The following is a 56,303-nucleotide window of genomic DNA, read 5'->3' on the forward strand; positions in this document are numbered from 1 at the left end:
GTGGTGTCGATCTCGAACTCGAAGCGCTTGGTCATGTCCTCGGTGACGTTCTCGACGTCGACGTAGAACTGCTGGTACCAGCGACGCAGCTGGTAGACCGGGCCGTCCTCTTCGGACAGCAGCGGGTTGTCGATGGGCGCCTTGTTCTTCCAGATCTCGACGTCCTGCTCGAAGCCCAATTCGACGCCCTCGGCGAACTGCGCGGCCATACTCTCGGCATCTTCGCTCGACAGGCCCGGAAGCTTCTTGACGATCGCGCCGTACTGCAGCACGAACTCGTTGTTGCTGACCGGGTAGTGGCAGTTGATGAGGACGGTCTCGATCTTCTGGCCGTTGGCGTCGGACTCGAGCCAGTCGATCATGTACGCCGGGCCGAAGTACGAGGCATCGGAACGCAGTTCCGCGTTGGGATCGTCGTAGCTGGTGCCGGTGACCATGTCCTCGCGGCCCGTGGACTTCATGTACTGAGTGGCGATGTGGCCCTCGAAGACGTTCTTGAAGTAGCGCGGGAACGAGTAGTGGATGTAGAAGAAGTGCGCCATGTCGACGACGTTGTCCACGATCTCGCGGCAGTGCGAACCCTTGATGCGCAGAGTCTTCCAGCTCCAGTCGGTCCACTCGTCGGAGCCGTAGCCCTCGATGTCCGGGATCGTGACGTCGGCCGGAGGCTTGTTGCCCTCCGGGTCGTTCCAGACGTACAGCTGGCCGTTCTTCTCGAGCGTGGTCCACGCGCGCGTCTTGGCGAGCGGGGGCACTCGGCGGGCGTAGGGGATGTCGGTGCACTTGCCGTTGCCGCCCCAACGCCAGTCGTGGAACGGACACGCGATCGAATCGCCCTTGATCTCGCCCTGGCTCAGGTCACCGCCCATGTGCCGGCAGTATGCGTCGAGGACCTTGAGGTCACCCTTGCTGTCCGCGAACACGACGAGCTTGGTGCCGAACGCCTCGATCGAGTGGGGCTTGCCGTCCTTGAAGTTCCGGGTGAGTCCGATGCAGTGCCATCCGCGCGCGAAGCGGGTGGGCGGTGCGGCGGCCTCGATCTCGCGGATCTCGTCGTTGTCGGCGGCTGAGCCGTTGGTGGGAGCGGTGTCGAGTGACATGTTTCCTCCGTGCCATCAGGGGGCTGTCCTGTGATGCGCCTCATAGAACTCTGCGGCGTGTCGCGCGGGAAGGGCTTCTCCCGCTGGATGGAACACCTCGAAAGTTGTGGTATAGCCCCAGGTCGCGGCGCGGGCGGTCGCGTCGATTTCGGCGAGCTCTCCCATCACGCGGGACGATCTCTGCCGCCGCGTCCATTCCGCTGGCTAGCGTCGCCACGGGCGAAAGGACTGACCATGACACGAATGGCAGGCAAGGTCGTGCTCATCACGGGCGCAGGTAAGGGCATGGGGCGAACGCATGCGGTTCGTCTCGCCGAGGAGGGCGCGGACATCCTCGCGATCGACCTGCCCGGGCAGCAGCCCGAGGCCGACCTGGCCGAGACCGCGCGCCTCGTGCGGGAACTGGGGCGGCGTGCGGTGATCGGCACCGCTGACATCCGCGACTTCGACGCGGTCACCGCGGCCGTGCAGGCGGGCGTGCGTGAACTGGGACCGCTCGACACCGTCGTCGCCAACGCCGGCATCTGCGACAACCCCGGGCCGTCGTGGACCATCGACGATGCGATCTGGAACCGGTCGATCGACGTCAACATCACCGGCACGTGGCACACCGTGAAGGCGGGTGTGGCGGAGCTGAATCCGGCCGGTGGATCCGTCGTCATCGTCAGTTCGACCGCGGCGATCAAGGCGGTGCCCGGCGCATCGCACTACTCGGCCGCCAAGCACGCGATCACCGGTCTCGCCAAGACCCTCGCGAACGAATTGGGCAAGCGGTCGATCCGGGTCAACACCATCCATCCCGGCGCCGTCGCGACACCCATGACGATCAATCCCGCCACGTTCGCCCGCCTGCGGCCGGACCTGGAGAACCCCACGGAGGCGGATGTCGCGGAGGTGCTCTCGCAGCGGATGCTGCTGCCCGTGCCGTGGGTGGAGTCGATCGACGTGAGCAACGCGGTGCTGTTCCTGGCATCGGACGAATCCCGCTACGTCACAGGCCTGCAGATGGTCATCGACGCCGGTCAGACTCAGAAGGTGGCGTGATGAGCGGGCGTCTCGAAGGCAAGGTCGCGCTGATCACCGGCGCCGCGCGGGGAATGGGCCGCGCGCAGGCGGTGCGGTTCGCGGAGGAGGGCGCCGACGTCATCGCCGTCGACGTGTGCGCGGCCGTCGAACATTCGACCACCCCCGGCGCGTCCCCGGAGGATCTCGCCGAGACGGTGCGGCTCGTGGAGTCGCTCGGCCGCAAGATCTGCGCGTTCGAGGCCGACGTCCGCGACCAGCAGGCGCTCGACGCCGCGGTGGCGGAGGGCGTCGAGGCGCTGGGCCGGCTCGATGTCATCTGCGCGACGGCGGGCATCAGCTCGTCCGGCGCGGCCGTCGAGATGGGCGAAGAGCGTTGGCAGACCATGCTCGACGTCAACCTCACCGGCGTGTGGCGCACCTGCAAGGCCGGCATCCCGCACATCGTCGACGGGGAGCGCGGCGGTTCGATCGTGCTGATCAGTTCCATCGCGGGCCTGCGTGGCCTGGTGAGCGTCGGGCACTACACGGCCGCCAAGCACGGCGTCGTGGGGCTCATGAAGTCGCTCGCGAACGAGCTTGCGCCGCACAGCGTGCGAGTCAACACGATCCATCCGGCGAACACCCGGACCACGATGATCCAGAACCCCTCCACGATGCGGACCTTCTGCCCGGGGGTCGAGGAGCCGACGCAGGAGCAGTTCGAGGCGGGAACGCGGTCGATGCACCTGCTGCCGGTGGCGATGATCGAGCCCGAGGACATCGCGAACGCCAGCCTGTTCCTCGCGTCCGACGAATCCCGCTACATCACCGGTGTCACGCTGCCGGTCGATGCCGGTCACTGCGTGAAGTAGGAGGAGACCCATGAGGCTCGAGGATCTGCGGGGCCGCACCGCGGTCGTGACCGGTGCCGGCAGCGGTATCGGCGAGGGCGCCGCGCGCCAGGCGGCGTCGCTGGGCATGAACGTCGTGCTCGCCGACATCTCCGCCGAACGGTGCGGCGCCGTCGCCGACGATCTGCGGTCGGCCGGTCACGCCGTGCTCGCGGTGCCCACCGACGTGCGCGACGCCGCCGCGGTCGACGCCCTCGCCGACGCCGCATACGACGAGTTCGGTTCGGTGACACTGCTGCTGAACAACGCGGGCCTCGAGTCGCTCGGGTTCACGTGGGAGGTCCCGGCCGACGAGTGGCGCCGCGTCGTCGACGTGAACCTCAACGGGGTCTTCCACGGCATCCGGTCGTTCGTTCCGCGCATGGGCGCCGACCCCCAGCCGTCGCACATCGTCAACACCTGTTCGGTGGGCGGCATCGCGATCACGCCGCGGATGACGGCGTACGCGGCGACCAAACACGGCGTGCAGGCGCTCACCGAGTGCGTGTATCTCGAGTGCGCGGAGGCGTTCCCGCAGATCGCGGTGTCGGTGTTCAGCCCCGGCCAGGTGGCAACCCGCATCTTCGAGGACGCCCCTGTCCACGACGGGACCACCACCGACGCCGGGTTCTGGCGCGACCAGATCCGGGAGGGCATGACGCCGGACGAGGCCGCGAAACTGTTGTTCGACGGCGTCGCGCGCGACGAGTTCTGGATCCTCACCCACCCCGAGGCGTTCGAGCGCCTGGCGTCCAAACGTGCGCGGGTGCTGAGCGAGAAGCTGCGCCCCGACGCATTGTTCGACGGGCGCAACTGAGCGGCTCCCTTTTCCCGCGTTTTGCGCACTCGGCGCGAGTTCTCGCGCCCTGGAAGCGCGATAAGTGCGCAAAACGCGAAGGGGTGGGGGTGAAGCCGAGCCGGTGTAACAGGTTCCAGTTGCACTGAAATCCGGTTATCGTGTCGGTGACCCGGGCCACACCGGCCGACCCGGCGCGACGGGCGCGCGCAGCGCTGCCATCGCCTTCCGTGCACGCAGAAGGAAACACACATGACCGACGCTTCCGCCGATCTCCTCCACCGCCCGCGTTTCCTGGCGGACCTGCTGATCACCGCGCTCGACCGCAACGCCGACCGGCCGGCGCTCTACCTCGGCGACGTCGTGCTCACCGGTGGCCAGATGCGCGATCAGATCAGCTGTTTCGGGCAGGCCCTGGAGTCGCTCGGCGTCGGTAAGGGCTCCACCGTTGCGATGCTGTCGAAGAACCGTCCCGAGGTGCTCATCAGCGTCGGCTCGCAGATGATCCTCGGCTGCCGCAATACCGCGCTGGCGCCGATGGGCTCGGTCGACGATCACAGCTACATCTTGGGCGACGCCGAGATCGAGACGCTGATCTTCGATCCTGCCGCGTTCGAGGACCGGGCGGCCGAACTGAAGGCCTCGGTGCCGTCGCTGAAGAACCTGTTCTCCCTCGGCCCGTCCGAGGTGGGCACCGATGTGCTCGCGCTGGCGGCGACGTTCACCCCCGAGCGTCTCGTGGCCGCCGACGTCGACGGCGACGACCCGTCGAGCATGGTCTACACCGGTGGCACGACCGGCAAGCCGAAGGGCGTCGTCAACACGTTCCGCTCCGGCGTCACGCTGCCGCAGATCCAGATGGCCGAGTGGCAGTTCCCGGACGAGATGCGCTTCCTGGCCTGCACTCCGCTCTCGCACGCCGGGATGGCGTTCTTCGTGCCGACGCTGATGCGCGGCGGTTCGCTGGTGGTGCTTCCCGGATTCGAGCCGGGCGCCGTGCTCGAGGCGATCGAGAAGTACAAGATCACCTCGACGATGCTGGTGCCCACCATGATCTACATGCTGCTCGATCACCCGGACCTGAAGACCCGGGACGTGTCGAGCCTGCAGACACTGTTCTACGGCGCCGCCGCGATGTCGCCGTCCCGCCTGCAGGAGGGCATCGCGAAGATCGGCCCCATCTTCTTCCAGTACTTCGGTCAGAGCGAGTGCGGCATGACGATCTCCGTCATGCGCAAGGAGGAGCACGATCCGGACAACGTCGAGCGCCTCGCGTCGTGTGGACGTCCGGTGCCGTGGCTCGACGTCCGACTGCTCGACGACGACCTGAACGAGGTGGCCCGCGGCGAACTCGGCGAGATCTGCGTCCGCGGACCCCTCGTGATGAAGGGCTACTGGAAGAAGCCGGACGAGACGGCCGAGGCGCTGCGCGGCGGGTGGCTGCACACCGGCGACATCGCGCGCGCCGACAAGGAGGGCTTCCTCTACATCGTCGACCGCAAGAAGGACATGATCGTCACGGGCGGCTTCAACGTGTTCCCGCGCGAGATCGAGGACGTCATCTCCGGGCATCCCGCGGTGGCGTCGGTCGCCGTGGTCGGTGTGCCGGACGAGAAGTGGGGCGAGGCCGTCAAGGCATGCGTCGTGCTGCGCGACGGCCAGACCGTCGAGGTGGCCGAGCTTGTCGAACGTGTCCGGACGGCAAAGGGTTCGGTGCACGCCCCCAAGTCGGTCGACTTCGTCGACGCACTGCCGCTCACCCCGCTCGGCAAGCTCGACAAGAAGGCGCTGCGCGCGCAGTTCTGGCAGGGGTCCGCCCGCTCAGTGTGACACCGACCCGCCGTGAGAGTGCAGCTCGCCCCGACCCCCCATGCAGCCGGGGCGAGCTGTGTTCGGCCTCCGGCTACGCCGAGCCGGCCTGTTCACGTGCCGCGATGTTCTCGGCCATCTCCTGTTCCCAGCGCGTCGCCGAACGCGCGGTGTCGATCTCGAACTCGTACCGGTTGACCATGTCCGGGGTGATGTCGGCGACGTCGACGTAGAACTGCTGGTACCAGCGGCGCAACTGGTAGACGGGACCGTCCTCCTCGCACAGCAGCGGATTGTCGATGGACGCCTTGTTCTTCCAGATCGCGATGTCCTGCTCGAACGTGGCCTCGGTACCCGCCCCGAACCCCTGGGCCATCTCCTCGGCCTGCGCGCGCTCCATGCCGGGCAGGCGCTTGACCATCACGCCGTACTGGAGCACGAACGACGTCGGCGTCACCGGGTAGTGGCAGTTGATGAGGACCGTCTCGATGGTGCCGTCCGGGGTGTCCGTCCACAGCTGGTCGATCATGTAGGACGGCCCGAAGTAGGACGCGTCCGAGCGCGAGACGTTGTCGACACCGAAATCGATGTCGAGCACGACGTCGGTGCGCGGCGTGAAACTCATGACCTGGCTGGCGATGTGGCCCTCGAAGACGTTCTTGAACGAGCGCGGCATGTTGTAGTGGATGTAGAAGAAGTGGGCCATGTCCACGACGTTGTCGATGATCTCGCGACAGTTCGACCCCTCGATCAGGACCGCGTTCCAGGTCCAGTCGCTCCACTCGTCGGAGCCGAAGCCCTCGATGTCGGGAATGGTGACCTCGGCCGGCGGCGGATTGCCTTCCGGGTCGTTCCACACGAACAACTGACCGTTCTTGTCGAGGGTCGTCCACGCGCGGGTCTTCGCGACCGGCGGAACCCGGCGGGCGTAGGGGATGTCGGTGCACTTGCCGTTGCCGGCCCAACGCCAGTCGTGGAACGGGCACGCCACGGTGTCGCCCTTGATCTCGCCCTGGCTCAGATCGCCGCCCATGTGCCGGCAGTAGGCGTCGAGAATCTTCAGATCGCCCGTGCTGTCCGCGAACACCACCAACTTGGTGCCGAACGCCTCGATCGAGTGCGGCTTGCCGTCCCGATAGGTGTCGGACAGGCCCAGGCAGTGCCAGCCGCGCGCGAATCGGGTGGGCGCGCCGTCCGACTCGATCTCGCGGATCGCGTCGCCCTCGGTCGCCGAATCCTGTTGCAGTGTCATGGTTCCCTTCGTCTCTGGTCCGGGTGGACCGAATCGATGCGTCTCGAATCGTGTCCACGCAGGCGCAATCAGCGGAAGATGCCCTCCCATTGGGCGAACGATTGGTCGGTTTTGTGATCCGAACGTGACGCCGTAGGCCTACGGGCGGGTTTCAGAACGGGTCGGCGAGGATGGCGTCGGCGGGGGTTCCGGTGGCGATCAGACGGTCTCGGGTGGTCTGCACCATCGCCGGCGAACCGCACACCAGCACCTGGTGGTCGGTGAACGGGCCGTGCCCCGCGACCACGTCGGCGAGGGTGCCCTCCAGCAGGTCGTCCTCGTGGAAGTTGACGGGTCCGACCTCGGCGACGATGCGGTCGTACCACTCGTCGCCCGTTCCCGGATCGGTGACGTCCTCGACGACGGGAACCGTGGTGAGCCACGGCAATTCCTGCGTGAGAATCCACAGCATGTCCGACGCGTAGAGGTCGGCCGCGGTGCGTCCGCCCACGAACAGGTACACCTGCGGCGGGTTCTCGACCTGCGTGAGATTCAGGATGATCGACCGCAGCGGGGCCAGCCCCGTTCCGCCGGCGACCATCACGACGCTCGGCCCGACCACGTCGACCGCGAGATCGCCCCGCGGCGAGGAGATCTGCCATTGATCGCCGGGGAGCGTGTCCTCGACGATGCTGCGGCTCACCCACCCGCCCGGCACGGTGCGCACGTGGAACTCGAACCTGCCGTCGAGCGACGGCGGCAGAGCCGGCGAGAGCCGTCGGGGCAGCCGTGGATGCTGCGGAACGGTGACGTCGACGTACTGTCCGGCGCGGAACGGGACCGGCTCGCCGATGAGGCGCACGACCGCCAGATCCTTGCGGAGACGGTGATGTTCGACGACGGTCGCGGTCCAGGAATCCTGCTGCATGTCGCTATTGTCCCCGGTGGTGCGGTTCGCCGCTGTCACGGAGCCGGATCGAAGGTGCGCCCCGCCCAGTCCGCGAACGACGTCCATCCCACGTCCGGGAACTCCGAATGCAATCCGGCCAGGTCGACCTGGTAACCCGGGCCGTTGAGGAACCACCACATCGCGTGCATGTCGGGGCTTTCGATCGAGCCCAGTGGCAGCTGCTCGTACCGGATCGGCGAGCCGATCGCCTCGGTGAGGGCCGCGGCCATGGACTCGGGAGTGGGGGCGTCGCTCGCCAGTTCGATGCGGCGTCCGACAAAAGGTTCGGGGGAGACCAGGACGTGCGCGGCGAAGACGCCCAGGTCCCGGCGATCGAGCTGCTGCAGCGGCCGGTCGGGGGGAAGCGGCAGATCGAGCACGCCGTCGGTGCGGATCCGGTCGGCACCGCCGAGGGCGTTGTCGAAGAAGTACGTCGGGCCGAGGATCGTGTGCGACAGACCGCTGGATCTCAGTTCGGCCTCGATGACGGCCTTGCTCTCGAAGTGCGGGACACCGCTGTCCTGGTTCGCACCCGCGACCGAACTGAACACGAGGTGCGGCACCCGTGCCCGTTCGGCGGCGGTGACGATCGTGTGTCCCTGCTCGATCTCGGCGTCCACACCGGACTCGAACGGTGTCGTCATTGCGAAGACCGCCGCAACGTCCGTCATCGCGGCGGCCAACGAATCCGCGTCGTCGAGTGACCCGGTGACGATCTCGGCGCCGCGCTCGACGAGGGTTCGTGCGCCGGCGGAGTTCGGATTGCGCACCAGGGCGCGTAGCGGAGCATCTCGTTCGAGCAGTGCGGTACCGACTGCACGGCCCTGCCCTCCGGTGGCAGCGAGAACCAGAATCGGACGATCGGGCATCGGATCTCCTCCGGTCGGCGACACGGGCTGCTTCCGCAGCGAGCGTACCGCCGACCGGTCTCAGTACGAGTGGAACCAACTGCGGTCGCGTCGGACCGCCACCTCGCTCCGGTGCGCGATCCGCCATCCGTCCGGTGTGCGCCGATATCGCACCGTGTAGTGCCCCGCGACGTGTGCGTGACGCGTCTCGTTGCCCGACGAGGCGCCGGATCGGAACTCGAAATGAACTCGGGCCGTCGCCTCGTCGCCGTCGAGCACGATGGACGGCGTGTTGAGCAGGTGGATGCCCGACGTGTGGGCGGTGAAATCGACGCAGAATTGCCGGAGCGCGTCCCGGCCCCGGATCGTCGTGCCCGGGATGCCGCCCACCTCGACCAGTTCGAATTCGCCGTCGTCGGTGAACAGGCCCGCCCATGCGGCGGCATCTCCGGAATCCCAGGCCGGCGAGTAGGCCCCCTCGAGTTGCAGGATGGCGAGGGTGTCCTCGACCGCCGCGAGCCGATCTTCCAGTGGGCCGTCGGGGGCGGGCCGCGCCGCGTGCAGTGGTCGGGTCGTCATGGTCGGTGTCCTCCTGTTCATGCGGCGGGATTGCCGTATTGGCCGTTGAGCAGCTTGCTCGGCGGCACGAAGCGGTATCCGTCGTCGCCGAGGTTGGGCGCGTGCGACTCCGACGTGTAGTGGTAGCGGGGGAGGAACGCCGTCGCGGCGTCGTCGAGCACCTGCTGGTCCTCGAGCGCTTCCGCGAGCTTCTGGGGATCCGACGTCGAGCCCACCTTGTCGGCAGCGGCCGCGACGAGACCGAACGGGTCGTAGTTGTCGGCCAGGATCAGCGTCGACGGAATGGAGCCCATCGCGGCCATGGAGTTCACCATCGTGTTGACGGTCGTGTCGGCCGGGTCGTACACGGTGCTCGGGAACACCTGCATGACGAGGTTGGAGGCCGCGCGGGTGCCCAGTGCGACGTCGGGCGCGGGCTTCGCGACGAGCGCGGTACCCGAGACGGACGTGTTGCCGATCAGTGGAATGTTCCAGTCCAAGCGCTCGAGGCTCGACAGGAGATAGCCCAGGGGCGCCCCGTAGGCGTCGACGACAAGCGCCTGGGTGCCCTTGTTCTTCAATGCCTGCAACTGGGCGGACATGTCGAGGGCGGCGACGTCGTACTCCTCGGTACCCGACTGGCTGACACCCTCGTCGGACAGCGTGGACTCCATGGACTTGCCGAACGCCTCACCGTAGGCGCTGCTGCCGTGGATGACGCCGACCTGCTGATAACCCTTGCTCTTCGCGTACCGGGCGATGGACACCGCGTATTCGGTCGGGGACGGCGACAGGTCGAAGTTGAGCGGGAACTGCCCCGGGTCGGACGAGTCCGCGGTGGGTCCCACGTTGAACGAGAGGATCTTGTTCTGCTTCAGAATCGGCAGCGTCGCGGCCGAGACCGTCGACGGACCCGAGTTGAGGTAGAGATCCGGCTTCTTCCCGGAATTGACGGCGTCCCGCAGGTTCGACACGGCCTTGGTGGCGTCACCGCCGTCGTCCGTGACGGTGAGTTCCACTTGGCGGCCACCTATCCCGCCGCTTTTGTTGATCTGCTCCGCGCCCGCCTTCGCCGCGAGGATCGAGGTTTGCGCGTTGGCGGCGAGTGAGCCCTGACCGCTGATCGCTCCGGTGACGAGGACGCGGAACGGCCCGGTGTCCGACGCCTCGTCGCCGGATGCCGAGCCTGAACAGCCCGCGACGGCGAGGGCGGACACCGACAGGGCCGCCACGAGCGCAGAGTGCCGAATCTTCATGTCAGTTTCCTCCAATGGAGACACGACGGATGGCAAGCGAATGCTTGGATGCGCCGACACTAGGGCTGTGACATGGATTACGTCAACGATGTAGCCCGGCGGGGCGTCGAATGAATGAAACTGTGCGGCAGTGTTTTTCGACGCCAATAGTCTTGCCGGGGCGGGGAAGCGACAGCCTCTCCCGCTGAGTGGTCCGTTTCGTCAGCGCAGCGGATCGTACGAGATCGCCTCGACCGGCGTTCCCGCTCGCTGCAGCGCGTACGCCGTGGTCTTGACCATCGAGGGGGATCCACAGATCTGGATCTGACGATCGGCCCACGAGCCGAAGCTGCTCACCACCGCGCCCATCGGCCCGCGCAAGCGCTGGTGCATTCCGTGCGGTGGCTCCGGGCTGGGATACGGGTGCCACCACGGGTTCTCGTCCTCCTCGGTGACGGGGACGACGGTGAGCCACGGGTTACTCAGCGACAGGTGCCAGAGCGTCTCGATGTCGTACAGGTCGCACGGGTAGGCGCCGCCGACGAACAGGTGCACGCGTGGATTGATGCCGCGGTGGGCCATGTCCATGACCTGGGCGCGCAGCGGGGCCAGGCCGGTGCCGCCCGCGATCATCAGCACGTCCCGATCGCTCTGCAGATCCACCTGCAGGCCGCCCAGTGGCGAGCTGAGCTGCCAGCGGTCGCCGACCGCGGTCTCGTTGACCATCGCCGGGCTCACCCAGCCGCCGGAGACTCGTCGCACGTGGAACTCGATCTGGCCGAACGGGTTCGTCGGCATCGCGGGCGACAGATACCGCCACATCTGCGGGCGCTGCGGAATCTGCACGCTCACGTACTGGCCGGCCGCGTACGGGATGGGTGAGTCGCACTCGAGCCGGATGACCGCCAGATCGCGCAGTACCCGCTCGTGGCTGACGACCGTGGCCTCCCACAGTGCGGGGAAGTCGTCGGCGTCGGCGGCGTCGGACATCGTGGTGGTGATCAGCGCGACCAGTTCGCGCCACGCCGAATCGGCCTGCGGGGTCCACGGTTCGTCGGAGTCCGCCTCGCGGATCGCGTCGAGCAGGGCATTTCCCGCGGCGGCGTAGTGCTCGCGTTCCACGCCGTACTTGCGGTGGTCGCGGCCGAGCTGCGCGAGGAACGGCAGCAGCTGATCGACGTCGTCGAGGCCGCGCACGATGAACTCGACGGCCGAGACCAGCTTGGCGCGCTGCGCGTCCATGCCGGCCGGAAACAGGGACCGGCATTGGGGGAGGCGACCGAAGAACTGCGTGTAGAAGGTGCGGGCGAAGCGGTCACGGTGCTCGGGGGACGCGGTGACGGTAGTGAAATGTGAGCGGATGAGCCTGATCTCGGCCGTGTCCACGTCGTCCTCCCTCGCGTGTTCCGTGGTCCTCGGCGGCGAATCGTGCCGGGGACACCGACAAGTGTGCACCGAAAGTCCGACCGCGCTGTTCGAGGGGTTGTCGGCCTGGGGGAAATCTCTCCGATATTGTCGAAGTTGAGCGGAACAGACTCAAGGTTTCGTTCGTTGAGGAGAACGACAGCCGCGCGGATCCATCCGCCGCGGCACAATGCTTACGTTCGTTCGTTGCAAGGAAGGTGACTCGTGGACTCGTTCTCTCCCACCACCAAGACCCAGGCCGCGCTGACGGCTGCGCTGCAGTCGGCGTCCGCGGCGGGCAACCCCGACATTCGTCCCGCGCACCTGCTGGTGGCGCTGCTCGACCAGACCGACGGCATCGCCGCGCCGCTGCTCAAGGCCGTCGGCGTCGACCCCACGGTGGTGCGACGCGAGGCGCAGGTCTTGGTCGACCGGCTGCCGAGCGCCTCCGGCGCGACCACGCAGCCACAACTGGGCCGCGAGGCCATCGCCGCGATCACCGCCGCCCAGCACCTGGCGACGGAGTTGGACGACGAGTACGTCTCCACCGAGCACGTCATGGTGGGTCTCGCGTCCGAAAGTTCCGATGTCGCGAAGCTCCTCGTCGGCCACGGCGCCACCCCCGAGGCGCTGCGTGACGCGTTCACTTCCGTCCGCGGCAGTGCCCGCGTCACCAGCCCGGATCCGGAGGGCTCGTACCAGGCGCTCGAGAAGTACTCGACCGACCTCACCGCCCGGGCGCGTGAGGGCAAGCTCGACCCGGTGATCGGCCGCGACACCGAGATTCGCCGCGTCGTGCAGGTGCTGAGCCGCCGCACCAAGAACAACCCGGTGCTGATCGGTGAGCCCGGCGTCGGCAAGACTGCGATCGTCGAGGGCCTCGCGCAGCGCATCGTCGCCGGTGACGTGCCGGAGTCGTTGCGCGGCAAGACCGTCATCTCGCTCGACCTCGGGTCGATGGTGGCCGGTGCCAAGTACCGCGGCGAATTCGAGGAGCGGCTCAAGGCCGTGCTCGACGACATCAAGAACTCGGCCGGCCAGGTCATCACCTTCATCGACGAGCTGCACACCATCGTCGGCGCCGGCGCGACCGGCGAGTCGGCGATGGACGCAGGCAACATGATCAAGCCGATGCTCGCCCGCGGCGAACTGCGGCTGGTCGGCGCCACCACGCTCGAGGAGTACCGCAAGTACATCGAGAAGGACGCCGCGCTCGAACGACGCTTCCAGCAGGTGCTGGTCGGCGAACCGTCCGTCGAGGACACCGTCGGCATCCTGCGCGGCCTCAAGGAACGGTACGAGGTGCACCACGGCGTGCGCATCACCGACTCCGCACTGGTGGCGGCCGCGACCCTCTCGGACCGCTACATCACGTCGCGCTTCCTGCCGGACAAGGCGATCGACCTCGTCGACGAGGCCGCGTCGCGCCTGCGCATGGAGATCGACTCGCGCCCCGTCGAGATCGACGAGGTGGAGCGGACCGTGCGTCGCCTCGAGATCGAGGAGATGGCGCTGTCGAAGGAGACCGACGCCGCGTCGAAGGATCGGCTGGTCAAGCTCCGCGAGGAGTTGGCCGACGACCGCGAGAAGCTGCGTCAGCTCACCGCCCGCTGGCAGAACGAGAAGACCGCCATCGACTCGGTGCGCGAGGTCAAGGAGCAGCTAGAGACGCTGCGCGGCGAGGAGGAGCGCGCCGAACGCGACGGCGACCTCGGCAAGGTCGCCGAGCTGCGCTACGGCCGGATTCCCGAGCTGGAGAAGGAACTCGAGGCGGCGGCAGCCACCTCCCAGGGCGCGTCCGACGGTGCCGTCATGCTCAAGGAGGAGGTGGGCCCCGACGACGTCGCCGACGTCGTCGCCGCGTGGACCGGCATCCCCGCCGGCCGCATGATGGAGGGCGAGACCGCCAAGCTGCTGCGGATGGAGACCGAACTCGGCAAGCGAGTGGTCGGGCAAACCGAAGCGGTGCAGGCAGTCTCGGACGCGGTGCGCCGCGCCCGCGCCGGCGTCGCCGACCCGAATCGGCCCACCGGATCGTTCCTGTTCCTCGGCCCCACTGGCGTCGGCAAGACCGAGCTCGCGAAGGGGTTGGCGGACTTCCTGTTCGACGACGAACGCGCGATGGTGCGTATCGACATGTCCGAGTACAGCGAGAAGCACTCGGTCGCACGACTCGTCGGTGCACCTCCCGGCTACGTCGGCTACGAGTCGGGCGGCCAGCTCACCGAGGCGGTGCGGCGACGCCCGTACAGCGTCGTGCTGTTCGACGAGGTCGAGAAGGCACACCCGGACGTGTTCGACATCCTGCTGCAGGTGCTCGACGACGGCCGGCTCACCGACGGACAGGGCCGCACGGTCGACTTCCGGAACACGATCCTGATCCTCACCTCCAACCTCGGGGCGGGCGGTGACCGGGACCAGGTGATGGCGGCGGTCCGGTCGAAGTTCAAGCCGGAGTTCGTCAACCGGCTCGACGACGTCGTCGTCTTCGATCCGCTGTCGGAGGAGCAGCTCGAGTCGATCGTCGACATCCAGCTCGACCAGCTGGCAACCCGGCTCGCGGCGCGGCGGCTCACGCTGGAGGTGTCCGACGGGGCGCGGCTGTGGCTCGCGGTGCGCGGCTACGACCCGCAGTACGGCGCGCGTCCGCTGCGTCGGCTCATCCAGCAGGCGATCGGCGACCAGCTGGCCAAGCTGCTGCTCGCGGGCACTGTCCGCGACGGCGACACCGTGCCGGTGACCGTCTCCGAGGACGGCGATCACCTGGTGCTCGGCTAGCAGTGATGCTCCGCCCCCTCACCGGACTCCGGTGAGGGGGCGGAGTCGTGTCAGCCCGTGAACGGCGGGACGAAGAAGCACGGCACCGGACGTGGATGCGCCGGGTCGAGCGCGTTGAGGACGTGCGTCGCAGCGATCGGATCGGCTGCGATGCCCGCGTGCTCGGCGTAGTCGAGCGCACACCCGTCCTGCACGACGATGTTGGTGGCGTTGGGCGCCTCCACGAAGCCCGCCGTGTACGGCACGACGGCCTCGTCGTAGCGGGTCATGATGTTCGTGTACGTCACCTGCGGCACGTACGGCCCGCCCTCGTTCATCTTGTTCATGAAGTCGGTGCCCTTGGCCATCTGGAAGCAGGCGCCGCACAGCTTCTCGACCGTATCGGCCTGCACCTGCTGAAGACCCGCCCGCTTGACCGCCGGTGCCAGCTGCGAGACGCCGAGCGCGTCGACGCCCTTCCACAGTGGGGCGAGGGAGACGTACTTGTCGATCTTGTCGGCGCCGCCGAGGAACTTGACGTAATAGCTGGGCATCAGCGTGCCCTGCGAATGCCCGATGATGTTCACCTTCTTCGCCCCGGTGGCGGCGAGCACGCGCTCGACGAAGTCGCCGAACTGCTGCGCGCTCTGCTCCATCGGAAGCATCCCGCCGATCGCAGTCAACGGCCACGGCACGCCGGGCGCGGTGCCGTACGTCAGGGAGAAGACGCAGTAGCCCTCGTTCGCGAGCAGCGGCGCGTACTTGCCCCAATTGGTCTGCTGCCCACCACCGGTGCCGTGCACCAGGATCACCGGCTCGGGATGCTCAGCCGTCGGCCTGCACGAGAAGTCGTTGGAGCCCGGCAGTGATCCGGCGGGGTTGACGAGCTCCGGCAGGATGCCGGAGAAGAACCCGTCCGGTACCGGCAGCGGGGGAGCAGGCGCGGCCTGGGCCGTGCCGCCGACCAGTAACGCACCCGATATCGCTATGACCAGTCCTGCGAACAACTTTCGCACGCGTGAGCCCTCTCGCCCGGTATGACGTCCCGACTGCTCGAGGAACCTAACACGAGCGGTACCGGCCGTAACGCGAAAACCGGACCGAAACGTTTGCGCGCTCGCCGGCGACAGAACAGGTGAATCGACTACTGAAGGGTGGCAACGATGGGTTCGGCTGCAGACATCACCTCTTGGCTCGCCGAGGGATACCTCGCGGGTGATCCGATCAGGTATTCGCTCTACGTGGGCTCGATGTTCCTGGCGATGCCGTTCCAGCTGCTCGCGGTGATCATGGGGCATCCCTTCTGACGCGATCCGGACGCGGTTTCCGCTGCGCGCGGTGCTGATTTCGCCGATACTCGGGTGAACCCGGACAACTCGACGAGAGCGACCGACGACCATGGCCAAGAGCGGTTCGACGAACGACACCGGCGGACTCGCGCCGTCCGACCTGATCGATCAGCGCATCGAGGAACTCGGTGACTGGCGCGGTGAGAAACTGGCGCGGATCCGGGAGTTGGTGAAACAGGCCGACCCCGAGATCGTCGAGGAATGGAAATGGCGCGGGGTGCCGACATGGTCGCACGCCGGAATGATCTGCACCGGTGAGACCTACAAGCAGGTCGTCAAGGCGACCTTCGCCAAGGGGGCGTCGCTGGACGACCCGTCGGAGATGTTCAATTCGAGCCTCGAGGGCAACACCAGACGCGCCATCGACTTCCACGAGGACGACGAGATCGACGGCGACGCCTTCATCGCGCTCGTGCGCGCCGCGGTGGATCTCAACCTCTCCAAGTAGTACAGACGGCGTCGGCCCGGCACCTCACCACAGGTGCCGGGCCGACGTCGTCATACGGCGATCACCCCTCCAGGATCGCGAAGCCCTTGTAGCCGGAATCCGCTACCGCGGTGATGATGTCGCGGTAGGCCGCGAAGCCGCCGAGGAACGGCATGAACACCCGTGGACGGCCGGGGATGTTGGCACCGAGGTACCACGAGTTCGCCGCGTTGAGCAGCGATGCTTCGGCGCGGGTGCGGCACTCCTCCACCCAGTCGGCGACGGCCTCGGGGGTGCCCTCGATGCCGGCGGCGCCGCGGGCATCGAGGTAAGCGATGGCGTCGGCGATCCAGTCGATGTGGAGTTCGGAGTGCAGCACCATGTTCGCCAGCACGGACGGGCTGCCCGGGCCGGTGAGGTTGAAGTAGTTGGGGAAGCCCTCGATACCGAGTCCGAGGTACGTCTCGGGGCCGGCCGCCCACTTGTCCTTCAGGGCAAGGCCGTCTCGTCCGACGATCTCGAGCTTGTCGAGTGAACCGGTCATGGCGTCGAAGCCGGTGGCGAGGACGATCGCGTCGAGATCGTAGTGGGCGTCGGTGGTGTTGATGCCGGTCTCGTCCATGCCGACGATCGGTGCGGCCTTGAGGTTCACGAGTTCGACGTTGTCGCGGTTGTAGGTCTCGTAGTAGCCGCTGTCGGTGACGATGCGCTTGGCGCCGATCGCGTGGTCGTTGGGGATCAGCAACTCGGCGACCGCCGGATCATCGATGACGGCGCGCACCTTTTCTTCCCAGAACTCGCGGGCGGTGTCGTTCGCGGCCAGGTCGGTCATCTGGTCGGGGAAGGTCTTGGAGTAGAGGACGCCGCCGAGCTTCCAGCGCTCCTCGTAGGCGGCGCGGCGTTCCTCTTCGGACGCCTCGAGGGTCTTCTTGGGGTGGGCGCGGTGCGGGGATCCGCCGCCGGACTCACGGGACAGGCGCCGGCGCTCGGGATAGGTGGCCTTCTGCTCGGCGCGGATGGCGTCGTCCAGCGCGGCGTTGCCGGCGGGAACGCTGTAGTTGGCGGACCGCTGGAAGACGAACAGCTTGTCGGCCTGCTCGGCGATGAACGGGATCGACTGGATGCCTGAGGATCCCGTGCCGATCACGCCGACCCGCTTACCGGTGAAGTCGACGTTCTCGTGCGGCCACCGCGCAGTGTGGAAGACGTCGCCGGCGAAAGTGTCGAGCCCGTCGAACGGAGGCGTGTTGGCGTTCGACAGCGGGCCGACGGCAGTGACGAAGAAGCGGGCCGAGACCACATCGCCGTGGTCGGTGCGGACGGTCCAGCGCAGGGTCTCCTCGTCGAGGGTCGCGGAGGTGACGCGCGTGTCGAACGCGATGTCGCGCTTGATGTCGAAGCGGTCGGCGACGTGCTCGATGTAGGCCAGGATCTCCGGCTGGGTGGCGTACTTCTCGCTCCAGTTCCATTCCTGCTCGAGTTCGGGTGAGAACGAGTAGGAGTAGTCGACGGACTCGACATCGCAGCGGGCGCCGGGGTAGCGGTTCCAGTACCAGACGCCGCCCACACCCGACGCGGCCTCGAACGCGCGGACCGTCAGGCCCTGCCGGCGGAAGCGGTGGATCGCGTAGATGCCGGCGATACCCGCGCCGACCACGACCACGTCGCACGACGCGGTGACCTCTGGTGCCGAATCCTGTCCGTTCACGAAACTGTCCTTCCACGAGCGTGAGGCGCCCGAGCCCCGAATCGGACCGGACCTCACGGTTCTTGCGATGAATTCACGCTATGGCGGTGTGAACCACGCGGCAGCGGACTCTCCCGCCCAGCGGGTCGTTTCCGCGGATCGGGGACTTTCAGCAGGCCGTGAAACCAGCCTCTTGCAGGGCGGATCGTTCCTCGGGGGGTTGCACGCCGGGTTCCCACCACGAGGGACGATTCCGGTCGGCGGCGCTCTCGGTAGCCTGGGCGACGTGCCTACCCCGACACCCGATCCGACGAGCGCCCGCCTCGACAGCTGGATGTGGGCCGTGCGCCTGTTCAAGACCCGCTCGCAGTCGGCGTCGGCGTGCCGGTCCGGGCACGTGCGCGTCAACGGTTCTGCGGCCAAGGCGTCGGCGCAGGTCAAGCCCGGTGACGAGGTGCGCGTCCGGATCTCCGGCCTGGAACGGATCGTCGTCGTGGTCCGCCCCGTCGCCAAACGCGTCGGCCCGCCGGTCGCCGCCGAATGTCTGCAGGACAACAGCCCGCCGCCGCCGTCGCCCGAACTGATCGCGGCGATTCCCCGGCGTGACCGCGGTGCCGGCCGCCCCACCAAACGTGAGCGGCGCGACATGGAGAAGTTCCGGGATCAGTAGGCCATCCGGATCGTCACCCGCGTGAGCGTTGACACTTCCGGAACAGTAAGACGGTTTCGGTGGGCCGGCGCAGGCGTTACCTGGGACAACGTCGGGTTTTCGGTTCTGCGATAGTAATCTGTGAGCATCATCGGGAGCATCCCGTCCAAACCCGAACACCGACCGCATCGACGACCGCCGGCCGATCATCGCTTCCTCGGACTCGACACACGCGTGTTTCCGCATGCCGTCGCGATCCTGGCAGTGTGGCTGCTCTGGGTCGTGATCGTTCCCGCCATCGATTCGGCTGTCTCCTCGGAGGACCCGACGGTGGCCGGCGATCGACTGGCCGTCACCGCAAACGTGTCGTTCACCGCGACACCGGGCTGGAACATCGACAGCGGGTTCCGCATCGACGATCACGGCGCATCCGATTCCCTGCCGCCGGTGCAACTGACCAGCAGCACCGTCACCGTCGCTGCCGACGCCGACACCTTCACCGGAACTGCCGATGACCTCCTCTCGCAAGTCGACGCGGTGAGTCTCGCAACGAACGGAAGTTCAGTGCTCGCCGTCTCCGGCGCGCGTCACCCCGTCACCACAGATGGTGGTTTGACCGGTGTCCAGGTGAACTTCGATACCCCGCGCGCGGCGGGATCGGTGACGACGTTCGTCGTCGACGGCAAGGGAATTCGTGTCCAGGTAGTCGGTCCACCCGATCAGATCGCAGTCCGCAGTCAGGAAATCGCCGACATGATCGCGTCGATCGGCACCACCGAGGGAGACACCAAGTGAGCACCGACCTGCTCGAAAATCGCTCCCGAGCACTCGAAGCGACAGCCTGGGGGGAGAAGTTTCGATTCTTCCAGCCTCGCAACGTGGTGTTTTGGATATATCTGTGGATGTGCGGCGCGGGCGTGGTCAAGGCGTGGCAGATGTTCACGCCCTATTCGGGCTACTTCGGGCAAGCGCTTCTTGTTGCCGGCGTCGTCGGCGTCATCAGCGCGGCGGTGTGGACGTGGTGGTTCCGGCACGTCGACCGGTATGAGCGCCAACCGGTGGGATTGGTGCTGGCGGGATTTGTATGGGGCGCCACCGCAGCAACATTCACCATTGCGATCTCCGGGAACAGTGCGCTCGGGTCGCTCTACACGAAGCTGTTCGGGCAGGTGTGGGCTCAGGATTGGCATGCCGGACTCTCGGCGCCATTCGTGGAGGAAACTGCCAAGGGCATCGGCATCGTCGTGCTCCTCGCACTTGCGCCGCGACTGGTTCGCACCGCCACGGACGGTCTGCTGCTCGGAGCATTCATCGGCCTGGGATTTCAAGTCAGCGAAGACTTCCTGTACTCGGTTTCCGGTGCGACGCAGGGTTTCGGTGCCCACCAAACCGACGGGCTGATCGGTTCCATTGCCACCCGCACATTTTCCGACATCGTTTCGCACCCTCTCTTCACCGCACTCTTTTGTGCCGGCGTGATCTATCTGATCGGCACCCCTGCGCAACCCCGCAGAATTGGACGGGGGCTGGCGCTGATCGTGGTTCCGATCCTGATTCACGGCGTGTGGGACTCGATGCTGGCGCTCGCCGGTGGTAACTCGTCGCTCGTGTTGGTCATCATGGTCGGTGACTTCGTCTTCGCGCTGACGGCGTTGTGGATCGCGTTCGTCTGGGTCCACCCACGCGAATCGCACTTCGTCCGTGACGTTCTCGCGCCGGAGATCGGGTCCGGAACGCTGACCGATGACGAGGTGACCGCTGCGGGTGGTTGGCGGCAACAGCGCGCTTACGTCAAGGCGGCGCCGAGTCGCGCCGAGCGGCGCAAGCGCCGCCGCATCGTTCGCGCTGCGTTGGATCTGTGTGGGGACCTCGGAGTCAGCAAGGGCCTGGACAGTCCGGATGTCGTCGAAGCACGCAATGAGATCACCCGCCTTCGGAATGGAATCGCTGCGGATTCCCAGTCCTAGCTGACCGTCCGGAGAAGAAGGCTCCACGCGCGCAGAACCGCGTTGGGCGTCCGCTCGAGAGAACAAATCGGCCGGGTTGCTTGCCGCCTCCATCGGCAGGCAACCCGGCCTACCGTCAGGGTGACGGAGTTCGTCGGACGCGGTATACCGCTCGATCGGCGTTTCAGACGCATCTCAGAATTCGGCTCTACGCTGTGGTGTCGGTTGGAAGCAGCCACATCGACCTGTCGACATCAGCCTCCGGAACGGGAGCAGGCCCGCCATGACGAACCACGACGATCCGCGTACCCCACAGGAACGTGCGTACGACCCTGCCGAGCAGGCATCGGACGAGACCGTCCAGTGGTCCCGCCCGGGCGACGACCCGACCCAGCAGATCGGTCCCGTCGGGGCACCGATCCCGGACCAGGCGACGGAGCAGTACTACACGGCCGACCCCTACCAGGCGTACGGCGCGCAGGCTCCCAATCCGACGCAGGCCATCCCGACCTACGACCCGCGATTCGATCCGCAGGCCACTCCGGCCAACGCGACGCAGGCGTATCCGACGTACTACGGCGCAGGTGGTTACCCGCCGGGTGGTTACCCGCCGCCCGGACAGCCCCCGACCGGCGAGGTCCCGCCGGTCGACAACACGCCCGCCCCCAAGCCGGGACGCAAGATCGGGATGTGGGCCGCGGTCGGTGCCGGCGTCGTGCTGCTGGGCCTCGGCCTGATCGTCGGGTTGCTGCTCAGCGGGAACGACTCGAACGACACGAACACGGCCGCCGCCCCGTCACCACGCACGTCGGCGCCGGTGGTGCCGCCGCGCGCCGGTGCCCCGACTCCCACGGACGAACCCGACATCACCTCGCCGCTGGAGGGCCTGCCCGGCGGCGTCGGCGATCTGATCGGTAAGGCCGGCACCGCGATGGGCACGATCACGGCCAACAACGGCGGGACACTGACCATCGACGGTCTCGGCGGCTCGAAGATCACCGTCCGCACCACGTCCGACACCACGCTGATCTCCCTGACCGCAGACAGCATCGCGGACCTGAAGCCGGGCGAATCGGTGCTGGTGCAGGGCGACAAGGTGGAGAACGACACGGTCACCGCGAAGCTGATCATCGGCACGACGCTCCCCGAGTTCGGTAACTGACGCGCGGCACCGGATGCCCGGAACTGCGCCGGGAGTGGCTAGGCTGACCCTCGATGACGGCTATGTGGTTCGGATTGGCAGTGATAGCACTCGCGGGTGCTGTCGCGCTGCTCTATGTAGATCGCTCGCGGCGCGACCAGACCGGTCGCGTGCGGCAGATCTGGGCGAAGGCGCAGGGATACACCTACAACAGCGCTGACGAGCACCTGCCGTCGCAGTGGCATCGTGCAGCACTCTCGCGGCAGGAATACCTGGGTGCCGTCGACGTGGTGCGTGGTGTTCGCCGTGGCGAGCAGTTCGTGTTGTTCGATCTCGAGGAGACGGCGACCATCGTCGCGGTGCACCGGGAGGTCGGCTCGGACGTCGACATCGACCTGCGCCTGAAGTCGACGCCGCCGCCGCGTGACACCGACCTCAACCTGCTGGGCGCGATCGGACCGCGCGTCGTGTTCGCGACCGATCTCGAGATCGCCCGCCGCGTCTGCGATCAGCGCATGGTGGCGTTCACCGAGTCGGTGCCGCCGCAGCTGCAGATGCTGTGGAGCGAAGGGGAATGGACCCTCGGGTCCATCCCGATCGGCAGCACCGGGCGCGACTGGGACGCAGCGATCGAGGTCGTCGCCCGGCTGTCGGGCATGCTGCGAGTCCTGCCGCCGGCCGTCGAACCTCCGGCGATGCAGTTGGCCGTCCACGATCCCCGTCGTCCGATCGCCCCCGAACCGCTCCCCGAATAGCGACGGAGACGCTTCCGCAGTAGATTCCGCACCTGTGGTTGTTGTGTCGGGTGTTGTTCTTGTTGTTGCTGTGACTCTTGTGGTGTGGGTTTCGTCGGTATACCGGCAACTGCGCCGAGCCGAGTCGAACCTGCGGACGGCGCTGTCGTTGATCCACGTGGAACAGGACCGGCGATACGAGTACGTGCCCGGTCTCGTTCTCGCGGTCGCGTCCACCGTGGGGCGTGAACTGGTGAGCACTGTGACCGGGGCGCGGTCCCTGGCAATGCGAGTGCGTGCGGAAAACCTCGACCTCAGGCGGCAGGCCGGAGCGGAGAATGCACTGTCCGCCGCGCTCGCGTCGCTCGTCGGAACCGCGCGCAGCTATCCCGCCCTGCGCCGCGACTACGCGTTCGTCCGGCCCGCGCACGAGATCGATCAGACCGAGGCCCGCCTCGCGGGAGCCGTCACCGTCTACAACGATCTGGCCCGCAAGCAGAACGACTCGCTCCGCACGTTCCCCACCTCGCTGCTCGCACGGCCCGCCGGAGTCGGCGCGGCGCCGCTGTTCGAAGCGACGATTCTCGAGATGCCGGTGAGCGAGGGCAGCGACGACGCCGAGCAGGCCGCCTGAGGGTCGCCAACGCTGTGACCTGGCCGCCTCGCTAGGCTCGACGGGACGAAAAGTCACTGACTTCGAACGATGATGGGAGCGGCCGATGACGGATCGCGACGAGCTCGCCACGCTGGTGCGCGAGCTGGCGGTGGTGCACGGAAAGGTGACCTTGTCCTCCGGCAAGGAAGCCGACTACTACGTGGACCTGCGCCGCGCGACCCTGCATCACCGGGCCGGGCCGCTGATCGGCAAGCTGCTGCGCGAACTGGTCGCGGACTGGGACTTCGTGTCCGTCGGCGGTCTCACGATGGGCGCCGACCCGGTCGCCATGGCCGTCATGCACGCCGAAGGACGTCCGATCGACGCGTTCGTCGTCCGCAAGGCTGCCAAGGCGCACGGCATGCAGCGCCAGATCGAGGGCCCCGACGTGGTCGGCAAGCGCGTCCTCGTCGTCGAGGACACCACCACCACCGGCAACTCGCCGCTCACTGCCGTCAAGGCACTGCGTGACGCCGGTGCCATCGTCGTCGGTGTCGCCACCGTCGTCGACCGCGCCACGGGCGCCGACGCCGTCATCGCCGAAGAAGGACTCGAGTACCGCTCGCTCCTGGGCCTCGGCGATCTGGGTCTGAGCTAGGCCAGATCCTCCCGGTGAAGGGACCTTTCGTGCGCTGCCGGCGCCTGAAGGGTCCCTTCGACCGTTCCGGGGTGACGATCTAGCGGGTCGGAATTGCCCCGGTCGCCTAGTCTCGGCGAATGGATGCGAGGACAGCAGTCTGGGAGGTTCCGGCGTCGTGGTGGCGTCGAGCCGAGGCTTTCCGGGGCCGCAGCCCCCGCCGTAAGGTCTCGCCCGCGGCGGGTGCGTCGGACGCCGTCGACCGTCTGCTCGAGCGGACCGCAGCCGACTTCGATGCGGTGCTCCACCACGACTCCACCCCGTCGGCGCTGGCGGACGCGGCGGCCCGCTACATCGAGTCCGGGCGGTCGGGGGACGGGTCCGTCACGGCGCTGGGTGCGGCGGCCGTCTGGGCTGTCGTCACCTCGTACTCGGACGCCCGGTTGTACGGCGCGCTCCTCGACGATCTCGTGGCCCGCCACGGCGTAAGGATCGCCGCCGAGGCCGCGGTACTGCAGGCGGGCTTGGTGATTCGCCATCACGGGATGGATCGACGTGGTCCCCTCCGCTCATTGGGCATTCGATCGGGGGCGGATCTCGGCAACTTCTGGGTCGTCGAACCGCACAGTCGATTGCGGTCGCTGATCGCCGCGCTCGACGACGCCGAGTACGAGGCACTCGGCGATGCCCTCGGCCGACACCGTGGCGGCGTGCTGTCGCGAAAGATCCTCTCGTCGTTCCTACTTCCGACGCAGCAGCAGTGGTTGGACGAGGATCTCGCCACCACGGCGGGACTGGGTCGTGATGCCAGCTGGCCCGCGGTCGCGTTGCTGGCCTCGGTCACGACCCTCGCGCAGACGGAGGCGGTGTTCGAGATGGTCGGTTCGCGCGAGCATGCCGTGTGGTCGATCGGACAGCGTATGGGTCTCGTCTGCAGCATGTGTGCCAACATCGGTCCCGGTGCGGAAGCGATTGTCGCGGAGCTGTTCGACGGCAACCTGTCGGCACAGAACAAGAAGCGGTGTGCCGGTATCCTCGCGGAGTTCGGGACGGATGCCGGATTGGAGCTGCTGCTCGATCGCTTGGATCGCAAGTACATTCGACCGGCGGTGCTCGGCGCGATGACGCAGGACCCTTCGCGAGTGATCGAACCCCTGGCCAGTCGCGCGGCGTCGGACCCTGCGGTGGAGGATCTGCTGCGCGCTCACCTGCGCGCTCACCCGGATCTCGCCGATCGTGTGCCGACGGGCGGCCCCGGTGGAGCCGTCGTCGCAATCGCCGCTGTCGGGGCCGAGCCCGATCGACGGCCCGATGTGCCGGGCGACCTGGTGCCGCCTGTGCTCGCCGACCCGCCGTGGAACCATCGCACCCGACGTCGTGCGCGAACGGTGCTGCCCGTCGAGCCCCTGACGCGGCCGGCGGTGACGGTGTGGGAGGACGGCGAACGGTTGGAGTGGCTGCAGTCCGGAGCGAACCGTGCGCCATGGCTGGGTGGCCGGACGTGGGACGAGATCGTTGCGGAGATCGCGGCAGGAAGTCCGTGGTGGCGGCTGGCGTCGCTCGCGTATGCGCCGGAAGCCCTGGTGCGACCGCTCATTCGGGATCTTGACCCGCCCAACCGCATCGGCTACGACAAGCAGAACCTACGTAGGATTCTCACGCGGTTCGATACGGACGCGGTCGACTTCGTGGTGCGAATCGTTGCGGCCCGACCGGCGCAGAACGCCGATGTGCTGATGCCGGTCGACGGCAGCGCGGTCGTTGCGGACATGCTGCGGTGGCGGGAATCGAAGTCGCTCAGGACGGTCGCGCAGCAGTGGTTTGACCGTCACATCGACACCGCCGCCGTTGATGTCGTCGCCGTCGCGGTCGGACCGCTGGGCGCCGAGCGGTCCCGGGCGGAAAGAACCCTGCGGGAACTCGACCGGCGAGGTCACCGCGAGACACTGCTGCGGGCGGCACAGGACTGCGACGATCGCGCCGTCGACGTCGTCACCGAGATTCTCGACGCAGATCCGCTTTCGGAGTTGCCGAATCGCATTCCTGCACTGCCCGAGTGGGTGGACCCGAGGTTGCTGCCACCGGTCACACTCGCCGAAGACGGCCGGGCACTGCCCGAGCAGGCCGTGCGCAACATCTGCACGATGCTCGCGTTGTCGCGTCCGGACGATGTCTATGCCGGTGTCGAGATCGTCCGGCACGTCGTCGACGCGGAGTCGTTGGCGGAGCTGGCGTGGGGGCTGTTCGAACGGTGGGCTGACGTCGGGTTCCCGAACCCGCAGGGTTGGGTGCTCGACGCGCTGGGGACGGTGGGCAACGACGAGACTGCCCGCCGCCTCGCGCCACTGCTGCTGACGTGGCCGCTGGAATCCGCCCACCGCAGGGCAGCTGCGGGCCTGGAGGCGTTGGCCGGCATCGGCACCGACGCGGCACTGGGGCGGTTGTGGAGCATCTCGCAGGGCCTGCGATTCCCTGCGCTGCGGAAGAAGGCGGACGCTCACATCCGGCAGGTGGCCGATGAGTTGGGGTTGTCCCCGGTCGAGCTCGCAGATCGGCTCATCCCCGATCTCGGTCTGGGGGCTGACGGAACCACAGTGTTCGACTACGGTGCGCGCTCTTTCGTGGTGTCGGTCGACGAACGCCTGCGTCCGGCGATTGCCGACGCCGACGGACGGAGCCTGCCCCGCCTGCCTCGCCCGAAGGCCGACGACGCAGACGGAGCGGCAGACGAATACAAGCGCTACAACGTCCTACGCAAGGAGCTCGCCGGGCTGGCGGACGAGTTGATCGCGCGCTTCGAGAAGGCGATGTTGTCGCAGCGCCGGTGGACGATGGGGAACCTTCGCCGCTATCTTCTCGGTCACCCGCTCGCGTGGCAACTGTGCAGCAGGCTGGTGTGGGCAGCCGAGCCTGTGGGTTCCGGTGCGGCCACGCTGCTGCGCTTCTCGCTGTTTCGGACGTCGATCGGGGTGGACGGCGTCGATATCGTGGTCGACGCCGACGCCGTCGTGACCATCCCGCATCCGGCTCAGATGGGGGAGTCGGTCGACACGTGGTCACGAGTGTTCGAGGAGTTCGGCATCGCGCAACCGTTCGAGCAGCTTCACCGCGGCGTGTTCACCGGGGATGTCACTGCCGCGCTTCGCGGGATGGAGGGCACCAAGACGTCCACCCGCGAACTCCTGTCGTTGAAGGCTCGCGGGTGGGAACGAGAACAGCCGCAGGAGCGGGGTGCACAGATCGCTCTCGAGAAGCAGCTCGACGAGCATCACGCGGCGGTCCTCATGGTGTTCCCCGGTTTCAACGTCGCGAATCCCCTGGAATGGGCCGAACAGAAGATCGTCCACGCCTTCGTCTCGGGCCTCGAGGAGGACGCGGCGCTCGATCCGATCGTCGCGTCGGAACTGCTTCGAGACGTGTCCACGATCGACACCCACCCGATCGTCGGTAGCGAACCGGATCTGGTGGGCGAGCCCTAGCGGCCGAAGGGGCCGTTCGCTCGCTCGCAGCGCACGAACGGCCCCTTTCAGCTGTTCGCTCGTATCAGGGGACGAGGAAGAAGGCTTCGATCCGTCCGTAGCCGGCCTGCGGGCGGATCTCGCCGAACCACGGGCCGAGCGGAGTCACCTGCATGACCACCGCGGCGAGGCCGGAACCGGGATTGATCTCGGTCCGGACCGTCTGGCCCGGGACCGCGAGAATCTCGATCTCCTTGACCTGTCCGGTCAGTACTCCGAAGTTCCATCCGACGGTGACCTTCATTCGGCAGACAGGGTTCTGTGCCCAGCCCGGGCCGACGCCGTTCAGGAAGCGCGGCGTGAACGCGATGGTCGCGAGGCCCGGCCGCGCCGGATCGGTCTCGACGACGGTGTCGACGAGGCCGTTGCAGAAGTCGTTCTGTCCGAGCACCGGCAGAGTGGGCCCGTTGAACGTCGTGTGGACGAGCGGAGCGGGCGCCGGTGCGGCACTTGCCGTGGTGACGACGCCGGTGATCGTGGCGGTCGCGATGGCCGCGGCGCCGAATGCGCGCACGGCAAAGCTACGTAGCTTCATGTGAATCCCCCGTTGTATCGATGTGTTTCGTTCCCCCGGCCGTCCGCGACTCCCCGTCACGGCCAAACAGCCTCGAGCATGCTCACACAGAACCCGTTATGACACCAAACCGGGTGGTGGCCGACGGAATCGGGGTTGTCGCATATCGTGTTCCGATGCCGATCCGGAAGACGCGGACGCACCTGTCCGACGGGCGCGACCTGCTCTACTTCGACGACACCGAACCGTACGTCGGGGGCGCCGCGACGCGGGAACTGCACGACAGGCGCGATCTCGCGCCGGTCGTGGCGGCGTCGACCATGCGGTACGACGTCCTGACGGGGGAGTGGGTGACCCTCGCGGCGCATCGGATGAACCGCACTTTCCTGCCGGCGACCGACGAGTGCCCGCTGTGCCCGACGCGGCCCGGACATCCGGCGACGGAGATTCCGGCCGACGACTACGACGTCGCGGTGTTCGAGAATCGTTTCCCTTCGCTGGGGTCGGCCGCCGCGGATGTTCCGGAACTCGTTGACGACGAATCCCTTTGGCCGCAGCGTGCCGCCGACGGCCGGTGCGAGGTGGTGTGCTTCACCAGCGATCACGATCGCAGTTTCGCGCAGCTGTCGGTTGCCCGGGTGCGCACCGTTCTGGAGGCGCTGCGCGACCGGACCCGGGAGTTGTCGGCGCTGCCGTCCGTCGCGCAGGTGTACTGCTTCGAGAACCGCGGCGAGGAGATCGGCGTGACGCTGACGCACCCGCACGGTCAGATCTACGCCTATCCGACGCTGCCGCCCCACACCACCGCGCTGCTCCGTCAGGCCGAGAGCCACCGAAAGCGCACCGGGCGTTCGCTTCTGCGCGACGTCCTCGACGCCGAGCGTCGTGTCGGCACCCGGGTGGTGGTCGAGGGCGCGCACTGGACGGCGTACGTCCCGGCGGCGGCGCGTTGGCCCGTCGAACTGCAGGTGGCGCCGCACCGCGACGTCGCCGATCTCACCGAACTGAACGACGCCGAACTCGACGAGTTGTCGCACCTGTACCTGGATTTGCTGGGCCGACTCGATCGTTTCTTCGACGGCGTCGAGAAGTTGCCGTACATCGCCGGCTGGCACCAGGCCCCGGTCGGTGCCGGGCGAGACCTGGGACGGCTGTACCTGCACGTGTTCTCGCTGATGCGCTCGCCGCACCGGATGAAGTTCCTCGCCGGATCCGAGTCCGGAATGGGCGCCTGGATCAGCGACACCACACCCGAGGCGATCGCCGCGCGGTTCCGGGAGGTGGCGCCGTGACAGTCTGGTTCGATGCTCTCTCCGACGCCGAACTCGCGGCCGCGGCCGCGAATTCGTTCCGCCGCGAGTTCGACACCGAGCTGGGCGGGGTGTGGGCGGCGCCCGGGCGCGTCAACCTGATCGGCGAACATGTCGACTACGCGGACGGTCTGTGCCTGCCGATCGCGTTGCCGCACAGCACCGCCGTCGCGGTGTCGCCCCGCACGGATGGACTGATCCGATTGCGGTCCACCGACGGCGACCCCTGGGACGGCCGTCTCGACGACGTCGGGCCCGGACGTCCGGCCGGGTGGGCCGCGTATCCGGCCGGGGTGATCTGGGCGCTGCGTGAGAAGGGTCTGATCGCAGACGATTTCGGGGGAGTCGACGCCGCGTTCGTGTCCACGGTCCCGATCGGTGCCGGGCTCTCGAGTTCCGCAGCGCTCGAGTGCTCGCTGGCGCTGGCGCTCGCACCCGACGCCGATCGGACAGAGTTGGCGGCGGCCTGCGTGCGGGCGGAGAACGACGTCGCGCTGGCTCCCACCGGCGGCATGGACCAGGCGGCGTCCCTGCGATCGTCGGAAGGTGATGCGCTGCTGCTGGATTCGGAATCCACGGCGGTGTCCCACGTGCCGTTCGCCCCGGAAGGGCTGTCGCTGCTGGTCATCGACACCCGAGCGCCGCACCGGTTGGTGGACGGCCGGTACGCGAAGCGCCGGGCGGCGGTGGAGCGGGCGGCCAGACAACTCGGCGTCGGCTCGCTGCGGCAACTCGCCGACCGTGGACGCGACGGGACGGACGCCGTCCGGTCACTGAAGGACGACGTCCTGCGCCGTCGGGCATGGCACGTGATCAGCGAGATCGCGCGCGTCCGGCTTGCCGTGCGGGCGTTGGAGTCCGACGACTTCGCCGAGTTCGGTCGGCTGCTGTACGCGTCGCACATGTCGCTCGCACGCGACTTCGAGGTGTCGTGCCCGGAACTCGACAACGCCGTCGAATCCGCGATGATCGCCGGCGCACTGGGAGCCCGCATGACAGGCGGGGGCTTCGGCGGATCCGCGATCGCCCTGTTGCCCGACGGCGGGGTCGATGACGCGATCGCCGCCGTCCGAGGCAGGGCTGTGGAACGGGGGCTGCCCGAACCCGCATTCGCGACCGTCTCCGCGTCCGCCCCTGCCCGTCGCCTCGCCTGACATTCCCCCTTCCCCTCGCGTTTTGCGCACTTATCGCGACTTTGGACGCCCCAAAAGCGCGATAAGTGCGCGAAACGCGGGGAAGGGCGGGGAAGGGCGGGGAAGGCGGGGAGGCGGAAGCGCGGAGCGTCAGTCCGCGTCGCCGACGGTGACGGCGGTGGCCTCCTCGAGGCTGTGCGGCTCCGGATCGTGATCGTCGACGTGCGCCAACACCTTTCGTCCGGTGGACAGGACGAGGATCGCGAGGACGGTCAGCGCGGCGCCCAGCCAGAACGGGGCGTGCACGTTGTGCTCACCGAGCTTGCCGGCGACGTACGGGGCGGCGGCGCCGCCGACGAACCGCACGAAGCTGTAGGCGGCCGATGCCGTCGAACGCTCGACCGGCGCCGAGATCATGACGGTCTCGGTGATGAGGGTGTTGTTGACGCCCAGGAAGAGTCCGGCGAGAACGACGCACACGACGAGTGCCGGCTTGGAGTCGGTGAACAGGCCCATTGCGGCGAGGTCGAGCGCGAACAGGGTGAGCGAGGCCATCATCATCGGCAGCGTCCCGAAGCGTCGCTGCAGACGCGGGGCGAGAAACACCGACGCGATCGCCAGCATGACGCCCCAGCCGAAGAAGATGAAGCCGATCGAGTACGCGCCCATGTCGAGCGGGAACGGGGTGTACGCGAGCAGCGTGAAGAAACCGTAGTTGTAGAGCAGCGCGGTGATCGCGACCGTCAACAGACCGCGGTGGCGCAGGGCCAGAAACGGTGCGGCGAGCGACGTGCGGTGCGTCGGCTTGGGCGCCTTCGGCAGCATCACCATGATGAGGATGAAGGCGATGGCCATGAGCGTCGCGACGCCGAAGAACGGTGCGCGCCAACTGATGCTGCCGAGGACACCGCCGGCAAGCGGTCCGATTGCGATGCCGATGCCGAGTGCGGCCTCGTAGAGGATGATCGCCTGCGCGACACCGCCGCTCGCGGCACCCACGATCGCGGCGAGCGCGGTCGCGATGAACAGGGCGTTGCCCAGGCCCCACCCGGCGCGGAAGCCGACGATCTGATTGATGGTGTCCGACGTGCCGGCCGCGGCCGCGAACACCACGATGATCGCCAGGCCCCACAGCAGCGTCTTCTTCGCGCCGATGCGGCTCGAGATCATGCCGGTGAACAGCATGGCGACGCCCGTGACCAGCATGTAGCTGGTGAACAGCAGCGACACCTGTGAGGGTGTGGCGTCGAGTTGCTCGGCGATCGGCTTGAGGATCGGGTCGACCAGTCCGATACCCATGAACGCGATCACGCTGGCGAAGGCAACGGCCCAGACCGCTCTCGGTTGTTGCAGGATGCTCGGCTTGGCGGCGCTCGCGGCCGGTGCGGTCGTGGTGCTCACGTATCCCTCCTCGGTGATGTCGTGATGCTCAGTTGTCTGCGGCGGCGGTCCGGATGATCGCCCGGAGTTCTCCCAGCCCGTCCGAGATCCGGGCGAGTTGCTCGGGCTCGAGATGCGTGAAGTGCGGCGTCAGCGCGTCGGCGACCTCGCGGCGGGCCTCTCCGAGCCAGCGACGACCGTCGTCGGTGATGCCGACGAGGACGGCCCGGCAGTCGTCGGGGTCCGTCTCGCGCGACACCAGCCCCTCTTCTCCGAGTCGCTTGAGCAGCGCTGTGGCGGACGGCTGGGAGCAGCGGTCGAGTCGCGCGAACGCGCTGATCCGCAGCGGGCCCTGCTCCTCGAGCAGCGACAGCGCGCGCATCCACGGCCGGGGTCGGTCGTCGGTGGAGAGCGCCGACGCGAGTCGGGTGAACCGGTGGGCGTTGCTCACCAGTTCGACGAGCAGGTCTCGGAACTGCGGATCATTCGAACTCACGGAAACTAATAATTACATAAGCTAACTATCTATGTAAACCCCGCGCTTTGCGCACTTGTCGCGACGGGGCGGTCGGTCGGGGCCGCGACAAGTGCGCAAAACGCGGGTTCCGGCACCCGGAAAGCGCGCCAAGTGCGCAAAACGCGGGGGAGGGGAGGGCGGCAGCGGTACGGTCGTGCCGAATCGGACACGAGGCAAGAGGGCACGAGGGAGTGGGCATGGCGTTCGCGAGCGGCAAGAAGTGGGGACTCGAGCACGTGGTGTTCGCCGGTGCGACGGCGGCGACGATCTACGGCGCGGTGACCGGGAGTGAACGCGTCCAGCAGGTGGCCAAGCCGCTCATCGCCCCGGCGCTCGCGACCCGCGTGCTGCGACGCCGCGACGACCTCGACACCGCCGATGCCGCGCTGCTGGTGGCGGGACTGGCGGCCGCGACGGTGGGCGACGTGTTCATGATCGAGCCCGACGTCGATGCCCGACTGCGCCGCGGGGCCACGTCGTTCGGCGTGATGCAGTCGGTGTACTCGTCGCTGCTCGTCCGTCGCGGTGCACGCCCGACACGCGCCGCCGCGCTGCCACGCCTCGGCGCATGGGCGGGCGCGTCGGGTCTGCTGCATGCCAAGGCGCCGACGGTCGCGAAGACCCTGACCGGCTACGGCGCACTGCTCGGTACCACCGCGACCCTCGCTGCCGATCCGGCGCTCGCGCCCGGTGCCTCCGATGTTGCGGGACTGCCGATGCCGAACCGTCGCGACCGCCGTAGCTGGCTGGGGCTGGGCGGGCTGTTGTTCACCGGCTCGGACGGAACCATCGTGGTGCGCAAGCTCTTCCTTCGCGGCGAGAAGTCGCGGGCGGTGGCCGAGGGTGCGATTCTCGCGTCGTATGCGGCGGCCCAACTGCTCCTGGTGGAGGGGATGATCGAGCTCGGTCGGCACGCGAAGGCGCGAATCGGCTAGGGGTAGATCATGATCCGGTCGCGGTTGCTCGGGTCGACGCGGATCGAGATCGTCTCACCCGGGACGAATCGTTCCCGGTTCTCCCGCGCCACCTCGTAGACGACGGTGCCGGTGTACGACTCGGATCCCGGCACGGTCAGCGCCAAGTCGAGTTCGGTGACCAGGCCGTTGTCGACCGTCCGGCGCAGTGGTTGCGCATGCCGGATCTTCGCCCACCCTTCGATCCCGTGCCTGGCGAGCTTGCGCTCGGATCGGGTGGGGCGGTCGGCCCACATCATCCCCAGCCCGAGCGCGGATCCGTACGCCGCGAGCAGTCCCCCGATCTGATAGGGGATGGTGCCCTCCGGGGTGTGCTCGATCAGCCATCCCAGCCAGATCGACAGGACGATCAGGTAGCTGACGGTGATGAAGCAGACGGTGCGGACGATGCGTGGGTGATTCATGGCCTCTTCTCGTGACGCCACCCAGCCTAGTCGTCCGATCCCGACCCGGCAGGGGGTCCGGCGGGCTGCGCAGAGATCGCTGGTGCGAGCCAACGCCGCAGGTAGAGGCGCAATTCGTCGTCGGAGCGCTGCGGGTCGCCGGGGGAGATGAAGAACGACTGCATCGTCCGCAGCAGGTGCTCGACGAGATCGCTCAGCGCCGCGTCGTCGTAGCCGTGCCGCTCCCAGTCGACGTCGAAGCGTCTGATCATGGTGAGCCCGAATGCCCGCGACTCCTCGGACGTGATTCCGTCGGTGTGCGAGGGCGTGCCTGCGAACATGATGCCCAGGTGCGGGGTGCGGCGGACATCGTCGAGCGTGTAGACGACGCCCTCGACCAGTGCGTCCGCCGGATCCTCCAGGCCCTGCACATGCTGGGTCAGGCGGTCGAGGAATGCGCCGACCGATGCGATCGCGGACGCCCGCATGAGGGCCTCGGAGCTGGGGAAGTAGCGGTACACCGTCTGGCGGATCACTCCCAGCGACTCGGCGACGTCCGCGATGCTGACCGCCGATCCGGTGCGAGAGATCGTCTCGACCGCCGCGGCGACGATGCGCCGCGCGGCCTCGTCGTCGTCGGCCGGCGGCTTGCCGCCCCATCCGCGTCTGCGTGCCACGGGCGGACGGTACCAGCAGCGCACGGCTTTCCGTGCAGGTGGCGGCGATTTCGTCGAAAGCAATCATACAACCGTGGCTCCGATCGTATGATTGCCGCGATCGTGGCCCCGGCCTGCGCGGACGGAGCCCCGCACCGACGACGAACGAGGTAGGGCGCATGACGGATCTCAAACCCCGGAAGATGGATTTCGGGTTCGACGACGGGGACGTGCCGTTCCTGTGGAACCCCGACAACCCGGCCTGGTCGAGCATGTCGAACGCGGTGTCGTTCCTGGCCATCGGCTTCGAGAAGATGATCGTGAAGCTGATCCTGCAGGCCAAGCCGCTCATCACCGACCCCGAGGTCGCGGAGGAGGCCGTCGCGTTCATGCGACAGGAGGGCCACCACTCGACCGCCCACCGCCAGCACGTGAACGCGCTCGTCCGGCGGTACCCCGGCCTGCAGAACACGCTCGACGCGGTGATCGGCGAGTTCGACCTGCTCACCGAGCGCACCTCGATCGACTATCGGCTCGCGTACACCGCCGACCTCGAGGCAACCTTCACCCCGGTGTTCAAGCTGATGCTCGACAACGAGGCGACGCTGTTCGCGCCCGGCGACGACCGGGTCGCCTCCCTGTTCCTCTGGCATTTCGTCGAGGAGGTCGAGCACCGCAGTTCCGCGCTGATCATCTACAACTCCCTCGTCGGCAACGAGCTGTACCGGATGCGGATGGCGCCGTCGATCTTCGCGCACGTGATGAAGTCGATCCGGATCGCGTGCGCCGGCTTCAACCAACACGTTCCGCTGTCCGAGCGGAAGGTCGACTCGATGTCGATGTTCGCCCGGCACCGCGTCAAGCAGCGGGTGCTCACCACGTTCGCGCCCTACCTGACGAAGGGCCCGATGCCGCGCGCGTTCGACGGACTGGCGCTCGGTGAGCAGCTCGTCGCTCTGCGCGGCGCCGTTCGCAGCCAGCTGCCCGGCCACGACCCGACACACGAGAACCTGCCGGTGCTCGCCGGTGAGTGGTTCGGCCGGTACGACGACGGATACGACTGCACGCGTTGGTACTCCGCGGAGTCGGTGTCGTCGAAGGCGGTGAACTGATGTCGGATCTGTGTACACCCACGTTCGAGGATCTGGCCACTCGGCTCGGCTTCTCGTGTGACGAGGCCGGGGGACTGGTCGAGTTCCGCAACCCCGGGGCGCTGGAGAACTGGACGCTGCCGGTCCTCGAGTGGACGATCGTTCTCGGCGCGGTGCTGGCGCTCGTGTACGCGATCCTGCGGCTGCGCCGGCACGGTGACCCGACCAACCTGGTGCTGTGGTTCGGTGCCACCGCGTTCCTGTTCGTGATCGAGCCGCCGATCTACTTCCCGGCCACGTTCGGCACCGAGGACTACCTGGGAACGATGTTCGCGCACAACGTGTTCACCGTGGACTTCCTGTGGGGCAGGCTGCCGCTGTACATCGTCGCGATCTATCCGCTCATGGCGACACTGGCATTCGAGATCGTCCGGATGCTCGGGGTGTTCCGCCGCTACGGGGTGTTCCTCGGCGCGGTGTGCGTCGGCTTCGTGCACCACGCGTTCTACGAGATGTTCGATCAGCTCGGGCCGCAGCTGCGGTGGTGGGAGTGGACGCTCGACAACAAGGTCAACCTGCCCTTCTTCGATTCGGTGCCGCTGCCGAGCGTCGTGGTGTTCGCGGCCCTGTGGCCGATGTCGCTGGCCCTGTGCGTGCAGTTCTTCGTCGGACGTCACGTCGACGAGGGCCGGCACTTCTCGGGGCTCGGGTTGGTGTGGCGCACGATCGTGATCGGTCTGACGGCGTCGGTCGGCGTGTTCGTCCTGCCGCTCCCGGCCACGGTCTTCGGCATGGGCAGCGACACGGTCCGCGGTGTCCTCTACGCCGCGGAACTCGTTGCCGTCACGGTCGTCGCGATCCCGCTCCTCTACAAGCAGTGGTCGCGGCTGCGCGCGGGAACGTCCGACACCCCGGCCTACTCCAACGACTTCGTCCGGATCTACGCCATCGTGTACATCGCGGTGTTGGGTGTGCTGTGGCTGAGCGCGTTGCCGGACTTCTTCGGGGCCGTCGACGGCGTCACCACCAACGGCGATCCGATCGGCAACCTCTGGTACACCGTCGCGTGCTTCGCGATCGCGATCGTGTGTGTGGCCGCAACGTTCACCGTGCCGCGCCCGACCGAGAACCGGGGCGCGGTGCCCGGGGAACGTCCGGTGACCAACTCGGCGTGACCGCCCCCGATTTCGTCCCGCAACACCTAGCCTGACGGCATGGCACCGACATCTCGACCCACCGTGTTCATCACCGGCGCAGCGGCGGGGATCGGACGCGCGACCGCCCTGCAGTTCGCGCGCCGCGGGTATGTGGTGGGGGCATACGACATCGAGGAAGAGGGGCTCGGCTCCCTGCGCGAGGAGATCCTCGCGCAGGGTGGCCGGGCCCGCACCGGCATCCTGGACGTTACGGACACCGACGAGTGGAGCGTCAGGCTGGCCGAGTTCGCCTCGGGGGGCAGCCGTCTCGACGTCCTGGTCAACAACGCCGGTGTCCTGTCGTCGGGCCACTTCGAGGACATTCCCCTGGAGGCGCACCGCCGGATGGTCGACATCAACGTCCTGGGCACCATCAACGGCCTGCACGCGGCGTTCCCGTATCTGAAGGAGACGCCCGGCGCCCACGTGGTGAACCTGGCGTCGGCGTCGGCGATCTACGGGCAGCCCGAACTGGCGACGTACAGCGCGACCAAGTTCGCGGTGCGTGGGCTCACCGAGGCGCTGGAACTCGAATGGCGCGGCCACGACATCCGCGTGCTCGACGTGTGGCCGCTGTTCGTGCGAACCGGGATGATCCGCGGAATGTCCATCGGCAGTACTCGTTCGCTCGGGGTGCGGCTCACCGCGGAGGACGTCGCGGAGGCGATCGTCGACGCCACGCAGTCCCGGCGACGGTTCCCCAAGGTGCACTACCCGGTCGGCGTCCAGGCGCGGGTGCTCGCGGCGTCGGCCCGGATGTCGCCCGGGTGGCTGGCGCGGTTGTCGAACAAGGTGCTCAGTCGCGTCTGAATCGAGTGCCGCTGCGGACGACTAGAGTTCGAGGACGACACATCGCGTCGGGAATCGGTCAGGAGTGGGTTGTGCGTCGGGTATCGCTGCCGTGGCTGGGAGTGGGTGCGGCGCTGACTGCCGTGCTCACGCTGACCGCATGCGGAGGTTCGACGGACACACCCGCCGCGGCAGGGTCGACGACCACGACGGTCGCCGCACCGACCACGACGGCCGCGCCGGCACTCACCACGTCGACGGCGCCGACCACCACCACGGCGGCGCCCACGACCACCACCACCGCCGCCTCCACGACGCTCACCGACGTGCAGTTCCAGCGCAACGAGTCGTACTTCTTCTCCTCGCCCGACGGCACGTTCACGTGCGGGATCGTCCGGCTGCCCAATCGCACCGAGGCCGGCTGCGAGGGCGCCACGACGCCCGTGCCGCCGCGCCCCGACGACTGCATGGTCAGCTGGGGCAACGGGATCCGGGTCGAGAACGCCGGCCGCGGTGCCTTCATGTGTTCAGGCGGCCAGGTCTACACGTCCGGCGCGGGAACCGAACCGGTACTCGCGCCCGGCACGCCGCTCGCCAAGCTCGGCTACACCTGCGGGACGACGGCGTCGTCGGTGACGTGTACCAACGACGAGACCGGGCACGGGTTCACCGTCGCCCCCGATTCGAACGAGACGTTTTGAGCACTGACGACCCCAAGATGCACACCCCGGCCGCCGACGACGCCGACGCGGCGGGTCCCACCGAGTGGGGCGAGCACCCGCACGGCGTCGGACCGTGGGCCGACGAGCACGGCACCCCCATTCCCGACGACCCGCGGTACGACCAGCAACTACTCGCCGAGGGCGATCGGCGCAACGTCGTCGACGCGTACCGCTACTGGACGCGGGAGGCGATCGTCGCCGACATCGATTCCCGGCGGCATCCGCTGCACGTGGCGATCGAGAACTTCGCCCACGACTCGAACATCGGAACCGTGGTGCGGACGGCGAACGCGTTCGCGGCGGCCGCGGTCCACATCGTCGGTCGCCGGCGCTGGAATCGTCGCGGCGCCATGGTCACCGACCGCTACCAGCACCTCGTGCACCACGACGGCCTCGACGAGCTGGCGGTGTTCGCGCGGGAGAACGGATTGACGGTCGTCGCCGTCGACAACACGCCCGGATCGGTGCCGCTCGAGACGGTCGAGTTGCCGCGGAACTGTCTGCTGCTGTTCGGGCAGGAGGGGCCGGGTGTCACCGAGAAGGGGCATGCGGTGGCGTCGATGACGGTGTCGATCGCCCAGTTCGGGTCCACCCGCAGCATCAATGCCGGTGTCGCGGCGGGCATCGCGATGCACGCGTGGATCCGTCAGTACGCGGATCTCGAGCGGGCCTGGTAGCCACCGTCACCTGCGCGTCCGCGCGTCTTGTAGCAAAAGCATCGATGCCCAGGCAAGATCGGTAGGCATGCAGCGCGAATGGTCTGCCCGGGCGGATGCCGCCGAGGAGGCGGTCATCACCCGGCACATTCGGCGCGTGTGGGGGATGCCGGGGACCTCGCTCGCCGTGGTGGCGTGGCCCGCCGTGCGCCGGGAGCGGATGTTCCTCAGCTGGCACTACTGGTGGCAGGCCAATCTCATCAACTGCACCGTCGATGCCGCAGAACGCAACCCCACCGCGAAACGCCGGCGCCGCCTCGGAAGACTCATCAGGGGCCACCGATTCCGCAACATGTCGGGCTGGACCAACAGCTACTACGACGACATGGCGTGGCTCGCGCTCGCGCTCGAACGCGCGCAGCGGATGCAGTTGATCGACAGTCGCAAGGCGCTGGTCACGCTCGAGTCGCAACTGTTCGATGCGTGGTCACCCGATTCCGGTGGCGGAATCCCGTGGCGCAAGCACTCCGACTTCTTCAACACCCCGGCGAACGGTCCGGCCGGGCTGGTGCTGGCGCGACTCGGCCGGTTGTGGCGGGCGCAGTCGATGGCGGACTGGATCGACGAGACGCTCCGCGATCCGGAGACCGGGCTGATCTTCGACGGTATTCGCGGCGACGGGGCGATCGAACGCAACTTCTACTCGTACTGTCAGGGCACGGTGCTGAGCCTCGAGACGGAGTTGGCGGTCCGGATGGGCGCGCCCCGTCACCGGCTCCGGGTGCACCGGCTGGTCGACGCGATCGACGAGCGGCTCACCCGGGGCGGGGTGATCCGCGGCGGGGGCGGCGGCGACGGTGGACTGTTCAACGGGCTGCTCGCCAGGTATTTGGCGTTGGTGGCGCTCATGTTGCCCGGTGACACACCCGAGGATGTCCGTGCCCGACAACTCGCCGCGCAGTTGGTCCTCGCGTCGGCCGAAGCCGCGTGGGAGAACCGGCTCCAGGTCGAGGAACTGCCGCTGTTCGGCAAGGACTGGAGCATCCCCGCGCAGCTTCCCGGTCTCGGCTCGGGCATCGCCGCGTTCTCCGGCGGGTCGGTGCAGCCGTCGGACATCGCCGAACGGGACCTGTCGGTGCAGCTCGGCGGCTGGATGTTGATGGAGTCGGCGTACCTGGTGTCGGCGGCGGGCTACCCGAAGCGGCGGTGAGACGTCGTCAGCGGTGGACGTCGTCGACGACGACATCCTCGACCGGCTTCGACATCTCCCGGCGGTAGCCCCACACGCCCGCTGCGGTGCCCACCACGAGCAGTGCCACCAGGGCGCCGAGCACCACGGGCATCAGCCACGGCACCCGCTCGAGCTGGGAACCGCAGTAGTAGCCGATGAGCAGCAGAACAGGTGCCCAGACGACGGCGCCGATACTGCTCGCGATCGTGTACCGGCGGTGGTCCATGTTCGCGGCGCCCGCGACCATCGGGCACAGCGTCCGGACCCACGGGATCCAGCGGGCGACCAGCACCGCCCAGAAGCCGTGCCGGTCGAGGAGAACGTTCACCTTGTGCAGGTTGCGCGCATTGACGTACCGGCCGTTGCGTCGCGCCACGAGATGGTGGCCGCTGCGTTTGCCGATCGCGTAACCCACCTGGTTGCCGGCGATCGCGGCACCCATCGCACCGGCCGACAGCGCCCAGGTGTGCTGCGCGCCGGCCTCGTGCGTCGCGAGCACGATGCCCGCGGTCACCAGCATGGAGTCACCGGGCAGGAACAACCCGATGATCAGTGCGCATTCGAGAAAGACGAAGGTCAGTACGACGATCCAGACGATGGCCGGACCGGCCGATTCGAGCGGTCCGAAGGTTCCGGCCGCGATGGTCATCGTCAAGCGGTCGGGTCGTTCGGGGCCGGGACGGGCTCGGTGGCTTCGACGCTGACGGGGCTCTTCGGGGCCTTACGGGACGCGAGGTAGCGCTTGCCGACCTCGATGACGATCGGGAGTACCGACACCAGCACGATGCCGATGAAGATGTAGTCGATGTTGTCGGCGATGAACTGGATCTGTCCCAGGAAGTAGCCGAGCAGTGTGACGCCGGCGCCCCAGACGATGCCGCCGATGACGTTGTAGGTGATGAATGTCGAGTACTTCATCTTCGACGCGCCCGCGACGAGCGGGGCGTACGTGCGCACGATCGGCACGAAACGCGCCAGGAAGATGGTGACGGGGCCGTGCTTTGCGAAGAACGCCTGCGACTCGTCGATGTAGCTCTTCTTGAAGAGCTTCGAATCGTCGGACTTGAACAGCGCCGAGCCGCCCTTCGCGCCGATGAGGTACCCCACCTGGTCGCCGAGGATTGCCGCGATCGGGATGGTCACCATCAGCACCCACAGCGGCGCGAACGGCTCCACCTCGGCGGACTTCGAGGCTGCGATGAGACCCGCGGTGAACAGCAGGGAATCACCGGGAAGGAGCGGGAACAGCAGTCCCGACTCGATGAAGACGACCAGCAGGAGTCCGATCAACATCCAGGTGCCGAACGAGTTCAGCAGGTTCACTGGATCGAGGAATCCCGGCAGCAATGCCAGATTCGTGGTCACGGACTCCGAGGCTGCCAGCACATTCACGCGCACCAGACTACCGGCGGCCGCTGAGAGACCGCTGAGTCCACCGGGTCGGTGAGCCGACACCGAGTCGGCACCAGGGGAGGCGGGGACGCGTCCGGGTTGCCATACTGCATAGACCACCGGTGCGCCGTCACAGTCGGCCGCGCCCCCGAACCGTCACATGGAGGACAGCCGCCGTGCCTATCGCAACTCCCGAGGTCTACGCCGAGATGCTCGGCCGGGCCAAGGAGCACTCCTTCGCCTTTCCCGCCATCAACTGCACCTCGTCCGAGACGATCAATGCGGCCATCAAGGGCTTCGCGGATGCCGGCAGCGACGGCATCATCCAGTTCTCGACCGGTGGCGCGGAGTTCGGCTCGGGCCTGGGCGTCAAGGACATGGTGACGGGTGCCGTCGCGCTCGCCGAGTTCGCGCACGTCATCGCCGCCAAGTACGACGTGACGATCGCGCTGCACACCGATCACTGCCCCAAGGACAAGCTGGACACCTTCGTCCGCCCGCTGCTCGCGATCTCGCAGGAGCGCGTGAATGCCGGACAGAACCCGCTGTTCCAGTCGCACATGTGGGACGGCTCGGCCATCCACATCGACGAAAACCTGGAGATCGCCCAGGAGCTGCTGAAGCTGTCGAAGGCCGCCAACATCATCCTCGAGGTCGAGATCGGTGTCGTCGGCGGTGAAGAGGACGGCGTCGAGGCCGAGATCAACGACAAGCTGTACACCTCGCGCGAGGACTTCGAGAAGACGGTCGACGCGCTCGGTGTGGGCGAGAACGGCAAGTACCTGCTGGCGGCGACGTTCGGCAACGTGCACGGCGTCTACAAGCCGGGCAACGTCGTCCTCAAGCCGGAGGTGCTCAAGGAGGGCCAGGAGGCCGCGATCGCCAAGCTCGGTCTCTCCGCCGGCTCTCAGCCGTTCGACTTCGTGTTCCACGGCGGCTCGGGCTCGCTGAAGTCGGAGATCGAGGACTCGCTGCGCTACGGCGTCGTGAAGATGAACGTCGACACCGACACCCAGTACGCGTTCTCGCGTCCGATCGTCGGCCACATGTTCTCCAACTACGACGGCGTCCTCAAGGTCGACGGCGAGGTCGGCAACAAGAAGGTCTACGACCCGCGTAGCTACCTCAAGAAGGCCGAGGCCGGCATGACCGCTCGCGTCGTCGAGGCCTGCAACGACCTCAAGTCCGCGGGACGTTCCGTCTCCGCCGGCTAGTCACCGGCTCTCGAGGGGGCGACCCCTCACCCCTGTTTCGCGTTTTGCGCACTTGTCGCTGGTTTCCGGTCCCGGGAACCGCGATAAGTGCGCAAAACGCGTTTCGGGGGTCTTACTCGCGGTCGCACACCTTCCATGTGCCGCCGACACGCTCGAGGTCGAGCGTGCGCGGCGACGCGTCGGACGGGTTGGCCTCGGTGTGTGCGATGACCTGAGCGATCGCGGCGTCGCCGGTGACCTGGACGCTGTCGATGCTCGTGACGACCGGCACGCCGCCGTGGGCGACGACGTCGCGGTGCACGCCGGAGAACTCGGCGGGCGGGACGTCGCGGTAGAAGTCGGCGAGCGCGCCGCACGTCGACGACTGCAGTGCGCCGAGGTTGCCGGAGTCGAGGGCCTGGGCGAACGTGTCGACGGCGTCGCGGACACGGGACTCGTCGGGGTCGTGTGCGCCGATGCGGGCGATGACGAACCCGGTCACGCCGAGCGCAGCCAGGACGCCGACCACGGCGAGCGTGGACGCGACGATCCAGCCGCGGTTCCGTCCCTGCCGTGGGCGGGCATGCGCGCCATCCGAGGTCGGCTCGATGCGCTGTGGACCAGCGGCCGGGCGAGTCGGAGTGTCGTTCTGGTCGTGCACGTGATGCCTCTCGGTCCGGGAACGAGATCAACTGGTGGGCAGCCTATCGGCCATCCGGGCGGTGGCGGCACAATGGACGCCATGACGTCATTCGGTGATCTTCTCGGACCACAGCCCACTCTGCTCCCCGGCGACGAGGACGCGGAGTCGGCGCTGCTCAACCACGAGGACCCGGCGAAGGTCGCAGCCGAGTACCCCACCGCGTCCATCGCGTGGGCGTACCTGGCCGAGGCGGCTCTCGAGCAGGGGCAGACCATCACGGCGTACGCGTACGCGCGCACCGGGTACCACCGCGGCCTCGACCAGTTGCGCCGCAACGGGTGGAAGGGCTTCGGCGCCGTCCCCTACAGCCATGAGCCCAACCGCGGATTCCTGCGCTGTGTCGCCGTGCTCGCCAAGGCAGCCAAGGCCATCGGCGAGAACGACGAGTACGCGCGGTGCCTGGACCTGCTCGAAGACTGTGATCCGCGGGCGGCCGAAGCACTTGGCCTCGGCTAGCCGCTTCGTTCCGGACCCGGCAGCGGGCCGAGCACGCGCAGCGGCGAACTTCCGTCGCCTGCGCGCCTCGGCGCTGCCGATTCTGCAGTGCGGCCTGGCGGCGGGCCTGGCGTGGTGGTTCGCGACCGAGGTCATCGGGCACACCCGGCCCTTCTTCGCGCCGATCGCCGCCGTCGTCTCGCTGGGGTTGTCCCTCGGGGCTCGGATGCGCCGGTCGGTGGAACTGGTGTGCGGTGTCACCGTCGGCATCGGTATCGGCGACCTGCTGATCGCGTTGATCGGAACCGGCGCGTGGCAGATCACGCTCGTCGTCACCCTCGCGATGGGGACGGCCGTACTGATCGGATCCGGCCCCATCTTCTCGATGCAGGCGGGGACGTCCGCGGTGCTGGTTGCGACCCTGCTGCCGCCGGGCGACGCCGCCGGATTCGAGCGCATGGTCGATGCGCTCGTCGGTGGGCTGGTGGGGATCGCCGTCGTCGCGGTCGTGCCCACGCATCCGGTGCGGCGGGCCAGGCGAGACGCGGCGGGAATCCTCGGTACCGCCGGCGAGGTGCTGCAACTGGTCGCCGACGGTCTCATCGAGAACGATCCCAAGCCGATCGAGAAGGCGCTGCACAAGGCCCGCGCGACGCAGTCGGCCATCGACTCGTTGCGCAGCAATCTGTCCGGAGGCAAGGAGATCAGCCGGATCTCCCCGCTGTACTGGGGTACTCGCGCCCGACTGGCGCGACTCACCGCGACAGCCGACCCGATCGACAACGCGATGCGCAACATTCGCGTTCTCTCGCGCCGGTCGCTCTCGCTGGTGCGCGACGACGAGATCCTCGACCCGCGGTTGGTCGACGAGATCGAGAAGCTCTCGCACGCACTCGACGTGCTGCGCCGGATGATCCTCGCCGAACCGGGGGAACAGCCGGATCAGGCCGAGGCGGCGCGGGTGCTGCGGACCGCGGCGTCCGGCATGAAGCCCGAACTGGTCGAGGGCGCGGGTATTTCCGCGACCGTCGTGTTCGCTCAGATCCGTTCGCTGATCGTCGATCTGCTGCGGGTCGCGGGGCTGGAACGGATCTCGGCGATCGCGACGCTGCCGCCGACCGTGCCCAAGCCTGCGTACCGCCCGGATCTCTGACCGCTTTCATATATGCGAATGTGTGCATATGATGGCCGAACCGACGAGGAGGTCGATCATGGGAGCCGGTCACGGGCACAGCCACGGCAACACCGCAGCCGCGAACGGGGTAGGTCCGACGCCCACGCGCATCCGCAAGATGGTGATCGCGCTCGGCATCCTGCTCGCGTTCCTGGTCCTCGAGGTGGTCGTCGGACTGGCGATCGGCTCTCTCGCGCTGCTCGCGGACGCCGGTCACATGCTCACCGACGTCGTCGGCATGTCGATGGGCCTGGTGGCGCTACTCCTCGCGAAGCAGGGGTCCAAGGCCGCGGCCCGCACGTTCGGCTGGCACCGCGCCGAGGTGCTCACGGCGATGGCCAACGCTGTCCTGCTGCTCGGCGTCGCCGTGTTCGTCATGTACGAGGCCATCGGCCGCATCGGTGACGCCCCCGACATCCCCGGCGTCCCGCTGATGCTCACCGCTGCCGCGGGCCTGGCCGCCAACCTCGTCGTCATGCTCATGCTGCGCGCCGACGCCAAGGATTCGCTCGCCGTGCGGGGTGCGTATCTCGAGGTGCTCGCCGACGCCGTCGGCAGCGTCGGCGTCCTGATCGCCGGCGCCGCGCTGGTGCTGTTCAACTGGACGTACGCCGACATCGTCGTCGGTGTGCTGATCTCCCTGTGGGTCGTCCCGCGCGCGCTCAAGCTCGCGGGCTCGGCGCTGCGGATCCTCACGCAGGCCTCACCCGCCAACGTCGATGTCGATGCGGTCCGTGCCGACCTGCGTGCCGTGCCCGGCGTCTCGGACGTCCACGACCTGCACGTGTGGACGCTGACCACCGGCATGGACGTCGCGACCGTGCATCTCGCGACCGATTCCGATTCGCAGCGGGTGCTGACGGCGGCCAAGACCGTGCTGGACGCGCACGGCCTCAGCCACGCCACCGTCCAGGTCGAGTCGGGTGTCGAGGGATCCCGTTGCCAGGAGGACCTCACGTGGTGATGGGATCAGCGATAGCCGTCGGTGTTCGCCGGTAGGTCGCGATCCTGCACCTCGACGAGGTACCGCCAGCAGTCGGGACGGGAGCCGTCGATGTCGGTGAAGCCGTAGCGCTGCGCCAGTTGTCCGCTCGAGACGACCTGGCCGCTGTAGCCGCCCGCGTCGGGTGCGGTGGCCAGTGCCGCGACTGCTCGGCCCACGAACGTCGGCGACTCCGATATCGCGAAATGCGGCACCCGGGCGAGGGCGTCGCGCCAGTTGTCCTCGGTGACGCCGAAGACCTCGAGCATCATCTCCGACCGCAGCCACCCCGGGGTCACCGCGACCGCCGCGCCGCCGTGTGGGGCCATCTCGTACGCCTGCGCGGTGGTCATCCGCTGCACCGACGCCTTGACCAGGTCGTAGTAGAAGCCGACGTGGTGCCGGTACGCGACGTTGTAGTCCGCGGTGCCGTCGGTCATCTCGACGACCAGACCGCCGGGCCGGCGGATCAGCAGCGGCAGCGCGAAGTGGCTGGTGATCACGTGGGTGTCGATGCCCATCCGCAGCATGCGCAGGCCACCGTCGAGGTCGTGCTCCCACAGCGTGGTGCCGAACTGGGCGTACCGGTCGCCGCCGAAGATGTCGTTGACCAGGATGTCGAGGCGCCCGTGCTCGGTGTCGATCCGGTCGATCAGGGCGCGCACCTGATCGGGTTCGAGGTGGTCGACGCGCAGCGCGACCCCGTTCCCGCCGGCGCGGGCCATGAGTTCGCCGGTCTCCTCGATGGTTTCGGGCCGGCCGATCTCGGACCGGCCGGCCACCCTGCTGCTGCGGCCGGTCGCGTAGACGGTGGCGCCCGCCCGGGCCAACTCGACCGCGATCGCCCGTCCCGCCCCGCGCGTCGCGCCGGCGACCAGTGCGACCTTCCCTGTGAGGTCCGGGGCGCTCACCGGCTGATCCTCGTGACGTCGGCGCCGGGCCGCCAGAGGTCGACGTGCAGGCGGTCGTCCGACACCGTGGTCAGCACCACCTCGTCGACGCCGAGTTCGAAGATCTGCGCGTCGTCGCCGGGGTTCTGCGGGTAAGAGTCGAGGATCGCCCGCTTCTCGGCGCCGGTCAGTTCGCGGGCGCGTCCGGAGATCTTGGCGTCACCGCCTTCCATCGTGTGGTGACCCGGATTCGAGTGCAGCGAGTAGCGCGGATCTCGTTGCAGGTCCCGGACCTTCCGCGCGCCCGGCATCGAACCGAGGACCAGCAGTCCGCGAAAGATCTCCACCTCGGTGCCGCTCACCCGCGGTGAACCGTCGGCGCGCAGCGTCGCCAGGACGTGGTGCTTGTGCGCGGTCAGCCGCGCCCGGACGGCCTCCGCGAGCGCCGGGGCCGCGTCGCCGAATTCCTGCCAAGTTGTCATGCACCGAGTGTGCACAACCATCACTGACATCTGCTGTCAGTGATTTTTCGTAGGCTGGGTGCGTGCGATCCAGTCGGCTGCTCGACCTCATGCTGCGCCTGCAGGGCGGGCCCGGGACCACCGCCGCGCGCCTGGCGGAGCAACTCGACGTCTCGGTCCGGACGGTGTACCGCGACGTCGCGGCGCTGCAGGCGGCGGGCGTGCCGTTGTACACCGAGAGCGGGCCCGGCGGCGGGATCCGGCTGCTCGACGGCTGGCAGTCCAAGCTGTCCGGTATGACGGGGGCCGAGACGTCGGCGCTGATGCTGCTCGGCATCCCGGGCGTCGCGCAGGATTTGGGACTCGGCGACGTGACGGCGCGCGCGGAGTCGAAACTGCTGGGGGCGCTGCCGCTTCCGCTCCGGGCCGGCGCCCTGCTGTGGCGCGAACGACTGCACGTGGATGCTCCTGGCTGGTTCGAATCGGCGCCGTCGGGCGAGTACCTGCCGGCGGTCGCATCCGCCGTCTTCGAGGGCCGACGACTGGTGATCCGATACCGCCGCCGGGGCGGCGACAGCATGCGCACCCTCGACCCCCTCGGCCTGGTCGCGAAGGCCGGCGTCTGGTATCTCGTGGCGCGGCACCGCGACCGGACGCTGTCGTATCGGGTGTCCCGCATCGACGCCGCCACCGTGCTCCCCGATCCGGTCCGGCGGCCCGACGGGTTCGACCTGTCCGCGTGGTGGGCGCAGTCGACGGCCGAGTTCGACCGGGCGCTGCTCCGCTTTCCGTGTCGGGTCCGCCTGTCGCCGCGTGCATGGCGGCGGCTGCGGTCGGTGGTGGGAGAGGAGGCGGCGCGGGTGGAGGCGTCCGATCCGGACGAACAGGGCTGGGTGACCGTCGATCTGCGTCTCGAGGCCGAAGACGTCGCGGTGGACCAGTTGCTCACCCTCGCCCCGGGCGTCGAGGTGCTGACGCCGATCACCCTGCGTCGGGCACTGGGGTCCGCGGCCCGGGACGTCGCACGGCTCAACGCGACGTAGCCTCCGCGCCGAAACTCGCTGTCGGCGCGCGGCGGCTTTCTCTACGATCCCGGCATGGCTGATCCGCATCCGCACGTGTATTTCGGTGATCGACTCGTCCCGGCCCGGGAGGCGACGCTCGGGGTCGCGACTTCGGCGATTCTGTACGGCCTCAGCGTGTACACGGTGTTCCCGGTGCACGTCGACGGCGGCGCCCGGTCCGCGTTCCGGCTGCAGGACCATTACCGGCGTCTCGTCGAGTCCTGCAAGATCATCGGCATCGACCGCTTCGCCGACGAGTGGAGTTTCGACCGGTTCGTCGCCGCGGCCACCGAACTCGTCGCCGCGAACGCACCGACGTCCGACGTCTTCGTCCGCGCAACCGTGCACGTCGACGAGTCGATTCCGGGCACCCGGGTGCGGGGCTGCCACACCGTGGTCTCGATGTTCGTCTACGACGCCGTGCCGATCGTGCCGCAGGACGGGATGCGGCTGGGGACCAGCACGTGGCGTCGCATCCCCGACTATGCGATCCCGTCGCGGGCCAAGGTCAACGGCGCGTATGTCAACTCGGTGCTGGCCAAGCAGGGTGCGATCGACGCCGGGTACGACGATGCGATCTTCCTCGACGGGGCCGGGCACGTGTGCGAGCTGAGCGCGGCCAACATCTTCCTGGTCCGCGGCGGCACGCTGATCACCCCGGACGTCTCGTGCGACATTCTCGACGGCATCAACCGGCGCACGCTGCTCACCCTCGCCGCGGAGGAGGGGATCCCGGTCGTGGAGCGGACCGTCGATCTCACCGAGCTGTACATCGCCGACGAGGTGTTCGCCACCGGGACGTCGGCCGGGGTGGCGCCGGTGGTCGAGGTGGACGGGCGCGCGGTCGGGGACGGCGCGACGGGGCCCGTGTGCGAGGTGCTGCGCAAGCGGCACGCAGCGGCGCTGCGCTCCGACGACGTCCACGGCTGGGTCTCCTACCTGCGGTGATGCCGGGTTCACGCGGCCTGTTCGAGATCGGGTAGTGAACTACCTACGTGCCTACGCGGACGCGTACCTAGCGTTTACGGCATGACCAGCGCACAGGTAACGAACATGTCGGCCACCCCCTCGGCAGACCGTCGATCGGACGTCGACATCGAGCAGCTTCGCAGCGAGATCGATCGCCTGGACGCACAGATTCTCGCGGCGATTCAGCAGCGCACCGAACTCTCCCGTCTGATCGGTGAGGTACGCATGCTCGGCGGCGGCACCCGCTTGGTGCACACCCGAGAAATGAGGGTGTTGTCGCGTTTCGACGACCTGGGGCCGGAGGGGCACACGCTCGCGCTGTTGCTTCTCAGGCTCGGACGGGGGCGTCTGGGTCATGCCATGTGACCGGCCGGCCTCGATCAGGAACCGATCGGGGCCGGCGCGGTCACGCCCAACCGATCCGGCGGATCAGCTGCGCCAGAACTGCATGAGGTAGTTGCCGAACATCGCGTAGACGTCGGGCACACCGGACAGTTCGAACAGCGAGTAGATCGCATCGAAGAAGACGGTGTTGATCTGTGGCACGAACAGCAGCGCGATCAGCACGAGCAGGCCGAACGGCTTGACCTTGTCGAGCGACGCCCGCGTGCTCGGCTTCAGGTGCGGTTCCAGGGCGCCGTAGCCGTCGAGGCCGGGGACCGGCAGCAGGTTCAGGACCGTCGCCATCACCTGCAGGAACGCCAGGAAACTCAGGCCCCACCAGAACACCTGGTGATCGCCGTCCATGCCGAACAGTCGGATGATCACCAACAGTACGGCTGCCGCCACCGCATTCACCGCAGGTCCGGCGAGGCTGACGCGGGTTTGCGCCCGCGGCGACATCAGTCCGGTCTGCAGGTAGACGGCTCCGCCGGGCAGGCCGATGCCGCCGAGCGCCAGGAAGAGCACCGGCAATCCGATCGACAGCAGCGGCTGGGTGTACTTGCGCGGGTCGAGCGTCAGGTAGCCCCGCATCACGACGTCGTGGTCGCCGTTTCGCCACGCGACGAACGCGTGCGCGAACTCGTGCAGACAGAGGGTGACGACCCAGCCCGCGACGACCAGCAGGAACACGCCGATCCGACCCGACGCCTCGTTGCCCGTGGCCCGCCACGCGAGGACGCCGCCGACCGCCGCGATCGCCACGATGCCCAGGAATACCGGGCTCGGTCGGACGAGGCTGCGGGGTCGCGCGTCGGAGTACATGCCCCCAGTATCCAGGCGCGGACGGCTCAGGAGCCGTAGACGAGCAGCCAGTCCTGGTCGTGGCGGTAGAACGTCGAACGCTTGACCGGGCGCGGGGTGCGGACGCCGTCGCGGGTGAGCACGGCGGCGGGGGAGCCGAGCTGGACGGCGCGGCCGGTCAGCCAGCGGTGACCGCCGAACCAGCGACGCTTGTCGACGGTGGCGCGCAGGCCGGGAAGTTCGGGGGTGGGCACGATGCGCATGCCGGGCACGGTGCCCGAGAAGAGCCGGGCGTCGTCGACGTACGCCTCGCCGACGAGTTCGCCGGCGTGCTCGGAGCCGTAGATGCGGGCCTCACCGACGAGCGCGATGCCGGCGTCGTCGCGGATCAGCGGTATCGGTCGGGCGACGCCCGACACGGCGATCGCGGCGGCCTTGGAACCAGTGCGCAGGCCGTAGGCGTGGGTGGCGTCCGTCCGCTCCTCGGCGACGTACGCGAGCTCGACGTGCAAGCGGTCGGTGCGCATCAGTCGGGTCAGCGCGGCCGCGAGGGCGGCGTCGTCGCCCACGACGATCAGGCGCGGCCTCTCGCTCGTCTCGATCTTGGCGAAGGCCTCGTCGAAATCGTCCTTGTCCGGCAGGGCCGGGACGTTCAGGACGTCGAGCGACCGCAGCGCCAGCGGTAGCGGCGCATTGCCGCACTTGAGCACTACGGGAACCATGACACTCCTTGCTTGTCTCCGACGCTGCGCCTCGGATCGTGGCGTTGCGGAGGGTGGGCGAGCACGACGCGACCACCGCACGCAAGGGCATTTCGATGTCTACCCGAACTCACGCGGCCGCTGCAAACAGTCGGGGCGCTCGGAAGCCGGCTTCGGGCACACCGGGACACCTAGTGGGCTGGACGATGGTCGGTCTCGGCTAGACTGTGCGTCCGGCCACTGCCTACACCACGGCAGGAACCATGCAGCCGTTCAAGGCTGTACGTCGACCGTAGGAGACAGGGAAATGCCGGCAATCGTCCTCATCGGTGCCCAGTGGGGCGACGAAGGTAAGGGCAAAGCTACCGATCTACTGGGCGGACGCCTGCAGTGGGTAGTGCGGTACCAGGGCGGCAACAATGCCGGCCACACCGTGGTCCTTCCGAATGGCGACAAGTTCGCGCTGCATCTCATTCCGTCGGGCATCCTCACGCCGGGCGTCACGAATGTGATCGGCAACGGTGTCGTGGTGGATCCGGGCGTTCTGCTGCAGGAACTGGCGGGCCTCGAGGAGCGCGGCGTCGACACCAGCGGGCTGCTGATCAGCGCCGATGCGCACCTCATCATGCCGTACCACGTGGCCATCGACAAGGTCACCGAGCGTTTCCTCGGTGCCAAGAAGATCGGCACCACGGGTCGCGGTATCGGACCCTGCTACCAGGACAAGATCGCGCGTGTCGGTGTCCGCGTGGCCGATGTCCTGGACGAGAAGATCCTCACCCAGAAGGTCGAGGCAGCCCTGGAGTTCAAGAACCAGGTGCTCGTCAAGATCTACAACCGCAAGGCCCTCGACCCGCAGCAGGTGGTCGACGAGGTCCTGACGCAGGCCGCCGGCTTCAAGCACCGGATCGCCGACACCCGTCTGCAGCTCAACGAGGCGCTCGAGCGCGGCGAGACCGTGCTGCTCGAGGGTTCGCAGGGCACGCTGCTCGACGTCGATCACGGCACCTACCCGTACGTGACGTCGTCCAACCCGACGTCCGGTGGCGCCTCGGTCGGCTCCGGTATCGGCCCCACCAAGATCGAGACGGTCCTCGGCATCCTCAAGGCCTACACCACGCGCGTCGGCTCGGGCCCGTTCCCGACCGAGTTGTTCGACGAGTTCGGTGAGTACCTGGCCGTCAAGGGCGGCGAGGTCGGTGTCACCACCGGTCGCGCCCGCCGCACCGGCTGGTTCGACGCCGTGATCGCCCGTTACGCGACCCGCGTCAACGGCATCACCGACTTCTTCCTCACCAAGCTCGACGTGCTGTCGAGCCTGGAGACCATCCCGATCTGTGTCGCGTACGACGTGGACGGTGTGCGCGTCGACGAGATGCCGATGACGCAGACCGACATCCACCACGCCAAGCCGATCTACGAGGAGATGCCGGGCTGGTCGGAGGACATCTCGGGGGCTCGCACCTTCGAGGAGTTGCCGGTCGCTGCGCAGAACTACGTGCTGCGGCTCGAGGAGCTGTCGGGTGCGCGCATCTCGTGCATCGGCGTCGGCCCGGGCCGTGACGAGACCATCGTCCGCCACGACATCCTGGCGTAGCTCTCCCCGCTCTCTGTATGTGTGGCCGAATGTCACATGCGTTCAGTTGGACTGAACGCATGTGACATTCGGCGTTTCGGGGCTGTGAGGTTCTCGGCGGTTAACATCGGGGCATGGCCCTCCTCTACGCGGCACAGCTCTCACCCACCAAACCGGAACTGATCGCGGCGTGGCTTCCGTCCGCGCCGTACTACTCCGGCGAGACGCCCACGATCGAGCCGATCGGGGCGTACCGATTCGACGACCCGGACGGTGAGGTCGGCATCGAGACGCACCTGGTGCGCGACGCCGACGGCGCGGTGTACCAAGTGCCGCTGACGTATCGGTCGGCGGCACTGCCCGGCGCGCGCCTCGTCGGCGAGATGGATCACTCCGTGCTCGGTCGCCGTTACGTGTACGACGCGACCACCGACCCGGTCTATGTGCAGCAGTTGCTGGCCACCGTGCACGAGGGCGGTCGCGAGGCCGATCAGTTCGTCCACGTCGACGGCGCCGAGCCCGAGAAGATCGACGGCACCGCCCACGTACGGGGCACCGGTTCGGCCGATGGCCGGACGCCGGCCGTCACGGACGTTCGAGTCGTCGCCGACGGCACCGACACCGTGATCGAGGCGGGCGAGGTCACCGTCGTCGTGCATCACCGGCCGGCCCAGGGTGAGCCGGACGGCCCGGCACTGCTCGGCGAATGGGATGGCGGCACCGGCGTGTTCGCCGCGGTGCGCTGACATTCGGCCGAGCGGATCAGCGCATCTCGCCGGCCCCGGCGTACGGGTGCAGGCTGACCAGGGGCTTGCCCTCGTCGAAGCGGCTGTAGCGGAAGTCGTTTCCGTCCACCGCGGCATCGCTGCTGATGCCGTCGAGCAGGAGGTCGGTGGCCAGGCGGCCGACGGCGGGGGAGATCTTGAATCCGTGGCCGCTGAACCCGACGGCCAGGAACAGTCCGTCGACGGGGGAGGGCCCGATGATCGGGTTGTAGTCGGGGGTGATGTCGTAGCAACCCGCGTACGACGACGCGAGTCGCGGATCCGGCATGCCGGGCAGGATCCGGTCGAGCTTGCCGATCGCGGTCTCGACGAAGCCGTCGGTCGCACGGTTGAGGTAGGCGTCCGGGTCGGCGATCTCGGGTGCCGAGTGGTCGCTGTTGCCGACCAGTAGATGACCGTTCGGTTCGCGTCGAATGTACTGCAGGTTCACCAGATCCGAGAACGTCGGGACGTCGGGGGTCGGCTCTCCCTGGTCCACGAGCACCAACTGCTCGCGCTGCGCGCGGATCGGCAGGTGCACGCCCACGGTTGAGGCCAGGGCAGGGCTCCACACGCCGGTCGCGAGTACGACGGTGTCGCACAGGATCTCGGTGCCGTCGTCGCACAGGACGCCGCGCACGCCGCCGAGTTCGTCGCTCACGAGTCGAACGACGTCGGTGGACTGCCGGATGCGCACTCCGAGTGCTCGAGCGCGGGTGCCGTACGCCATGCCGGTCATGTAGGCGTCGCCGTGTCCGCCGAGCGGTTCGTACGCGAAGCCGGCGAAGTCGTCGAGATGGATTCCGGGCCAAAGCGATCGGACGGTGTCGGCGTCGATCAGGTCGACGGGCACCCCCAGTCCGCGATGCATCTCGACATTGGCGTGCAGCGGCGTCAGGTTGTCCTCGTCGACGCCGACGATGTACCCGGTCTGCCGGAATCCGATGTCGGTTCCGAAGATCTCCTCGGCGCGGGTGAACACCTCGACGCCGTACCACGCCATCGCCGCCAAGGACGGAACTCCGTAGTGGCACCGAACGATTCCGCTCGACTTGCCGGTCATCCCGGCGCAGAGGGTGTCCCGTTCGAGCACCATCACGTCGGACTCGCCGCGTTCGGCGAGTTGCCACGCGATCGCCAGTCCCTCCAGTCCCCCGCCCACGATCACGATCCGTGCGCGCTCCGTCGCGTTGCCTGCCATCTCCGACCTCCGATCCCAGTGGTTTCTTGATGATGGACAGTGTTGCATGAAGTGAAACAGACGCAACCCCTGAATGCTGTGCGAACCCTGTTACGCACTGTTCACAGCAGCTACTTGCAGGCCTTACAGCCGCCGTTCACTCTCGGATGACCTCGATTCCCCGTGTAAGACGGGCCGACACAAGGGTGGGCAGATATGGAGCAGGCACTCGCGGCCGCCGATACCGCATGGTTACTGGCGGCGTTCACTTTTGTTGCGTTGATGATCCCCGGGCTCGCGCTTTTCTACGGCGGCATGGTGAGCATTCGCAACTCGCTCAACATGATGATGATGACGTTCGGCTCGTTCGCCGTCGTCGGTGTGCTGTGGGTGCTCTTCGGCTACTCCACGGTTCTCGGTAACTCGTTGGGCGGCTTGGGTATTCTCGGCGATCCCTTCGAGTTCGTCGGCCTCGGACAGCTCCTCGAACCGGCCGCCGAGCCCGGTCTGCCGCCCGCTCTGGTGGCGGGATTCCAGATGCTGTTCGCGGCCATCACCGTCGCCCTCATCTCGGGTGCACTGGCCGATCGCATCAAGTTCGGTTCCTGGTTGCTGTTCGCCGGCCTGTGGGTCACGCTCGTGTACTTCCCGGTGGCGCACTGGGTATTCGCGTTCGACTCCGACGACGGCAGCGTGATCGGCGGCTGGATCGCGAACAAGCTGGGGGCCATCGACTTCGCGGGTGGCACGGCGGTCCACATCAACGCCGGTATCGCGGCGCTGGCCATGGTGCTGGTGCTGGGGAAGCGTCACGCCTTCCCGAACATGCCGCGACCGCACAATCTTCCGTTGACGTTGCTGGGCGCAGGCATCCTGCTCTTCGGCTGGTTCGGCTTCAACGGTGGTTCGGCCCTGGCTGCCGACAACGCGGCGTCCGTCGTGGTCCTCAACACCGTGACGGCCGCGTGTGCCGGCATCTGCGGGTGGCTGCTGGTGGAGCGTCTGCGTGAGGGGCGGCCGACGTCGCTCGGTGCGGCGTCCGGTCTCATCGCGGCACTGGTCGCGATCACGCCGGCGTGTGGCGCGGTGTCCCCGATCGGGGCCCTGTTGATCGGTGCGGCCGCAGGTGGCCTGTGCTGCTTCGCGGTGTCGCTCAAGTTCCGCCTCGGCTACGACGACGCCCTCGACGTCGTCGGTATCCACCTGGTCGGCGGCATTCTCGGCACGCTGCTGATCGGCCTGCTCGCCACCGAGGATGCCCCCAACGGTGTCTCCGGACTGTTCTACGGCGGGGGTTTCGGTCTCCTGGGTAAGCAGGCGCTGGCAGTCGTTGTGGTGCTTGCCTACTCGTTCGCGGTGACGTGGATCATCGCGAAGGGTATTCAGGCCACGCTGGGTCTGCGGGTGCGGCCGGAGGACGAGCACGAGGGCCTCGACGTCACAGAGCACGGCGAGACCGCGTACGTCACCGAGACGATTGCCGTCACGGTGTCGGGTTCGGGCCCGGTGGATCCGACCGCCGTCGCGGATGCCGCCGAGGTGCTGGCCAGTCGGGTCGCGGCCACGGAGCAGCGCACGTAGCGGCGCCGCTCCCGTGAGTCACACGACCGTTGTCCGTCGTCATGCGGCGGACAACGGTCGTGTTGTCGTCGTATGCCTTCGCGTCGGCATAATGTTCGTCGGCAGGGTTGTGCGAGTGACGGGGTTTCGAGGCGGGCATGAGCGAGGGCGGCAACACCGACGGCGGAGGTCCCGCGACCGGTGAGGACTTCTCGGGGTGGTTCGTCGAGCGGTTCGCCGACTACTGGCAGTCGGTT

At 67.9% G+C, this 56,303-nt stretch carries 57 protein-coding genes (1 of these 57 running past the window's edge); 35 read left to right on the plus strand and 22 right to left on the minus strand.

Features of this window, described 5'->3' with window-relative positions; translation table 11 throughout:
- On the minus strand, positions 1-1,100 hold a 1,100-nt coding region (locus C8K36_RS00005; RefSeq protein ID WP_107982429.1), incomplete at its 3' end, for a Rieske 2Fe-2S domain-containing protein.
- A 234-nt stretch (positions 1,101-1,334) separates the two neighbouring features.
- On the opposite strand from C8K36_RS00005, the gene C8K36_RS00010 reads away from it, so the two are divergent.
- The 4 genes from C8K36_RS00010 to C8K36_RS00025 all read left to right on the plus strand — a co-directional run bounded on the left by C8K36_RS00010 (position 1,335) and on the right by C8K36_RS00025 (position 5,621).
- Complete coding sequence (locus C8K36_RS00010) at positions 1,335-2,144, plus strand: mycofactocin-coupled SDR family oxidoreductase (protein WP_107982430.1); 810 nt, start codon at positions 1,335-1,337, stop codon at positions 2,142-2,144.
- On the plus strand, positions 2,144-2,977 hold the full coding sequence (locus C8K36_RS00015; RefSeq protein ID WP_107982431.1) for a mycofactocin-coupled SDR family oxidoreductase: 834 nt from the start codon (positions 2,144-2,146) through the stop codon (positions 2,975-2,977). The genes C8K36_RS00010 and C8K36_RS00015 overlap by 1 nt, the downstream gene beginning before the upstream one ends.
- Before the next feature lie 10 nt (positions 2,978-2,987).
- A complete protein-coding gene (locus C8K36_RS00020) occupies positions 2,988-3,812 on the plus strand; it encodes an SDR family NAD(P)-dependent oxidoreductase (RefSeq protein ID WP_107982432.1) in 825 nt (274 codons plus the stop codon).
- A gap of 231 nt (positions 3,813-4,043) precedes the next feature.
- Complete coding sequence (locus C8K36_RS00025; protein ID WP_107982433.1) at positions 4,044-5,621, plus strand: AMP-binding protein; 1,578 nt, start codon at positions 4,044-4,046, stop codon at positions 5,619-5,621.
- Between the two features lie 73 nt (positions 5,622-5,694).
- On the opposite strand, the gene C8K36_RS00030 is transcribed toward C8K36_RS00025, so the two are convergent.
- The 6 genes from C8K36_RS00030 to C8K36_RS00055 all read right to left on the minus strand — a co-directional run bounded on the left by C8K36_RS00030 (position 5,695) and on the right by C8K36_RS00055 (position 11,807).
- A complete protein-coding gene (locus C8K36_RS00030; protein WP_107982434.1) occupies positions 5,695-6,852 on the minus strand; it encodes a Rieske 2Fe-2S domain-containing protein in 1,158 nt (385 codons plus the stop codon).
- A 151-nt stretch (positions 6,853-7,003) separates the two neighbouring features.
- Positions 7,004-7,759 (minus strand): FAD-binding oxidoreductase, encoded by a 756-nt coding sequence (locus tag C8K36_RS00035; protein ID WP_107983652.1) that lies wholly within the window; start codon positions 7,757-7,759, stop codon positions 7,004-7,006.
- A 35-nt stretch (positions 7,760-7,794) separates the two neighbouring features.
- Positions 7,795-8,649: an NmrA/HSCARG family protein gene (locus C8K36_RS00040; protein ID WP_107982435.1), complete on the minus strand. Its 855-nt coding sequence runs from the start codon at positions 8,647-8,649 to the stop codon at positions 7,795-7,797.
- A 60-nt stretch (positions 8,650-8,709) separates the two neighbouring features.
- Positions 8,710-9,207: a nuclear transport factor 2 family protein gene (locus tag C8K36_RS00045; protein ID WP_107982436.1), complete on the minus strand. Its 498-nt coding sequence runs from the start codon at positions 9,205-9,207 to the stop codon at positions 8,710-8,712.
- Positions 9,208-9,224: 17 nt separating this feature from the next.
- Positions 9,225-10,442, minus strand: coding sequence for an ABC transporter substrate-binding protein (locus C8K36_RS00050; protein WP_107982437.1), 1,218 nt, complete (start codon positions 10,440-10,442; stop codon positions 9,225-9,227).
- A 201-nt stretch (positions 10,443-10,643) separates the two neighbouring features.
- Positions 10,644-11,807 carry an FAD-binding oxidoreductase gene (locus C8K36_RS00055; protein WP_107982438.1) on the minus strand — a complete coding sequence of 388 codons (1,164 nt, stop codon included), beginning with the start codon at positions 11,805-11,807 and terminating at the stop codon, positions 10,644-10,646.
- 243 nt (positions 11,808-12,050) lie between these two features.
- Here C8K36_RS00055 and clpB point away from each other — a divergent pair, with 243 nt between their 5' ends.
- Positions 12,051-14,603, plus strand: coding sequence for an ATP-dependent chaperone ClpB (clpB, locus tag C8K36_RS00060; protein ID WP_107982439.1), 2,553 nt, complete (start codon positions 12,051-12,053; stop codon positions 14,601-14,603).
- A gap of 50 nt (positions 14,604-14,653) precedes the next feature.
- On the opposite strand, the gene C8K36_RS00065 is transcribed toward clpB, so the two are convergent.
- Entirely contained in the window at positions 14,654-15,598 is a 945-nt protein-coding gene (locus C8K36_RS00065; protein WP_107982440.1) for an alpha/beta fold hydrolase, read from the minus strand.
- Positions 15,599-15,745: 147 nt separating this feature from the next.
- On the opposite strand from C8K36_RS00065, the gene C8K36_RS24630 reads away from it, so the two are divergent.
- Both C8K36_RS24630 and C8K36_RS00070 read left to right on the plus strand, forming a co-directional pair.
- A complete protein-coding gene (locus C8K36_RS24630) occupies positions 15,746-15,889 on the plus strand; it encodes a hypothetical protein (RefSeq protein ID WP_181319290.1) in 144 nt (47 codons plus the stop codon).
- A 91-nt stretch (positions 15,890-15,980) separates the two neighbouring features.
- Positions 15,981-16,379 (plus strand): DUF1801 domain-containing protein, encoded by a 399-nt coding sequence (locus tag C8K36_RS00070; protein ID WP_107982441.1) that lies wholly within the window; start codon positions 15,981-15,983, stop codon positions 16,377-16,379.
- A gap of 61 nt (positions 16,380-16,440) precedes the next feature.
- Here the strand turns inward: C8K36_RS00070 and C8K36_RS00075 are convergent, their stop codons facing one another.
- Positions 16,441-18,066, minus strand: coding sequence for a flavin-containing monooxygenase (locus tag C8K36_RS00075; protein WP_107982442.1), 1,626 nt, complete (start codon positions 18,064-18,066; stop codon positions 16,441-16,443).
- 265 nt (positions 18,067-18,331) lie between these two features.
- Between C8K36_RS00075 and C8K36_RS00080 the strand changes: the two genes are divergently transcribed.
- The 8 genes from C8K36_RS00080 to C8K36_RS00115 all read left to right on the plus strand — a co-directional run bounded on the left by C8K36_RS00080 (position 18,332) and on the right by C8K36_RS00115 (position 27,226).
- Entirely contained in the window at positions 18,332-18,715 is a 384-nt protein-coding gene (locus C8K36_RS00080) for an RNA-binding S4 domain-containing protein (protein WP_107982443.1), read from the plus strand.
- A gap of 213 nt (positions 18,716-18,928) precedes the next feature.
- The gene (locus C8K36_RS00085; RefSeq protein WP_258194368.1) at positions 18,929-19,489 is read left to right on the plus strand and encodes a hypothetical protein; all 561 of its coding nucleotides are present in this window, start codon (positions 18,929-18,931) and stop codon (positions 19,487-19,489) included.
- The gene (locus tag C8K36_RS00090) at positions 19,486-20,661 is read left to right on the plus strand and encodes a PrsW family intramembrane metalloprotease (protein WP_107982444.1); all 1,176 of its coding nucleotides are present in this window, start codon (positions 19,486-19,488) and stop codon (positions 20,659-20,661) included. The genes C8K36_RS00085 and C8K36_RS00090 overlap by 4 nt, the downstream gene beginning before the upstream one ends.
- 262 nt (positions 20,662-20,923) lie before the next feature.
- Positions 20,924-21,802, plus strand: a complete 879-nt coding sequence (locus C8K36_RS00095) for a DUF5666 domain-containing protein (protein WP_107982445.1) — start codon at positions 20,924-20,926, stop codon at positions 21,800-21,802.
- A 62-nt stretch (positions 21,803-21,864) separates the two neighbouring features.
- Positions 21,865-22,536 (plus strand): hypothetical protein, encoded by a 672-nt coding sequence (locus C8K36_RS00100; RefSeq protein ID WP_107982446.1) that lies wholly within the window; start codon positions 21,865-21,867, stop codon positions 22,534-22,536.
- A gap of 70 nt (positions 22,537-22,606) precedes the next feature.
- Positions 22,607-23,149 (plus strand): LemA family protein, encoded by a 543-nt coding sequence (locus tag C8K36_RS00105; RefSeq protein WP_258194372.1) that lies wholly within the window; start codon positions 22,607-22,609, stop codon positions 23,147-23,149.
- Between the two features lie 85 nt (positions 23,150-23,234).
- Positions 23,235-23,768, plus strand: a complete 534-nt coding sequence (gene pyrE / locus C8K36_RS00110) for an orotate phosphoribosyltransferase (protein ID WP_107982448.1) — start codon at positions 23,235-23,237, stop codon at positions 23,766-23,768.
- A gap of 119 nt (positions 23,769-23,887) precedes the next feature.
- Complete coding sequence (locus C8K36_RS00115) at positions 23,888-27,226, plus strand: DUF4132 domain-containing protein (RefSeq protein ID WP_107982449.1); 3,339 nt, start codon at positions 23,888-23,890, stop codon at positions 27,224-27,226.
- 64 nt (positions 27,227-27,290) lie between these two features.
- Here C8K36_RS00115 and C8K36_RS00120 read toward each other — a convergent pair whose 3' ends face one another.
- Positions 27,291-27,800, minus strand: coding sequence for a hypothetical protein (locus C8K36_RS00120; protein WP_107982450.1), 510 nt, complete (start codon positions 27,798-27,800; stop codon positions 27,291-27,293).
- A gap of 155 nt (positions 27,801-27,955) precedes the next feature.
- Here C8K36_RS00120 and galT point away from each other — a divergent pair, with 155 nt between their 5' ends.
- Both galT and galK read left to right on the plus strand, forming a co-directional pair.
- On the plus strand, positions 27,956-29,071 hold the full coding sequence (gene galT / locus C8K36_RS00125; protein WP_181319292.1) for a galactose-1-phosphate uridylyltransferase: 1,116 nt from the start codon (positions 27,956-27,958) through the stop codon (positions 29,069-29,071).
- Complete coding sequence (gene galK, locus C8K36_RS00130) at positions 29,068-30,243, plus strand: galactokinase (RefSeq protein WP_107982451.1); 1,176 nt, start codon at positions 29,068-29,070, stop codon at positions 30,241-30,243. The genes galT and galK overlap by 4 nt, the downstream gene beginning before the upstream one ends.
- A gap of 129 nt (positions 30,244-30,372) precedes the next feature.
- Here galK and C8K36_RS00135 read toward each other — a convergent pair whose 3' ends face one another.
- Both C8K36_RS00135 and C8K36_RS00140 read right to left on the minus strand, forming a co-directional pair.
- The gene (locus C8K36_RS00135) at positions 30,373-31,623 is read right to left on the minus strand and encodes an MFS transporter (protein ID WP_107982452.1); all 1,251 of its coding nucleotides are present in this window, start codon (positions 31,621-31,623) and stop codon (positions 30,373-30,375) included.
- 28 nt (positions 31,624-31,651) lie between these two features.
- Complete coding sequence (locus C8K36_RS00140; RefSeq protein WP_107982453.1) at positions 31,652-32,098, minus strand: MarR family winged helix-turn-helix transcriptional regulator; 447 nt, start codon at positions 32,096-32,098, stop codon at positions 31,652-31,654.
- 218 nt (positions 32,099-32,316) lie between these two features.
- On the opposite strand from C8K36_RS00140, the gene C8K36_RS00145 reads away from it, so the two are divergent.
- Positions 32,317-33,054 carry a lysoplasmalogenase family protein gene (locus C8K36_RS00145; RefSeq protein WP_107982454.1) on the plus strand — a complete coding sequence of 246 codons (738 nt, stop codon included), beginning with the start codon at positions 32,317-32,319 and terminating at the stop codon, positions 33,052-33,054.
- Here C8K36_RS00145 and C8K36_RS00150 read toward each other — a convergent pair.
- A complete protein-coding gene (locus tag C8K36_RS00150) occupies positions 33,051-33,497 on the minus strand; it encodes a hypothetical protein (RefSeq protein ID WP_107982455.1) in 447 nt (148 codons plus the stop codon). The two genes, C8K36_RS00145 and C8K36_RS00150, sit on opposite strands and share 4 nt — an antisense overlap.
- 26 nt (positions 33,498-33,523) lie before the next feature.
- Positions 33,524-34,153, minus strand: coding sequence for a TetR/AcrR family transcriptional regulator (locus C8K36_RS00155; RefSeq protein ID WP_107983654.1), 630 nt, complete (start codon positions 34,151-34,153; stop codon positions 33,524-33,526).
- Positions 34,154-34,311: 158 nt separating this feature from the next.
- On the opposite strand from C8K36_RS00155, the gene C8K36_RS00160 reads away from it, so the two are divergent.
- The 6 genes from C8K36_RS00160 (at position 34,312) to C8K36_RS00185 (ending at position 39,796) form a co-directional block, all read left to right on the plus strand.
- Complete coding sequence (locus C8K36_RS00160) at positions 34,312-35,244, plus strand: metal-dependent hydrolase (RefSeq protein WP_107982456.1); 933 nt, start codon at positions 34,312-34,314, stop codon at positions 35,242-35,244.
- On the plus strand, positions 35,244-36,398 hold the full coding sequence (locus C8K36_RS00165) for a hypothetical protein (protein WP_107982457.1): 1,155 nt from the start codon (positions 35,244-35,246) through the stop codon (positions 36,396-36,398). Before C8K36_RS00160 ends, C8K36_RS00165 begins: the two co-directional genes overlap by 1 nt.
- 39 nt (positions 36,399-36,437) lie before the next feature.
- Positions 36,438-37,229, plus strand: a complete 792-nt coding sequence (locus C8K36_RS00170; protein WP_107982458.1) for an SDR family oxidoreductase — start codon at positions 36,438-36,440, stop codon at positions 37,227-37,229.
- A 71-nt stretch (positions 37,230-37,300) separates the two neighbouring features.
- A complete protein-coding gene (locus tag C8K36_RS00175; RefSeq protein WP_258194378.1) occupies positions 37,301-37,909 on the plus strand; it encodes a DUF6636 domain-containing protein in 609 nt (202 codons plus the stop codon).
- Positions 37,910-37,926: 17 nt separating this feature from the next.
- Positions 37,927-38,607 carry a TrmH family RNA methyltransferase gene (locus tag C8K36_RS00180; protein ID WP_107982459.1) on the plus strand — a complete coding sequence of 227 codons (681 nt, stop codon included), beginning with the start codon at positions 37,927-37,929 and terminating at the stop codon, positions 38,605-38,607.
- 67 nt (positions 38,608-38,674) lie between these two features.
- Positions 38,675-39,796, plus strand: coding sequence for a glycoside hydrolase family 76 protein (locus C8K36_RS00185; protein ID WP_107982460.1), 1,122 nt, complete (start codon positions 38,675-38,677; stop codon positions 39,794-39,796).
- Between the two features lie 7 nt (positions 39,797-39,803).
- Here the strand turns inward: C8K36_RS00185 and C8K36_RS00190 are convergent, their stop codons facing one another.
- Together C8K36_RS00190 and C8K36_RS00195 are read right to left on the minus strand one after the other, a co-directional pair.
- The gene (locus tag C8K36_RS00190) at positions 39,804-40,466 is read right to left on the minus strand and encodes a DedA family protein (protein ID WP_107982461.1); all 663 of its coding nucleotides are present in this window, start codon (positions 40,464-40,466) and stop codon (positions 39,804-39,806) included.
- Between the two features lie 2 nt (positions 40,467-40,468).
- Complete coding sequence (locus C8K36_RS00195) at positions 40,469-41,209, minus strand: VTT domain-containing protein (RefSeq protein WP_181319294.1); 741 nt, start codon at positions 41,207-41,209, stop codon at positions 40,469-40,471.
- Between the two features lie 176 nt (positions 41,210-41,385).
- Here C8K36_RS00195 and fbaA point away from each other — a divergent pair, with 176 nt between their 5' ends.
- Entirely contained in the window at positions 41,386-42,423 is a 1,038-nt protein-coding gene (fbaA, locus tag C8K36_RS00200) for a class II fructose-bisphosphate aldolase (protein WP_107982462.1), read from the plus strand.
- Positions 42,424-42,535: 112 nt separating this feature from the next.
- Here the strand turns inward: fbaA and C8K36_RS00205 are convergent, their stop codons facing one another.
- A complete protein-coding gene (locus C8K36_RS00205; RefSeq protein WP_107982463.1) occupies positions 42,536-43,063 on the minus strand; it encodes a hypothetical protein in 528 nt (175 codons plus the stop codon).
- 81 nt (positions 43,064-43,144) lie between these two features.
- Here C8K36_RS00205 and C8K36_RS00210 point away from each other — a divergent pair, with 81 nt between their 5' ends.
- Genes C8K36_RS00210 through C8K36_RS00220 form a run of 3 tightly spaced genes read left to right on the plus strand, consistent with a single transcriptional unit; the run spans position 43,145 to position 45,678 of the window.
- Positions 43,145-43,561, plus strand: coding sequence for a DUF3151 domain-containing protein (locus C8K36_RS00210; protein WP_107983657.1), 417 nt, complete (start codon positions 43,145-43,147; stop codon positions 43,559-43,561).
- 58 nt (positions 43,562-43,619) lie between these two features.
- Positions 43,620-44,693, plus strand: a complete 1,074-nt coding sequence (locus tag C8K36_RS00215) for an FUSC family protein (protein WP_107983658.1) — start codon at positions 43,620-43,622, stop codon at positions 44,691-44,693.
- A gap of 58 nt (positions 44,694-44,751) precedes the next feature.
- Positions 44,752-45,678 carry a cation diffusion facilitator family transporter gene (locus tag C8K36_RS00220; RefSeq protein ID WP_107982464.1) on the plus strand — a complete coding sequence of 309 codons (927 nt, stop codon included), beginning with the start codon at positions 44,752-44,754 and terminating at the stop codon, positions 45,676-45,678.
- A gap of 5 nt (positions 45,679-45,683) precedes the next feature.
- On the opposite strand, the gene C8K36_RS00225 is transcribed toward C8K36_RS00220, so the two are convergent.
- Together C8K36_RS00225 and C8K36_RS00230 are read right to left on the minus strand one after the other, a co-directional pair.
- Positions 45,684-46,607: an SDR family oxidoreductase gene (locus C8K36_RS00225; protein WP_107982465.1), complete on the minus strand. Its 924-nt coding sequence runs from the start codon at positions 46,605-46,607 to the stop codon at positions 45,684-45,686.
- On the minus strand, positions 46,604-47,068 hold the full coding sequence (locus tag C8K36_RS00230) for a pyridoxamine 5'-phosphate oxidase family protein (protein WP_107982466.1): 465 nt from the start codon (positions 47,066-47,068) through the stop codon (positions 46,604-46,606). The genes C8K36_RS00225 and C8K36_RS00230 overlap by 4 nt, the downstream gene beginning before the upstream one ends.
- 62 nt (positions 47,069-47,130) lie before the next feature.
- On the opposite strand from C8K36_RS00230, the gene C8K36_RS00235 reads away from it, so the two are divergent.
- The 3 genes from C8K36_RS00235 (at position 47,131) to C8K36_RS00245 (ending at position 49,446) form a co-directional block, all read left to right on the plus strand.
- Positions 47,131-48,090, plus strand: a complete 960-nt coding sequence (locus C8K36_RS00235) for a helix-turn-helix transcriptional regulator (protein ID WP_107982467.1) — start codon at positions 47,131-47,133, stop codon at positions 48,088-48,090.
- A gap of 54 nt (positions 48,091-48,144) precedes the next feature.
- Complete coding sequence (locus tag C8K36_RS00240; protein WP_107982468.1) at positions 48,145-49,059, plus strand: aminotransferase class IV; 915 nt, start codon at positions 48,145-48,147, stop codon at positions 49,057-49,059.
- Between the two features lie 81 nt (positions 49,060-49,140).
- Positions 49,141-49,446, plus strand: coding sequence for a chorismate mutase (locus C8K36_RS00245; RefSeq protein ID WP_107982469.1), 306 nt, complete (start codon positions 49,141-49,143; stop codon positions 49,444-49,446).
- Between the two features lie 63 nt (positions 49,447-49,509).
- On the opposite strand, the gene C8K36_RS00250 is transcribed toward C8K36_RS00245, so the two are convergent.
- Positions 49,510-50,286, minus strand: coding sequence for a site-2 protease family protein (locus tag C8K36_RS00250; RefSeq protein ID WP_107982470.1), 777 nt, complete (start codon positions 50,284-50,286; stop codon positions 49,510-49,512).
- Between the two features lie 26 nt (positions 50,287-50,312).
- Positions 50,313-50,987, minus strand: coding sequence for a hypothetical protein (locus C8K36_RS00255; RefSeq protein WP_107982471.1), 675 nt, complete (start codon positions 50,985-50,987; stop codon positions 50,313-50,315).
- Between the two features lie 286 nt (positions 50,988-51,273).
- On the opposite strand from C8K36_RS00255, the gene C8K36_RS00260 reads away from it, so the two are divergent.
- A complete protein-coding gene (locus C8K36_RS00260; RefSeq protein ID WP_107982472.1) occupies positions 51,274-52,563 on the plus strand; it encodes an adenylosuccinate synthase in 1,290 nt (429 codons plus the stop codon).
- Between the two features lie 113 nt (positions 52,564-52,676).
- Positions 52,677-53,288: a CG0192-related protein gene (locus C8K36_RS00265; RefSeq protein ID WP_107982473.1), complete on the plus strand. Its 612-nt coding sequence runs from the start codon at positions 52,677-52,679 to the stop codon at positions 53,286-53,288.
- Positions 53,289-53,304: 16 nt separating this feature from the next.
- On the opposite strand, the gene C8K36_RS00270 is transcribed toward C8K36_RS00265, so the two are convergent.
- Positions 53,305-54,507: an NAD(P)/FAD-dependent oxidoreductase gene (locus C8K36_RS00270; RefSeq protein WP_107982474.1), complete on the minus strand. Its 1,203-nt coding sequence runs from the start codon at positions 54,505-54,507 to the stop codon at positions 53,305-53,307.
- Positions 54,508-54,702: 195 nt separating this feature from the next.
- On the opposite strand from C8K36_RS00270, the gene C8K36_RS00275 reads away from it, so the two are divergent.
- A complete protein-coding gene (locus tag C8K36_RS00275; RefSeq protein ID WP_107982475.1) occupies positions 54,703-56,067 on the plus strand; it encodes an ammonium transporter in 1,365 nt (454 codons plus the stop codon).
- Positions 56,068-56,204: 137 nt separating this feature from the next.
- Positions 56,205-56,303: the 5' portion of a GbsR/MarR family transcriptional regulator gene (locus C8K36_RS00280; RefSeq protein ID WP_107982476.1), read on the plus strand. It continues 429 nt past the right edge of the window; 99 of the gene's 528 nt are visible here — the first part of the coding sequence; it begins with the start codon at positions 56,205-56,207; its stop codon lies off the right edge, out of view.

Source organism: Rhodococcus sp. OK519 (genome assembly GCF_003051005.1).
Lineage (GTDB): Bacteria > Actinomycetota > Actinomycetes > Mycobacteriales > Mycobacteriaceae > Prescottella.

Excerpts from the sequence above, each read along its gene's own strand:
- C8K36_RS00020 (WP_107982432.1), top strand. The coding sequence starts at position 2,988 with ATGAGGCTCGAGGATCTGCGGGGCCGCACCGCGGTCGTGACCGGTGCC.
- C8K36_RS00040 (WP_107982435.1), bottom strand. The coding sequence starts at position 8,649 with ATGCCCGATCGTCCGATTCTGGTTCTCGCTGCCACCGGAGGGCAGGGC.
- C8K36_RS00070 (WP_107982441.1), top strand. The coding sequence starts at position 15,981 with ATGGCCAAGAGCGGTTCGACGAACGACACCGGCGGACTCGCGCCGTCC.
- C8K36_RS00230 (WP_107982466.1), bottom strand. The coding sequence starts at position 47,068 with ATGACAACTTGGCAGGAATTCGGCGACGCGGCCCCGGCGCTCGCGGAG.
- C8K36_RS00250 (WP_107982470.1), bottom strand. The coding sequence starts at position 50,286 with ATGTACTCCGACGCGCGACCCCGCAGCCTCGTCCGACCGAGCCCGGTA.
- C8K36_RS00115 (WP_107982449.1), top strand. The coding sequence starts at position 23,888 with ATGGATGCGAGGACAGCAGTCTGGGAGGTTCCGGCGTCGTGGTGGCGT.
- C8K36_RS00260 (WP_107982472.1), top strand. The coding sequence starts at position 51,274 with ATGCCGGCAATCGTCCTCATCGGTGCCCAGTGGGGCGACGAAGGTAAG.
- C8K36_RS00265 (WP_107982473.1), top strand. The coding sequence starts at position 52,677 with ATGGCCCTCCTCTACGCGGCACAGCTCTCACCCACCAAACCGGAACTG.
- C8K36_RS00010 (WP_107982430.1), top strand. The coding sequence starts at position 1,335 with ATGACACGAATGGCAGGCAAGGTCGTGCTCATCACGGGCGCAGGTAAG.
- C8K36_RS00210 (WP_107983657.1), top strand. The coding sequence starts at position 43,145 with ATGACGTCATTCGGTGATCTTCTCGGACCACAGCCCACTCTGCTCCCC.
- C8K36_RS00180 (WP_107982459.1), top strand. The coding sequence starts at position 37,927 with ATGCACACCCCGGCCGCCGACGACGCCGACGCGGCGGGTCCCACCGAG.
- C8K36_RS00030 (WP_107982434.1), bottom strand. The coding sequence starts at position 6,852 with ATGACACTGCAACAGGATTCGGCGACCGAGGGCGACGCGATCCGCGAG.
- pyrE (WP_107982448.1), top strand. The coding sequence starts at position 23,235 with ATGACGGATCGCGACGAGCTCGCCACGCTGGTGCGCGAGCTGGCGGTG.
- C8K36_RS00035 (WP_107983652.1), bottom strand. The coding sequence starts at position 7,759 with ATGCAGCAGGATTCCTGGACCGCGACCGTCGTCGAACATCACCGTCTC.
- C8K36_RS00190 (WP_107982461.1), bottom strand. The coding sequence starts at position 40,466 with ATGACCATCGCGGCCGGAACCTTCGGACCGCTCGAATCGGCCGGTCCG.
- C8K36_RS00050 (WP_107982437.1), bottom strand. The coding sequence starts at position 10,442 with ATGAAGATTCGGCACTCTGCGCTCGTGGCGGCCCTGTCGGTGTCCGCC.
- C8K36_RS00045 (WP_107982436.1), bottom strand. The coding sequence starts at position 9,207 with ATGACGACCCGACCACTGCACGCGGCGCGGCCCGCCCCCGACGGCCCA.
- galT (WP_181319292.1), top strand. The coding sequence starts at position 27,956 with ATGCCGATCCGGAAGACGCGGACGCACCTGTCCGACGGGCGCGACCTG.
- C8K36_RS00240 (WP_107982468.1), top strand. The coding sequence starts at position 48,145 with ATGGCTGATCCGCATCCGCACGTGTATTTCGGTGATCGACTCGTCCCG.
- C8K36_RS00270 (WP_107982474.1), bottom strand. The coding sequence starts at position 54,507 with ATGGCAGGCAACGCGACGGAGCGCGCACGGATCGTGATCGTGGGCGGG.
- C8K36_RS00275 (WP_107982475.1), top strand. The coding sequence starts at position 54,703 with ATGGAGCAGGCACTCGCGGCCGCCGATACCGCATGGTTACTGGCGGCG.
- C8K36_RS00170 (WP_107982458.1), top strand. The coding sequence starts at position 36,438 with ATGGCACCGACATCTCGACCCACCGTGTTCATCACCGGCGCAGCGGCG.
- C8K36_RS00255 (WP_107982471.1), bottom strand. The coding sequence starts at position 50,987 with ATGGTTCCCGTAGTGCTCAAGTGCGGCAATGCGCCGCTACCGCTGGCG.
- C8K36_RS00015 (WP_107982431.1), top strand. The coding sequence starts at position 2,144 with ATGAGCGGGCGTCTCGAAGGCAAGGTCGCGCTGATCACCGGCGCCGCG.
- C8K36_RS00165 (WP_107982457.1), top strand. The coding sequence starts at position 35,244 with ATGTCGGATCTGTGTACACCCACGTTCGAGGATCTGGCCACTCGGCTC.
- C8K36_RS00220 (WP_107982464.1), top strand. The coding sequence starts at position 44,752 with ATGGGAGCCGGTCACGGGCACAGCCACGGCAACACCGCAGCCGCGAAC.
- C8K36_RS24630 (WP_181319290.1), top strand. The coding sequence starts at position 15,746 with ATGGGTTCGGCTGCAGACATCACCTCTTGGCTCGCCGAGGGATACCTC.
- C8K36_RS00245 (WP_107982469.1), top strand. The coding sequence starts at position 49,141 with ATGACCAGCGCACAGGTAACGAACATGTCGGCCACCCCCTCGGCAGAC.
- C8K36_RS00100 (WP_107982446.1), top strand. The coding sequence starts at position 21,865 with ATGTGGTTCGGATTGGCAGTGATAGCACTCGCGGGTGCTGTCGCGCTG.
- C8K36_RS00185 (WP_107982460.1), top strand. The coding sequence starts at position 38,675 with ATGCAGCGCGAATGGTCTGCCCGGGCGGATGCCGCCGAGGAGGCGGTC.
- C8K36_RS00025 (WP_107982433.1), top strand. The coding sequence starts at position 4,044 with ATGACCGACGCTTCCGCCGATCTCCTCCACCGCCCGCGTTTCCTGGCG.
- C8K36_RS00150 (WP_107982455.1), bottom strand. The coding sequence starts at position 33,497 with ATGAATCACCCACGCATCGTCCGCACCGTCTGCTTCATCACCGTCAGC.
- C8K36_RS00095 (WP_107982445.1), top strand. The coding sequence starts at position 20,924 with ATGACGAACCACGACGATCCGCGTACCCCACAGGAACGTGCGTACGAC.
- C8K36_RS00160 (WP_107982456.1), top strand. The coding sequence starts at position 34,312 with ATGACGGATCTCAAACCCCGGAAGATGGATTTCGGGTTCGACGACGGG.
- C8K36_RS00145 (WP_107982454.1), top strand. The coding sequence starts at position 32,317 with ATGGCGTTCGCGAGCGGCAAGAAGTGGGGACTCGAGCACGTGGTGTTC.
- C8K36_RS00120 (WP_107982450.1), bottom strand. The coding sequence starts at position 27,800 with ATGAAGCTACGTAGCTTTGCCGTGCGCGCATTCGGCGCCGCGGCCATC.